The organism is Angustibacter luteus, assembly GCF_039541115.1.
GTDB classification, from domain to species: domain Bacteria; phylum Actinomycetota; class Actinomycetes; order Actinomycetales; family Angustibacteraceae; genus Angustibacter; species Angustibacter luteus.
The window spans coordinates 962,170-1,018,453 of sequence record NZ_BAABFP010000005.1; the positions used below are offsets into that span (position 1 = coordinate 962,170).

The 56,284-nt window shown below is 73.1% G+C and carries 52 protein-coding genes and 1 riboswitch (2 of these 53 running past the window's edge); of the genes, 28 read left to right on the forward strand and 24 right to left on the reverse strand.

Going from position 1 to position 56,284, the window contains the following annotated elements; translation table 11 throughout:
• The 6 genes from cobN to ABEB17_RS13800 form a co-directional block, all read right to left on the reverse strand.
• Nucleotides 1-1,385: the beginning of a cobaltochelatase subunit CobN gene (gene cobN, locus ABEB17_RS13775; RefSeq protein ID WP_345717251.1), read on the reverse strand. The gene continues 2,347 nt to the left of window position 1, outside the view; 1,385 of the gene's 3,732 nt are visible here — the first part of the coding sequence; its start codon is at nucleotides 1,383-1,385; its stop codon lies beyond the left edge, outside the window.
• A gap of 56 nt (nucleotides 1,386-1,441) precedes the next feature.
• A riboswitch (cobalamin riboswitch) is annotated at nucleotides 1,442-1,592 on the reverse strand.
• A gap of 66 nt (nucleotides 1,593-1,658) precedes the next feature.
• A complete protein-coding gene (locus ABEB17_RS13780) occupies nucleotides 1,659-2,042 on the reverse strand; it encodes a hypothetical protein (protein ID WP_345717252.1) in 384 nt (127 codons plus the stop codon).
• Between the two features lie 259 nt (nucleotides 2,043-2,301).
• Nucleotides 2,302-2,847 (reverse strand): hypothetical protein, encoded by a 546-nt coding sequence (locus tag ABEB17_RS13785; RefSeq protein ID WP_345717253.1) that lies wholly within the window; start codon nucleotides 2,845-2,847, stop codon nucleotides 2,302-2,304.
• A gap of 59 nt (nucleotides 2,848-2,906) precedes the next feature.
• Nucleotides 2,907-3,380, reverse strand: a complete 474-nt coding sequence (locus ABEB17_RS13790) for a DUF4265 domain-containing protein (protein WP_345717254.1) — start codon at nucleotides 3,378-3,380, stop codon at nucleotides 2,907-2,909.
• A complete protein-coding gene (locus ABEB17_RS13795) occupies nucleotides 3,377-4,879 on the reverse strand; it encodes a cobyric acid synthase (protein ID WP_345717255.1) in 1,503 nt (500 codons plus the stop codon). The genes ABEB17_RS13790 and ABEB17_RS13795 overlap by 4 nt, the downstream gene beginning before the upstream one ends.
• Nucleotides 4,855-5,799, reverse strand: coding sequence for a cobalamin biosynthesis protein (locus ABEB17_RS13800; protein ID WP_345717368.1), 945 nt, complete (start codon nucleotides 5,797-5,799; stop codon nucleotides 4,855-4,857). Before ABEB17_RS13800 ends, ABEB17_RS13795 begins: the two co-directional genes overlap by 25 nt.
• A 304-nt stretch (nucleotides 5,800-6,103) precedes the next feature.
• Here ABEB17_RS13800 and ABEB17_RS13805 point away from each other — a divergent pair, with 304 nt between their 5' ends.
• The 7 genes from ABEB17_RS13805 to ABEB17_RS13835 are packed head-to-tail and all read left to right on the forward strand — an operon-like array spanning nucleotide 6,104 to nucleotide 13,994.
• Nucleotides 6,104-6,829 carry an SCO2322 family protein gene (locus ABEB17_RS13805; protein ID WP_345717256.1) on the forward strand — a complete coding sequence of 242 codons (726 nt, stop codon included), beginning with the start codon at nucleotides 6,104-6,106 and terminating at the stop codon, nucleotides 6,827-6,829.
• Nucleotides 6,830-6,886: 57 nt separating this feature from the next.
• Entirely contained in the window at nucleotides 6,887-8,023 is a 1,137-nt protein-coding gene (locus ABEB17_RS13810; RefSeq protein ID WP_345717257.1) for an energy-coupling factor transporter transmembrane component T family protein, read from the forward strand.
• Entirely contained in the window at nucleotides 8,020-9,657 is a 1,638-nt protein-coding gene (locus ABEB17_RS13815; protein WP_345717258.1) for an ABC transporter ATP-binding protein, read from the forward strand. Before ABEB17_RS13810 ends, ABEB17_RS13815 begins: the two co-directional genes overlap by 4 nt.
• Nucleotides 9,654-10,505, forward strand: a complete 852-nt coding sequence (locus tag ABEB17_RS13820) for an ECF transporter S component (RefSeq protein WP_345717259.1) — start codon at nucleotides 9,654-9,656, stop codon at nucleotides 10,503-10,505. The genes ABEB17_RS13815 and ABEB17_RS13820 overlap by 4 nt, the downstream gene beginning before the upstream one ends.
• Nucleotides 10,505-12,136 (forward strand): bifunctional adenosylcobinamide kinase/adenosylcobinamide-phosphate guanylyltransferase, encoded by a 1,632-nt coding sequence (locus ABEB17_RS13825; RefSeq protein WP_345717260.1) that lies wholly within the window; start codon nucleotides 10,505-10,507, stop codon nucleotides 12,134-12,136. The genes ABEB17_RS13820 and ABEB17_RS13825 overlap by 1 nt, the downstream gene beginning before the upstream one ends.
• Nucleotides 12,133-13,224 carry a nicotinate-nucleotide--dimethylbenzimidazole phosphoribosyltransferase gene (cobT, locus tag ABEB17_RS13830; RefSeq protein ID WP_345717261.1) on the forward strand — a complete coding sequence of 364 codons (1,092 nt, stop codon included), beginning with the start codon at nucleotides 12,133-12,135 and terminating at the stop codon, nucleotides 13,222-13,224. Before ABEB17_RS13825 ends, cobT begins: the two co-directional genes overlap by 4 nt.
• A complete protein-coding gene (locus ABEB17_RS13835; protein WP_345717262.1) occupies nucleotides 13,221-13,994 on the forward strand; it encodes an adenosylcobinamide-GDP ribazoletransferase in 774 nt (257 codons plus the stop codon). The genes cobT and ABEB17_RS13835 overlap by 4 nt, the downstream gene beginning before the upstream one ends.
• Nucleotides 13,995-13,997: 3 nt before the next feature.
• Here the strand turns inward: ABEB17_RS13835 and gcvT are convergent, their stop codons facing one another.
• Nucleotides 13,998-15,143, reverse strand: coding sequence for a glycine cleavage system aminomethyltransferase GcvT (gcvT, locus tag ABEB17_RS13840; protein WP_345717263.1), 1,146 nt, complete (start codon nucleotides 15,141-15,143; stop codon nucleotides 13,998-14,000).
• Nucleotides 15,144-15,235: 92 nt separating this feature from the next.
• Between gcvT and ABEB17_RS13845 the strand changes: the two genes are divergently transcribed.
• Entirely contained in the window at nucleotides 15,236-16,759 is a 1,524-nt protein-coding gene (locus tag ABEB17_RS13845) for a leucyl aminopeptidase (RefSeq protein WP_345717264.1), read from the forward strand.
• Here the strand turns inward: ABEB17_RS13845 and ABEB17_RS13850 are convergent.
• A complete protein-coding gene (locus ABEB17_RS13850; RefSeq protein WP_345717265.1) occupies nucleotides 16,756-17,091 on the reverse strand; it encodes an oxidoreductase in 336 nt (111 codons plus the stop codon). The genes ABEB17_RS13845 and ABEB17_RS13850 overlap by 4 nt on opposite strands.
• A gap of 197 nt (nucleotides 17,092-17,288) precedes the next feature.
• On the opposite strand from ABEB17_RS13850, the gene lpdA reads away from it, so the two are divergent.
• The 3 genes from lpdA to ABEB17_RS13865 are packed head-to-tail and all read left to right on the forward strand — an operon-like array spanning nucleotide 17,289 to nucleotide 21,552.
• Complete coding sequence (gene lpdA, locus ABEB17_RS13855; protein WP_345717266.1) at nucleotides 17,289-18,674, forward strand: dihydrolipoyl dehydrogenase; 1,386 nt, start codon at nucleotides 17,289-17,291, stop codon at nucleotides 18,672-18,674.
• 54 nt (nucleotides 18,675-18,728) lie between these two features.
• Nucleotides 18,729-20,615: a 2-oxoglutarate dehydrogenase, E2 component, dihydrolipoamide succinyltransferase gene (sucB, locus tag ABEB17_RS13860; protein ID WP_345717267.1), complete on the forward strand. Its 1,887-nt coding sequence runs from the start codon at nucleotides 18,729-18,731 to the stop codon at nucleotides 20,613-20,615.
• A 52-nt stretch (nucleotides 20,616-20,667) separates the two neighbouring features.
• Nucleotides 20,668-21,552 (forward strand): TIGR01777 family oxidoreductase, encoded by an 885-nt coding sequence (locus tag ABEB17_RS13865; protein ID WP_345717268.1) that lies wholly within the window; start codon nucleotides 20,668-20,670, stop codon nucleotides 21,550-21,552.
• Here ABEB17_RS13865 and ABEB17_RS13870 read toward each other — a convergent pair.
• On the reverse strand, nucleotides 21,500-22,999 hold the full coding sequence (locus tag ABEB17_RS13870) for a protein kinase domain-containing protein (protein WP_345717269.1): 1,500 nt from the start codon (nucleotides 22,997-22,999) through the stop codon (nucleotides 21,500-21,502). The two genes, ABEB17_RS13865 and ABEB17_RS13870, sit on opposite strands and share 53 nt — an antisense overlap.
• A 99-nt stretch (nucleotides 23,000-23,098) precedes the next feature.
• On the opposite strand from ABEB17_RS13870, the gene ABEB17_RS13875 reads away from it, so the two are divergent.
• Genes ABEB17_RS13875 through ABEB17_RS13890 form a run of 4 tightly spaced genes read left to right on the forward strand, consistent with a single transcriptional unit; the run spans nucleotide 23,099 to nucleotide 26,201 of the window.
• The gene (locus ABEB17_RS13875) at nucleotides 23,099-24,376 is read left to right on the forward strand and encodes an NAD(P)/FAD-dependent oxidoreductase (protein WP_345717270.1); all 1,278 of its coding nucleotides are present in this window, start codon (nucleotides 23,099-23,101) and stop codon (nucleotides 24,374-24,376) included.
• Nucleotides 24,366-25,097 carry a Type 1 glutamine amidotransferase-like domain-containing protein gene (locus ABEB17_RS13880; protein ID WP_345717271.1) on the forward strand — a complete coding sequence of 244 codons (732 nt, stop codon included), beginning with the start codon at nucleotides 24,366-24,368 and terminating at the stop codon, nucleotides 25,095-25,097. The genes ABEB17_RS13875 and ABEB17_RS13880 overlap by 11 nt, the downstream gene beginning before the upstream one ends.
• A 43-nt stretch (nucleotides 25,098-25,140) precedes the next feature.
• Entirely contained in the window at nucleotides 25,141-25,458 is a 318-nt protein-coding gene (locus ABEB17_RS13885) for an ArsR/SmtB family transcription factor (protein WP_345717272.1), read from the forward strand.
• The gene (locus tag ABEB17_RS13890; protein ID WP_345717273.1) at nucleotides 25,455-26,201 is read left to right on the forward strand and encodes an SRPBCC domain-containing protein; all 747 of its coding nucleotides are present in this window, start codon (nucleotides 25,455-25,457) and stop codon (nucleotides 26,199-26,201) included. The genes ABEB17_RS13885 and ABEB17_RS13890 overlap by 4 nt, the downstream gene beginning before the upstream one ends.
• Before the next feature lie 37 nt (nucleotides 26,202-26,238).
• On the opposite strand, the gene ABEB17_RS13895 is transcribed toward ABEB17_RS13890, so the two are convergent.
• Complete coding sequence (locus ABEB17_RS13895) at nucleotides 26,239-27,258, reverse strand: Gfo/Idh/MocA family protein (protein ID WP_345717274.1); 1,020 nt, start codon at nucleotides 27,256-27,258, stop codon at nucleotides 26,239-26,241.
• Nucleotides 27,255-29,765 carry an MMPL family transporter gene (locus ABEB17_RS13900; protein ID WP_345717275.1) on the reverse strand — a complete coding sequence of 837 codons (2,511 nt, stop codon included), beginning with the start codon at nucleotides 29,763-29,765 and terminating at the stop codon, nucleotides 27,255-27,257. The genes ABEB17_RS13895 and ABEB17_RS13900 overlap by 4 nt, the downstream gene beginning before the upstream one ends.
• Before the next feature lie 98 nt (nucleotides 29,766-29,863).
• On the opposite strand from ABEB17_RS13900, the gene lipB reads away from it, so the two are divergent.
• Nucleotides 29,864-30,532, forward strand: coding sequence for a lipoyl(octanoyl) transferase LipB (gene lipB, locus ABEB17_RS13905; protein WP_345717276.1), 669 nt, complete (start codon nucleotides 29,864-29,866; stop codon nucleotides 30,530-30,532).
• On the opposite strand, the gene ABEB17_RS13910 is transcribed toward lipB, so the two are convergent.
• On the reverse strand, nucleotides 30,501-30,659 hold the full coding sequence (locus ABEB17_RS13910) for a hypothetical protein (RefSeq protein ID WP_345717277.1): 159 nt from the start codon (nucleotides 30,657-30,659) through the stop codon (nucleotides 30,501-30,503). The two genes, lipB and ABEB17_RS13910, sit on opposite strands and share 32 nt — an antisense overlap.
• Before the next feature lie 159 nt (nucleotides 30,660-30,818).
• Between ABEB17_RS13910 and lipA the strand changes: the two genes are divergently transcribed.
• The 3 genes from lipA (at nucleotide 30,819) to ABEB17_RS13925 (ending at nucleotide 32,941) form a co-directional block, all read left to right on the forward strand.
• A complete protein-coding gene (gene lipA / locus ABEB17_RS13915) occupies nucleotides 30,819-31,820 on the forward strand; it encodes a lipoyl synthase (RefSeq protein WP_345717278.1) in 1,002 nt (333 codons plus the stop codon).
• A gap of 55 nt (nucleotides 31,821-31,875) precedes the next feature.
• Nucleotides 31,876-32,607 (forward strand): DUF4191 domain-containing protein, encoded by a 732-nt coding sequence (locus ABEB17_RS13920; protein ID WP_345717279.1) that lies wholly within the window; start codon nucleotides 31,876-31,878, stop codon nucleotides 32,605-32,607.
• Nucleotides 32,608-32,740: 133 nt separating this feature from the next.
• Entirely contained in the window at nucleotides 32,741-32,941 is a 201-nt protein-coding gene (locus ABEB17_RS13925; RefSeq protein WP_345717280.1) for a hypothetical protein, read from the forward strand.
• Between the two features lie 48 nt (nucleotides 32,942-32,989).
• Here ABEB17_RS13925 and ABEB17_RS13930 read toward each other — a convergent pair whose 3' ends face one another.
• A complete protein-coding gene (locus ABEB17_RS13930) occupies nucleotides 32,990-33,409 on the reverse strand; it encodes an RDD family protein (RefSeq protein WP_345717281.1) in 420 nt (139 codons plus the stop codon).
• A 155-nt stretch (nucleotides 33,410-33,564) separates the two neighbouring features.
• On the opposite strand from ABEB17_RS13930, the gene glnA (ABEB17_RS13935) reads away from it, so the two are divergent.
• Both glnA (ABEB17_RS13935) and ABEB17_RS13940 read left to right on the forward strand, forming a co-directional pair.
• The gene (gene glnA, locus ABEB17_RS13935) at nucleotides 33,565-34,989 is read left to right on the forward strand and encodes a type I glutamate--ammonia ligase (protein WP_345717282.1); all 1,425 of its coding nucleotides are present in this window, start codon (nucleotides 33,565-33,567) and stop codon (nucleotides 34,987-34,989) included.
• Between the two features lie 106 nt (nucleotides 34,990-35,095).
• Complete coding sequence (locus ABEB17_RS13940) at nucleotides 35,096-35,416, forward strand: putative quinol monooxygenase (RefSeq protein ID WP_345717283.1); 321 nt, start codon at nucleotides 35,096-35,098, stop codon at nucleotides 35,414-35,416.
• Here ABEB17_RS13940 and ABEB17_RS13945 read toward each other — a convergent pair.
• The gene (locus ABEB17_RS13945) at nucleotides 35,413-36,216 is read right to left on the reverse strand and encodes a methyltransferase domain-containing protein (protein WP_345717284.1); all 804 of its coding nucleotides are present in this window, start codon (nucleotides 36,214-36,216) and stop codon (nucleotides 35,413-35,415) included. The genes ABEB17_RS13940 and ABEB17_RS13945 overlap by 4 nt on opposite strands.
• Before the next feature lie 85 nt (nucleotides 36,217-36,301).
• Between ABEB17_RS13945 and ABEB17_RS13950 the strand changes: the two genes are divergently transcribed.
• Nucleotides 36,302-37,198 carry an intradiol ring-cleavage dioxygenase gene (locus ABEB17_RS13950; RefSeq protein WP_345717285.1) on the forward strand — a complete coding sequence of 299 codons (897 nt, stop codon included), beginning with the start codon at nucleotides 36,302-36,304 and terminating at the stop codon, nucleotides 37,196-37,198.
• A 73-nt stretch (nucleotides 37,199-37,271) separates the two neighbouring features.
• Here the strand turns inward: ABEB17_RS13950 and ABEB17_RS13955 are convergent, their stop codons facing one another.
• From ABEB17_RS13955 to ABEB17_RS13990, 8 genes are all read right to left on the reverse strand, one after another.
• Complete coding sequence (locus tag ABEB17_RS13955; RefSeq protein ID WP_345717286.1) at nucleotides 37,272-37,622, reverse strand: hypothetical protein; 351 nt, start codon at nucleotides 37,620-37,622, stop codon at nucleotides 37,272-37,274.
• A gap of 17 nt (nucleotides 37,623-37,639) precedes the next feature.
• The gene (locus ABEB17_RS13960; protein ID WP_345717287.1) at nucleotides 37,640-39,712 is read right to left on the reverse strand and encodes a P-loop NTPase fold protein; all 2,073 of its coding nucleotides are present in this window, start codon (nucleotides 39,710-39,712) and stop codon (nucleotides 37,640-37,642) included.
• Nucleotides 39,713-39,831: 119 nt separating this feature from the next.
• Nucleotides 39,832-40,704, reverse strand: coding sequence for an LLM class flavin-dependent oxidoreductase (locus ABEB17_RS13965; RefSeq protein WP_345717288.1), 873 nt, complete (start codon nucleotides 40,702-40,704; stop codon nucleotides 39,832-39,834).
• A gap of 46 nt (nucleotides 40,705-40,750) precedes the next feature.
• Complete coding sequence (locus tag ABEB17_RS13970; RefSeq protein WP_345717289.1) at nucleotides 40,751-41,806, reverse strand: GNAT family N-acetyltransferase; 1,056 nt, start codon at nucleotides 41,804-41,806, stop codon at nucleotides 40,751-40,753.
• Nucleotides 41,803-44,109, reverse strand: a complete 2,307-nt coding sequence (locus tag ABEB17_RS13975; RefSeq protein ID WP_345717290.1) for a putative bifunctional diguanylate cyclase/phosphodiesterase — start codon at nucleotides 44,107-44,109, stop codon at nucleotides 41,803-41,805. Before ABEB17_RS13975 ends, ABEB17_RS13970 begins: the two co-directional genes overlap by 4 nt.
• A 206-nt stretch (nucleotides 44,110-44,315) precedes the next feature.
• Nucleotides 44,316-44,723, reverse strand: coding sequence for a DUF1810 domain-containing protein (locus ABEB17_RS13980; RefSeq protein ID WP_345717291.1), 408 nt, complete (start codon nucleotides 44,721-44,723; stop codon nucleotides 44,316-44,318).
• A gap of 16 nt (nucleotides 44,724-44,739) precedes the next feature.
• Nucleotides 44,740-46,002, reverse strand: coding sequence for an MFS transporter (locus tag ABEB17_RS13985; protein ID WP_345717292.1), 1,263 nt, complete (start codon nucleotides 46,000-46,002; stop codon nucleotides 44,740-44,742).
• 46 nt (nucleotides 46,003-46,048) lie between these two features.
• Nucleotides 46,049-49,141, reverse strand: coding sequence for a bifunctional [glutamine synthetase] adenylyltransferase/[glutamine synthetase]-adenylyl-L-tyrosine phosphorylase (locus ABEB17_RS13990; RefSeq protein WP_345717293.1), 3,093 nt, complete (start codon nucleotides 49,139-49,141; stop codon nucleotides 46,049-46,051).
• Between the two features lie 78 nt (nucleotides 49,142-49,219).
• Here ABEB17_RS13990 and ABEB17_RS13995 point away from each other — a divergent pair, with 78 nt between their 5' ends.
• A complete protein-coding gene (locus ABEB17_RS13995) occupies nucleotides 49,220-50,056 on the forward strand; it encodes a class I SAM-dependent methyltransferase (RefSeq protein WP_345717294.1) in 837 nt (278 codons plus the stop codon).
• A gap of 30 nt (nucleotides 50,057-50,086) precedes the next feature.
• On the opposite strand, the gene glnA (ABEB17_RS14000) is transcribed toward ABEB17_RS13995, so the two are convergent.
• A complete protein-coding gene (gene glnA, locus ABEB17_RS14000; RefSeq protein WP_345717295.1) occupies nucleotides 50,087-51,424 on the reverse strand; it encodes a type I glutamate--ammonia ligase in 1,338 nt (445 codons plus the stop codon).
• Nucleotides 51,425-51,599: 175 nt separating this feature from the next.
• Between glnA (ABEB17_RS14000) and ABEB17_RS14005 the strand changes: the two genes are divergently transcribed.
• Genes ABEB17_RS14005 through ABEB17_RS14020 form a run of 4 tightly spaced genes read left to right on the forward strand, consistent with a single transcriptional unit; the run spans nucleotide 51,600 to nucleotide 55,372 of the window.
• A complete protein-coding gene (locus tag ABEB17_RS14005; RefSeq protein ID WP_345717296.1) occupies nucleotides 51,600-52,382 on the forward strand; it encodes a thioesterase family protein in 783 nt (260 codons plus the stop codon).
• Between the two features lie 19 nt (nucleotides 52,383-52,401).
• Entirely contained in the window at nucleotides 52,402-54,264 is a 1,863-nt protein-coding gene (locus ABEB17_RS14010) for an NAD+ synthase (RefSeq protein ID WP_345717297.1), read from the forward strand.
• Nucleotides 54,261-55,130, forward strand: coding sequence for a 3-methyl-2-oxobutanoate hydroxymethyltransferase (gene panB / locus ABEB17_RS14015; RefSeq protein WP_345717298.1), 870 nt, complete (start codon nucleotides 54,261-54,263; stop codon nucleotides 55,128-55,130). Before ABEB17_RS14010 ends, panB begins: the two co-directional genes overlap by 4 nt.
• 53 nt (nucleotides 55,131-55,183) lie before the next feature.
• The gene (locus tag ABEB17_RS14020) at nucleotides 55,184-55,372 is read left to right on the forward strand and encodes a DUF5302 domain-containing protein (protein WP_345717299.1); all 189 of its coding nucleotides are present in this window, start codon (nucleotides 55,184-55,186) and stop codon (nucleotides 55,370-55,372) included.
• Between the two features lie 58 nt (nucleotides 55,373-55,430).
• Here the strand turns inward: ABEB17_RS14020 and ABEB17_RS14025 are convergent, their stop codons facing one another.
• The gene (locus tag ABEB17_RS14025; RefSeq protein ID WP_345717300.1) at nucleotides 55,431-56,207 is read right to left on the reverse strand and encodes a helical backbone metal receptor; all 777 of its coding nucleotides are present in this window, start codon (nucleotides 56,205-56,207) and stop codon (nucleotides 55,431-55,433) included.
• Between the two features lie 42 nt (nucleotides 56,208-56,249).
• On the opposite strand from ABEB17_RS14025, the gene ABEB17_RS14030 reads away from it, so the two are divergent.
• A protein-coding gene (locus tag ABEB17_RS14030) for a TIGR03557 family F420-dependent LLM class oxidoreductase (RefSeq protein WP_345717301.1) crosses the window boundary here: on the forward strand, nucleotides 56,250-56,284 show its 5' portion. 967 nt of this gene lie beyond the right edge of the window; 35 of the gene's 1,002 nt are visible here — the first part of the coding sequence; its start codon is at nucleotides 56,250-56,252; the stop codon falls past the right edge of the window.

Genomic DNA, 56,284 nt, shown 5'->3' on the forward strand with positions numbered 1-56,284 from the left:
GCCGGCTCGTCGCCGGACTCGTCCACGTAGAGCCGGCCGGGCGCCTCGCCCCAGGCCTGCTCCATCGCTGCCCGCAGCTCGGGGGTGAGCCGACCGAACCACCGCCGGTACGTCGCGCCCGGCACCTTGGCGACGGCGGAGGCGAGCTGCTCGTCCGTGAGCCACTCGACGTCGTGGCCTCCGGCAGCGATCAGCGCATGGATCAACGCGTCGCCGTCCCCGTCGAAGCCACCGCCGACGTCGTACCCGCTGCGCCGCAGCGCATCCAGCAGGACGACGGCACTGGCCGGGGTGTCCAGGCCCACCGCGTTGCCGATCCGCGCGTGCTTGGTCGGGTAGGACGAGAGCACCAGGGCGATGCGGCGCTCGGCCGCCGGGACGTGCCGCAGGCGACCCATCGCGACGGCGAGGCCGGCCAGGCGCAGGCAGCGCTCGACGTCCGGCACGTACAGCGGCACCGGCCCCCGGTCGAGCTCCTTGAACGAGAACGGGACGCCGATCAGCCGGCCGTCGAACTCCGGGATCGCCACCTGGGTCGCGGCGTCGAGCGGGCTCACGGCAGCGTCGGAGGCGAGCCACGCCGCCCGCGAGCTGGTCAGGGCCAGACCCTGCAGGACCGGCACGTCCAGCGAGGCCAGCGCCCCGGCGTCCCAGGTCTCGTCCTCGCCGCCGGCGCCGGCGGCCGCCGCGACCGTGCCGCCGGACGCCAGCACGGTCGTCACCAGGACGTCGCACCGCCGCAGGTGCTCGAGCAGCTCGGCGCCGTCCGGGTCGTCGAGCGAGAGCCCGCGCAGGGACCCGCAGAAGATCGGCAGTGGCTGGCCACCGCGGGCCACGACGGCCTCGCAGAGTCCGTCCACGAACGCGGTGTTCCCGCTGAGCTCGTGCGCGCGGTAGAAGACGATGCCCACCACCGGGCGGACGCCGGCCACGTCGAGGACCGGCGCGACCGGCGTCCACTCGTGCACGCCGTGCTGCGGCATCGCCTGCGGCGGCTCGAAGCAGGCACCGTCCAGCAGCACCGTGTCGCCCAGGAACGCGGCGAGCTCGCGCAGGTTGTCGACGCCACCCTCGACGAGGTAGCTCAGGGCCTCGGTGACCAGCCCGGACGGCATCGTGCTCAGGGCCTGCAGGGGCGCATCGGGGCCGCCCTCCCCGCTCATCACGGCCACCGGGAGACGCGTGGCGAGCAGCGCGTCCAGGCCCTCCGGCCAGGCCTGACGACCACCGAGCAGCCGGACGACGACGAGGTCGACACCGTGCAGCAGGTCGGGGACGTCGTCCACCGTCAGCCGGGCGGGGTTGGCCACCTGCCACGCACCGCTGCGATGGGCAGCCAGCAGGTCCGTGTCGGAGGTGGAGAGCAAAAGCAGTCGCGAGGCCACGTAGGGCCGTCCCTCCTCGGGGTACCGCGCCCCGAAGCCGAAGGTCGCGACGGCTGCAGTCTCCTGACTCCCGGATCGACGCGGTCGCTCCGCCTTCCCGGGGGCAAGCCCCCAGTGGCTGCTCCGCCGGTCATACCCGGCGGTGCGTGGTGCGACCACTCCCCGGTCACAGTGGCGGGACCGTCCCGGATTCTCACCGGGTTCCTGCCGTGCCGTCGTTGGTCAGGGCCGACCCTATCGGCCCGGCCCCCTGCCCAGCCACCCACCCAGCGGTCACGCGCTGGTCAGGTCAGAGCCTTCCCTTCGGGGCGGCCGACGCAGGTCGATGGGCCGGCCGAGCACCGCCTCGAACTCACGCGCGCGCCTCGTCGCCGTCACGAGGACGTCCTCCGACTCCCTGGGTGAGATGGGCAGGACACGGCCGCCGTGCAGGGCGTCCAGCGCCTGCTCGACGTCGTCCTGCGCGCCGATGTCGCGCGCGAGCAGCAGCGCCTTCACCAGCCGGGCGGGGTAGGCCTGGTAGTGCCAGAGGTACACGTCACCGGAGCCCACATCACCCTCTGCGAGCAGCAGTCGGCAGAGCTCTCGCCTGCTCGTCACGAGCGCGACGGCCCGACCCAGGCCCGCCGCGAGGCCCTCCACCAGGCCGGTCGCCACGCGGCTGGCCGTCGGCCAGGCGGCTACGGTCCCGTCCGGGTTCCCGGTCCGCGGACGAAACGCCAGCGAGACCCCGAGGCGAGGTAGACCACGTACCTGAGGCCGTGCTCGTCCCAGGTGGCGGTCCGCTTGCGCGCGTCGACTGCGGCGTCCTGAGGGATCACTCCCGCAGGGACCAGGGCGCTCAGGATCTTCGACGTGGGCGTACGGCGCGCGACCGCATGCCTCCTGCCGGATATCTGCGTCCCGCTCGACACGACTATCGCGGGTCGTTCTGCAGCTGGAACTGGCCGTTCCCCGCGATCGCCAGCAGCCGTAGCCCGCCGGCTGCCGACTCCCGGACCCCCCGCGAGTGGTAGCGCAGCACCGAGTCGGTCGCTCCGGTGAACGGAAGGGTCAGCGTCACGGGTGCCCGCGTGAGAGAGCGCTTGGCTCGGGTGAGCGCCGTCCGCCACATCTGCGCGACCTCCGGGGACGTCGAGCAACCGTCGAGCGAGGCTTCGCGCAGTCCCTCCTCGTTCGAGATCGGAAGCGTCAGCCGCAGTGCATCCGGGTGACGACGGAGGAAGTCGGTTGAGCGGTCGACCGGCTGCCGAATGCCACCGACGACCAGGTTCAAGCGGTCGACCGAGAGGCCACCGGTAACCGCTTGCGCCCACCCGTCGTCACGCCTCAGCTCGTGAACGGCGTACTCCGGGAAGAAGGTCTCCGCGGCCAGCGTGCCGCTGAGCCCTTCGGTCCACGCCGCGAAGAGGCCCGCTGCCTCGTCGGGCAGGCAGTGGAACTGCAGATGGGTCGTCGCCACCGGTCTGTTGTACCGCATCGACAGCGTCGGTCGGGGGGCCGGAGCTTGCCTGTCCCGCTCTACTCCTGCTCGGGAACCCACCAGTTGAGGGGCGTCTCGCCGTCCTCGTCGTAGACGTTGCCGTAGAACCACTCGACCTCCGGATGCCGCTGCGTGAGGCCGTTGGCCAGCCCCTCGATGGCGGCGAAACCCGCGGTCACGGGGATCGAGAAGATGGTCAGCTGCGGAGCCCGACCATCCAGGGCGCCGCCGAGCTGGGCGACCTGGTCAACGAGCGTGTCCGCCACCGCGTGCGGCCCGTGCACCTGAAACGCGACGACGCCCCCACGCCGGACGACCTCGACGCGTTCTCGCGAGCGATCGAAGCGCACGACGTCGTCGCGGGCGACGCCCAGGACCAACCCCGGCGAACGCAGGAGTCGGTACGTGCCTTCGGGAGTCCGTTCCACCAACAGGCTCTCGTAGACCGGCGTCCCGTCCTGCTTGTGGCCACTGATCACCCGGATGGTCGTCGAGCCCATCCCCTCGCTCATCTGGACCGCCCGCCCTCGATCAGCCGCCAGATCGCGTCAGTGTCGAGATTCTCCTCGACCGCGTCGGCGAGCCGGTCGATCATCTGCTCGCGGACCTCGACGAAACCCGGTGCACCAGAAGGCGTCCAGCGCAGCCCGGCCTGAAGCGCCGCCTGCTCCAGCCAGGCCCGCCGGAACGCGTCGTTCTCGAAGGCACCGTGCCAGGTGGTCCCCCAGACCGGTCCGCGCCGCCACCCGTCGAGAAACGGTTCGACGTCGTCCGCCGACGCGAGCTTGTGCGCGACGCCGTGGTGGATCTCGTACGCGGTCACGGGGGTACCCTGCCAGCTGCCGGTCGGCCGGCCCAGCACCTTGGCCCGCTCGAAGGTCACTGCGGTCGGCAGCAGGTCCAAGCCAGGCACCAGCCCGACCCCGGACTCCACGTCGTCCTCGATGGTGCGCGCCAGCATCTGGTAGCCGCCACAGATCCCCAGCACCGGTCGCCCGGCCCGCGCCCGCGCCACGACCGCGTCGGCCAGCCCCCGCTCTCGCAGCCACGCCAGGTCCGTTGCGGTGGAGCGGCTTCCGGGCAGGATGGCGATGTCCGCCGCCGCGACCACGTCGGGGTCCGCGGTGACCTCGACGGCGACACCGGGCTCGAGCGCGAGCGCGTCGACGTCCGTGGCGTTCGACACCCGGGGGAAGCGGACGACGGCGACGCGCAGCGTGCGCCCGACGGGTCGGCCATCCGGTCTACCCCGCCAACCGGCGACGGCGAGCGCGTCCTCGGAGTCGATCCACACGTCGTCCAGCCAGGGCAGCACGCCCAGCACGGGGCGTCCGGTGCGTTCGGTCAGCGTGTCCAGTCCCGGCAGCAGCAGCCCGACGTCCCCGCGGAACTTGTTGACGACCCAGCCGGCGATCAGGGCCTGGTCGGCGAGGTCGAGCAGGGCGAGCGTCCCGTACATCGCGGCCAGGACGCCCCCGCGGTCGATGTCGCCGACCACCACGACCGGTAGCCGGCCGTGCTGGGCCAGCCCCATGTTCACGTAGTCCCCGTCGCGCAGGTTGACCTCCGCCGGACTCCCAGCCCCCTCAGCCACGACGACGTCCACCCGCGAGCGCAGGTCGTCGAAGGCGGCGTAGGCGGCCTCGGCCAGGACCCGTCGTCCGGTGGCGAACTCGCCCGCCTCCAGCTCGCCGTACGGCTGACCCATCAGGACCACGTGGCTGCGCCGATCACTGCCGGGCTTGAGCAGCACCGGGTTCATCGCCACCTCGGGCTCCCGCCGCGCCGCGATCGCCTGCAGCCACTGCGCGCGGCCGATCTCGCCGCCGTCCGCGCAGACCATCGAGTTGTTCGACATGTTCTGCGACTTGAACGGGGCGACGGCCACCCCCTGCCGGGCCAGCCAGCGGCACAACGCCGTGGTGACCAGGGACTTCCCGGCGTCCGACGTCGTCCCGGCCACGAGCAGCGCGCCGCGTCGCCGGTTCACCGACGCCGTCCCAGCACCCACGCGACACCCCCTGCGAGCAGCACCGCCAGCGCGTCGACGGCGACGGACAGCCGCACCGCGCGCTCCAGGTCCGGCCGCGCGGGGGGTCGTCCGTCCCCAAGGTAGCCCCGGTCCTCGACCCGCCCCGCGTAGACGTTGGCGCCGCCGAGCCGTAGGCCCAGGGCCCCGGCGAAGGCGGCCTCGACCGGACCGGCGTTCGGGCTGGGGTGCTGGCCGGCGTCTCGGCGCCAGGCCACCAGGGACGCGGAGGGACGTCGGCCGGCCAGGGCAGCGAGCGCGGCGCTGACCCGGGCGGGCAGGAAGTTGGCGACGTCGTCCAGCCGCGCCGACGCCCAGCCGAACCGTTCGTACCGGAGCGAGCGGTGACCGACCATGGCGTCCAGCGTGTTCACCGCGCGGTAGCCGACGAGGCCGGGGACGCCGGCCACCGCGCCCCAGAGCAGCGGGGCGACGACGGCGTCGGAGGTGTTCTCGGCGAGCGACTCGACGCTGGCGCGACTGAGCCCGGCAGCATCCAGCCCCGCCGGGTCGCGCCCGGCCAGGTGGGACAGGCGCTCGCGGGCCGGGCCGAGGTCGCCGTCCCCCTCCGCGTCCGCGAGCAGCGCGGCCATCACCCGTCCCTCCACGGCGAGGCTGCGGGCGCCGAGCACGGCCCAGGTCGCCGCAGCGGTGAGCACGGTGCGCACCACCGGGTTCGTCGCCCGGCGCTCCAGCGCGGCCGCGAGGACGACGGGGACGCCGACCGCGATCCCGGTGAAGACGGCGCCGCGACGCCGTGAGTCGGCCCAGAGCCGCCCTTCCAGGGATCGGGCGGCCCGCCCGAAGCCGGCGACGGGGTGGCCGCGCCGGGGGTCGCCGAACGCCGCGTCCAGTGCGGCGCCGAGCACGAGCCCGAGCGCTCGCGAGGTCCTGAGGGGCAACAGCACCCGGACAGTCTGCCCGGCGCTTTGACAGTGCTCATGCCCCGGTGGCACGGTTGCGGCACCTGACACCCTTGGCGCGGGGAAGCCGGTCCGAGTCCGGCGCTGACCCGCAACCGTAGGCCGGACCCCGCACACGGGCACGGCAAGCCGGAGCACCGCACCTGGGACCAGGCTCCGACACATCCGCCGAGGTCTGCGGCACGGAGCCGGACGTTGGTGCGCTCGCCGGAGGAACTGGTCCCCACGGACCCGTGACTCGAGCGCACCGACCTCCCGCGCCCACCGCGAGGAGGTACCGAACGTGAACGCCCATCCCCGCACCACCCTGCTGCGCGCGCTCCGGCTCATGGCAGTGCTCGTCGTCGCTGCCGTCGCCGGACTCGTGGTGGCGAGCCCTGCCCACGCCGACGCGTACCGCTACTGGGGCTACTACCAGCTCAAGGACGGCGCCTGGACCTTCGCCCAGAAGGGCCCGGCCGAGACCACACCGGCCGACGGTGCCGTCGAGGGGTGGCGGTTCGCGGTCGCCGACGAGTCCTCCACCCGCACCCCGCGCCTCGTGCCCACCTTCGACAGCCTGTGCGGCACGACGGACAAGACGGCCGGCAACAAGCTGGTCGCGCTCGTGGTGGACTTCGGCCGTCCGGCCGACGGACCGGACGGGACGTCGGCCCCGCCGGCTCCCATCGCCCAGTGCGTCAGCGTGCCGACCGCAGCGACCGGATCGGACGTGATGGCCGCTGCCGGGCTCACGCTGCGGTTGGACAAGAGCCTGACCTGCGCGATCAACGGCTGGCCGGCCACCGGCTGCGGCGACCCGGTCGACCCGGTCCCGGCCGCCGCGGCCAGCCCGGACACCTCGATCACGCTGCCCGCCGCCGAGCCGACCAGCGCCTCGAGCAGCACGGCGTCGGACGACGACGGGGGCATCCCCACGGCCGCCTGGGTCGGCATCGGTGTGGCGGTCGTCGGCGGCGCGGTGCTGGCGCTGCTGGCGATGCGCCGCGGCAGCGAGCTCAAGGACTGACGACTCCCCGGTGACCCGCGCATGAACCCCCTGCTCCGCAGCCTCACACTGCCCCGGATGCTGCATCCGGCGGCGTGGTGGCTGTGGGCGATCGGGCTCGCCACAGCGGCCAGCCGCACCACGAACCCGTTGCTGCTGCTGCTGGTGGTGGCGGTCGCCGGCTACGTGGTGTCCGCCCGGCGCGAGGCGGGGACGTCGTCCCCGTTCGGCGCGTTCCTGCGGCTCGGGCTGTTCGTGATCGCGATGCGGGTGGTGCTCCAGGCGCTGCTCGGTGGCGGGGTGCCGGGGACCACCATCCTGCTGCGGCTGCCCGAGGTGCCGCTGCCCGCGGCGGCCGGCGGCGTGCGGCTCGGCGGACCGGTCTCGCTGGAGGAGGTGCTGGCCGCGGCCTACGACGGCGCGCGGCTGGCGGCGGTCCTGGCGTGCATCGGGGCGGCGAACGCGCTGGCCAGCCCGCGGCGGCTGCTGCGGTACGTGCCGGCCACGTTGTACGACGTCGGCACCGCGCTCGTCGTGGCCCTGACCTACGCTCCGCAGATGGTCGACGACGCGCGCCGGGTCCGGGCCGCGCGCCGGTTGCGCGGCCACGCCGGGCGGGGGCCTCGCGAGCTGGCCCGGTTGGCCGTGCCCGTGCTCGACGGCGCGCTGGAGCGCTCGCTCGAGCTCGCCGCCTCGATGGAGTCCCGCGGCTACGGACGCACCGTGTTCCGGGACGACCGCTCGCGCCGGTGGGCGACGTCCCTGACCATGCTGGGCCTCGGCGGGGTGGTCGCCGGCACGTACGGGGTGCTGGACGGTGGGTCGAGTCCGCTGCTCGGGCTGCCCCTGCTCGCGGTGGGCGCGGTCGCGGTCCTGGCGGCGCTGCTCGTGGGGGCGCGTCGCGACCCGCGCTCGCGGTACCGGCCGGATCCGTGGGCCGTGCCCGAGTGGCTGACCGTGCTGTGCGGCGTCACCGCGGCGGGGCTGGTGATCGCGGCGGCGCAGCGCGGCACCCCGGGCCTGGTGCCGATCACGGTTCCGGCGCAGTGGCCCACGCTGCCCTGGCTCCCGGCGGCCGGCGTCCTCTTCGCCCTGCTGCCCGCGTGGTTCACCCCGATGCCCCCAGCCCGGGCGGCGTTGCGCGCCGGGCTGCGCGCGGACGCCACCGCGGCCGGGACCGACCGCAGCGGCAGCACGCTCGGGACCGCGGCATGATCCGGTTCGAGCAGGTGGGCGTGCGCTACGACGGCGCCGATGGTCCGGTGCTGCGGGACGTCGACCTCACCATCGACGAGGGCGAGCTGGCCCTCGTGGTCGGGGCGACCGGAAGCGGCAAGACGACCCTGCTGCGGTGCGTCAACGGGCTGGTGCCGCACTTCAGCGGCGGCACGCTGTCCGGGCGCGTGCTCGTGGACGGTCGCGACACCCGCACCCACCGACCACGCGACCTCGCGGACGTCGTCGGCATCGTGGGCCAGAACCCGACCGCGGCCTTCGTGACGGACACCGTCGAGGAGGAGCTCGCGTACGGCCTCGAGACGTTGGGGCTGCCGGGCGACGTGATGCGCAAGCGGGTCGAGGAGACGCTCGACCTGATGGGCCTGGCCGACCTGCGGGGCCGGGCGCTGCGCACCCTGTCCGGCGGGCAGGCGCAGCGCGTCGCCATCGGCGGCGTCCTCGCGGCGCACCCGCGCATCCTGGTGCTCGACGAGCCGACGTCCGCCCTGGATCCCGTTGCGGCAGAGGAGGTCCTGGCCGCGCTGACCCGACTGGTGCACGACCTGGGACTGACCGTGCTGCTGGCCGAGCACCGGCTCGAGCGCGTGGTCCAGTACGCCGACCGCGTGGTGATCGTGGCCGACGGGCTCGTGTGCCACGACGACCCGCGACGCGCGATGGCGACCTCGCCGGTCGCCCCGCCCGTGGTGACCCTGGGGCGGATGGCCGGCTGGGAGCCGCTGCCGCTCTCGGTGCGCGAGGCCCGACGTCATGCCGAGCCGTTGCGCCGCCGGCTGGCGGACCGCCCCGGTGCCACCGCCGCGTCGCCGACCGCTTCGTCCATCACGCCGCTGCCGGTGGCCGCGGCGAGCCCGCCGGCGCTGCTGGCCGAGCGGCTCGTCGTCGAGCGCGGGCGGACCCCCGTGCTGCGCGGCGTCGACCTTGCCGTGCACGCCGGTGAGGTGGTGGCCCTGATGGGCCGCAACGGCGCCGGCAAGTCGACCCTGCTGGCGGCGGCCGCCGGTCAGCTCGCGGTCGTCAAGGGACGGCTGCGCAGCGACGGCCAGGACCCGGCCACCCTGCGGCCGGCCGAGCTCGTCCGGCACGTCGGCCTGGTGCCGCAGGACCCCGGACTGCTGCTGTACGCGGACAGCGTCGGCGCGGAGTGCCGCTCCGGGGACGCCGACATGTCCGTGCCGGCCGGGACGGTGCGCGCACTGCTGGCCGACCTCGCACCGGACGTCGCCGACGACACCCACCCGCGGGACCTGTCGGAGGGTCAACGCCTCGCCCTCGCCCTGTCGATCGTGCTGGCCGGCCGGCCGCCGCTGCTGCTGCTGGACGAACCGACCCGCGGGCTGGACTACGGAGCGAAGGCGCGGCTCGTGCTGAGCCTGCGCGCGATGGCCGACGCCGGACGTGCCGTGCTGCTCGCCACCCACGACGTCGAGCTCGTGGCGGACGTCGCGGACCGCGTCGCACTGCTCGCCGAGGGCGAGATCGTCGCGGACGGCGCGACCGTCGACGTGCTGGGCGGCTCCCCTGCGTTCGCCCCTCAGGTGGCCAAGGTCATGCACCCGCAGCCGTGGCTCACGGTCGCCGACCTGACGGCCGCACTGGAGGCGTCGTGAGCGTCGCACCGGCCCGGTCGGCCGCGCTGATCGCCGTCCGCTGGCGGTCCTCCGTCGTCCTGGTCGCCACGATGCTGGTGGGCTTCGCGGCCTTCGCCTGGCCGTTCGTCGTCCGGCCCGGCACGGGCCTCGCCCACGGCGGCGACGCGCCCTGGCTGTTCGTCGTGCTGCTCGCGCTGATGGCGGCGCTCGTGGTCTCGGAGCTGGCCAGCGGCGGGCTGGACGCCAAGACCGTGTCGGTCCTGGGCGTCCTCGCGGCGCTCGGCGGTGCGTTGCGGGTGCTCGGCGCCGGCACCGCCGGGTTGGAACCGATGTTCTTCCTGCTGGTCGTCTCCGGTCGGGTGCTCGGCCGCGGCGCCGGCTTCGTCCTCGGGGCGCTGTCCGTGCTGGTCGGGGCGTTCCTCACCGGCGGCGTGGGACCGTGGGCGCCGTTCCAGATGGTCGCCGCCGGCATGGTGGGCTTCTTCGCCGGCTCGCTGCCCCGGGCCACCGGACGGCACGAGCGCTGGCTCCTGGCGGCCTACGGCTTCGTCGCCGGTCTGGCCTACGGCGTGGTGATGAACCTGTGGTTCTGGCCCTTCCTGGCCAGCGCGGTCGGCGACGCGACGACTTTTGTCCCAGGAGATCCCGTAGGTGCCAACCTCGGCCGCTACGCTGCGTTTTACCTCGCCACCAGCTTGGGGTGGGATCTGCCGCGAGGGCTGCTCACTGCTGCGCTCGTGCTCGGAGCCGGCCGGCCCGTGCTGGCTTCCCTGCGACGCGGCGCACGGCGGGCGGCCTTCGCGACAGCGGGAACGTTCGAGCCGCCGTCGTCCCTGTCGTCGGCTCAGGCACGGATGGACGAATGATGCGCGTACGGCTTCTCGGCACCGGCTCCGCCGACGGCTGGCCCAATGCCTTCTGCGAGTGCGCCTCCTGCCTGGCCGCCCAGCACGCCCAGCAGTGGCGCGGCCCGACGTCCGCGCTGGTCGACGGCCGGATCCTGCTCGACTGCGGCCCCGAGACACCGCGCGCGGCCCTGCGGTTCGAGGGCGGCCTGCAGCAGGTCACGCACATCCTGGTCACCCACGACCACCCCGACCACAGCGCGCCCATGGCCCTGCTGTCTCGGGCCTGGGCCGGGCGCACCGAACCCCTCACGGTCGTCGGTCCGGCGCCGGTCATCGCGTCGTGGTGCCTGTGGGCCGCACCGGATGCGCCGGTGCGCTGGCAGGCGGTGCTGCCGGGCGACGTCCTGCAGGCGGACGGCTACACCGTCCGCGTGCTGGCCGGCGCCCACGGCGAGGAGGAGGCCGTCGTCTACGACCTGACCGGCCCGGGCGGCGAGCGGATGCTCTACGCGACGGACACCGGCCCCCTGCCCGAGGCCACCATCACCGCCACGACTGACGCCGAGTTCGACCTCGTGCTGCTCGAGGCGACCTTCGGTGACCGTCGCGGTCCCGGTGCGCCGAGCGGCACCGACCACCTCGACCTGTCCACCTTCGCGGACCAGATGGTGCGGTTGCGCGGCGCTCGGGCACTGACCCGAGGCAGCCGCATCGCCGCCGTCCACCTGTCCCACCACAGCCCGGTCGACCTGCGCCCGCGCCTGGGTGCCTGGGGCGTGCAGGTGGTCGACGACGGGCACGCCTTCCAGCTCGACCGGGCGGCCAGCCGCGCCCGGGCCCGCGCCGCGCAGCCGGCCGAAGCCATGACCGGGCTCGTGGGGGGCGACGACGAACCGCGCCGCACGTTGTTGCTCGGTGGGGTGCGGTCCGGCAAGTCCAGCGTGGCCGAGGCCCTGTTCGCGGCGGACGCACCGGTCACCTACGTGGCCACCGGGTACGTCCCGGACGGCGACGACCACGAGTGGCTGGAACGCGTGGCGGCGCACCAGCTGCGTCGTCCGGCGCACTGGACCACGCTGGAGACCACCGACCTCGGAGCGGCCCTGCGCGGCGCGCAGGGGCCGGTGATCATCGACTGCCTCGGGATGTGGATGACCAGCGTGCTGTCCCGCTGCGGCGCCTGGGAGCAGGCCCCGGGGTGGCAGCACGCCGTCGACCAGCACGTCGACGCGCTCGTCGAGGCCTGGCACGCGGTGCGCGTACCGGTGGTGGCGGTCAGCAACGAGGTCGGCTCGGGGGTCGTGCCGGGCTCGTGGTCGGGCCGGGTGTTCCGGGACCAGCTGGGCCGGCTGAACACCCGCATCTCCGCGGCCAGCGAGCGGGTGCTGCTGGTGGTGGCCGGGCGGGTGCTCGACCTCGCCGCGCTCGGCTCCCCCGCCGCGGCAACCGGGTCCGCGGATGAGACCGGGCAGCCGGCCGAGGTCTCCCGCCCCCACCGCGCGCTCGACGTCCCGGCACCCTCCACCGACCCGGCCGACATCTCGTCGACCCCTGGACGGCACGCCGCGGTCCGCACCGCACTGCACCCCGTGCTCGACCTGACCCGCCACGCCAGCACCGCCGACTCCCTCGAACAGGACACTGCATGACCTCGATCGACCTGACCGCACTGCGCGAGGCCGTCAGCCTTCGCGACTGGGACGCGGCCAGCGACACCCGCCTGCGCCTGGACGGCCTGGTGAAGCCGCTCGGCTCCCTCGGCCGCCTCGAGCAGCTGGCCGCCTGGCTGTCCGGGGTCCAGGGCGCCTCACCGCCCCGGCCGCTGGACGACGTCCGCGTCGTGGTGTTCGCCGGCGACCACGGCATCGCGAGGTCGGGGGTCTCGGCGTACCCGCCCGAGGTGACCGCCGCGATGGTGCGCACGTTCCTCGCCGGTGCGGCCGGGGTGAACGCCCTGGCCACGTTGCACGGTGCGAAGGTGCGGGTGCTGGACCTCGGCGTCGACGCCGACACCGACGACCTGCCGGCCGCCGTGACCGAGCACAAGGTGCGCCGCGGGTCCGGCTCGATCGACGTCGAGGACGCCCTGACCGACGACGAGGTCGAGCGCGCCTTCGTCAGCGGCCAGCGGATCGCGGACGAGGAGGTCGACAGCGGCGCCGACCTGCTGATCGCCGGCGACATGGGCATCGGGAACACGACGGTCGCCGCCGCGCTCGTCGCGGTGCTGCTCGACCTGCAGCCACTGGACGTCGTCGGCACCGGGACGGGTATCGACGACGACGCCTGGGCCCGCAAGGTCGGCGCTCTGCGTGATGCCGCCTACCGCGGGCGCGCCGTCCGCGAGGACCCGTTGGCGGTGCTGCGCACCGTCGGCAGCGCCGACACCGCCGCGATGACCGGCTTCCTCGTGCAGGCCGCCGTCCGGCGCACCCCCGTGCTCCTGGACGGCGTGGTCTCGTGCGCGTGCGCACTCGTCGGCCGCCGGCTGGTCGACAGCGCCAGCCACTGGTGGCTGGCTGGGCACCGTTCCACCGAGCCGGCCCAGCACCGGGTGCTCGACGTGCTCGGCCTGGAACCCTTGGTAGACCTAGGAATGCGGCTCGGCGAGGGCACCGGCGCACTCACCGCGCTGCCGATCCTGCGGGCCGCGCAGGCGATGTGCGCGGACATGGGACTGCTGGCCGACCTGCTGCCGCCGGACCCGATGGCCGGGCTGCCCGCCGACGCGACGTGAGCCGCCCCGGCGCCCTACGCGACGGCGTCCGGCTGGCGACGGGCACCCTCACCGTGCTGCCCGTCCCCGCGCCGGTCACCGTCGACCGGGAGGCGGCCGGCCGGGCCATGGCGCTGGCCGGGCTGGTGGCCCTGCTGCCCGGCTCACTCGTGGCACTGGTGGGCTGGGCCGGGTCGGCCCTGGGCGCCCCGCCGTTGCTGGTCGGCGCCGTCGCCGTCGGCGCCCTCGCGTGGTCGAGCCGGGGCCTGCACCTGGACGGCCTGGCCGACACCGCCGACGGGCTGGCCGCCAGCTACGACCGCGAACGGGCGCTGGCAGTGATGCGTACCGGGGACGTCGGCCCGATCGGCGCCGCCACGCTGGTGCTCGTGCTCCTCGCGCAGGTGGCGTGCGTGGCCGCGCTGGTCGAGCAGCCGCTGCTCTCGGGCGCCGCGGTGGTCGTCTCACGCGCCGTGCTCGCGCTGGCCTGCGCCTCGGGGGTTCCCGCCGCGCGCAGTGACGGGTTGGGAGCCATGGTCGCCGGGTCCGTGCCCCGCTGGGCCGCCGGTTCCGCCGTCCTGCTGGCTGGGGTCGTGGTGACCCTCGCCGCGCTCGCCTCCGGCACGCCGTGGTGGTCCGGCCCGCTCGCCGCGGCGCTCGCCGTGCTGGCCGCCGGCGCCGTCCTGGTCCGCTGCACCCGCCGGCTGGGTGGCATCACCGGTGACGTCCTCGGCGCCCTGGTCGAGGTGTCCCTGGCAGCGACGCTCGCCGTCCTCGCGACCGCCGCCTGAGTCTCAGCGGGTCTGCACGTCCACGAACGGCGGCTTCACCACCCGGCAGCGCAGCGCCCGACCACGGACGTCGACGACGACGTCGTCGCCCTCGGCCACCGACCGCTCCAGCAGCGCCAGGGCGATGCCCTGCTTCAGCGTGGGCGAGAAGGTACCGGACGTCGTCACGCCGACCTCGTCTCCGTCCAGACCGTCGCGCTTGACGACGAAGCCGTCGCGCGGGATGCCGCGGTCCAGCGCGAGCAGCCCCCACAGCAAGCGCGACGCGCCCGCCTGCTTCTCGGCCACCAGTGCGTCCCGCCCCCAGAAGTCCGGCTTCCTCCAGCCGACCGCCCACCCGGCCCGGGCCTGGACCGGCGAGATGTCCAGGCTCAGCTCGTGACCGTGCAGCGGGTAGCCCATCTCGGTGCGCAGCGTGTCGCGGGCCCCCAGCCCGGCCACCCGGCCCCCCGCGACGGTCACCGCCTCGACCAGGGCGTCCCACAGCTGGGCCGTCGCGTCCCACGGCGGCAGCAGCTCGTAGCCCCGCTCCCCCGTGTATCCGGTGCGGCACACCACGACCGGCACGCCCTGCCAGTCGGCGTCCACGAAGCTCATGTAGTCGTGACCGGTGGGCAGTCCGAGCGCCTCGAGCACCTGGTCGGACAGCGGCCCCTGCACCGCGAGCACGCCGTACGCCTCGTGCTGGCCCTCGACCTCGACCCCGTCCGGCGCGGCGCCCTGCATCCGGCGGACCACCTCGGCGGTGTTGGCCGCGTTCGGCACCAGCAGCACGTCGTCGTCAGCGCGCAGGTAGGCGATCAGGTCGTCGACCACACCGCCGGAGCGGTCGCAGCACATCGTGTACTGCGCCTTGCCGGGCCCGATCCGAGCGAGGTCGTTGGTCAGCACCGCGTTCACGAAGTCGGCCGCCCCCGGCCCGGCGACCCGCGCCTTGCCGAGGTGGCTGACGTCGAACAGGCCGACCCGCTCGCGCACGGCCGCGTGCTCGGCGACGACGCCGCCACCGGCGTACTCGATCGGCATCGACCAGCCACCGAAGTCCGCCATCTTCGCGCCGGCTGCCTCGTGGCGCTCGTGCAGCGGCGAGCGGCGAAGGGGCGAGCCGGAGGACGTGCTGGACTCGGGCGAATGGGTGGTGTCGGCCATGCGGGGAAACCTACCGTTCGCGGCGCACCGCCCGGCGTCTAGCATCAGGGGCGGATCGTGACCCGGTCCTCAACCCTGCGGAAGGACCCTCGGTGACCTCGCTCAGCCTGTCCGACAAGGACGTCAAGTCCATCAAGACCGACACTCTGGTGGTCGGTGTGGCGAGCTCGGCCGATGGGCCGGTCCTGGTCGACGGCGGGGTGCTGCCGCGCGCCCTGCGCACCAGCCTGTCCGGTGCGCTCGCGGGCATCGGGGTCACCGGTGCGACCGACCAGGTGGTGCGGATCCCGGCCGGCAAGGACGTCGCCGCCATCGCGATCGCGTTCACCGGGCTGGGCAAGGCCGTGACCGGACGCACCTCGACGTACGACCTCGAGACGCTGCGCCGTGCCGCCGGCGCCGCCACCCGCGCCCTGCCCGGGACGACGTCCGTCGCCTTCGCCCTGCCCGCCAAGACGGCGGACGCCGTGGCCGCGGTGAGCGAGGGCGCCCTGCTCGGCGCCTACTCGTTCACCCGCCACCGCGCGCGCACCGCGGACGACGTCAAGGCGCCGGTCTCCGACGTCACCGTCCTCACCCCGCTGGCCGCCGACAAGGCGGCCAACGCCGCCGCCAGCCGCGCCCAGGAGATCGCCAAGGCCGTGCACCTGGTCCGCGACCTGGTCAACACCGCCCCCGGCGACCTGCCCCCCGCCGCCTTCGCCGACGAGGTCGTCGCGGCCGCGAAGGCCCACCCGGTCAAGGTGGAGGTGCTGGACGAGAAGGCGCTCGCCAAGGGTGGCTACGGCGGCATCCTCGGCGTCGGCCTGGGCTCGAGCCGCCCGCCTCGCCTGGTCAAGATCACCTACGCACCGCGCGGGGCGAAGAAGCACCTGGCCCTGATCGGCAAGGGCATCACGTTCGACACGGGCGGTATCTCGCTCAAGCCGCCGGCGGGCATGGAGACCATGAAGTCCGACATGGCCGGCGGTGCCACCGTGGCCGCGGCCGTGCTCGCGCTGGCCCGGCTGCGCACCAAGGTCAAGGTGACCGCGTGGGTGCCGCTGGCCGAGAACATGCCGTCCGGCACGGCCCAGCGCCCGTCCGACGTGCTGACCACCTACGGCGGACGCACCGTCGAGGTCCTGAACACGGACGCCGAGGGCCGGCTCGTGCTGGCCGACGCGATCGTGGCGGCCGGTGAGGAGTACCCGGACGCGATCATCGACGTCGCGACGCTGACCGGCCACCAGGTGGTCGCGCTCGGCCACCGCTACGCCGCGATCATGGCCAACGACGACGACCTGCGCGGGCGCATCCACGCCGCGGCGGAGCGCTCCGGCGAGACGATGTGGCCGATGCCGCTGCCGGCCGAGCTGCGCTCGAGCATGGACTCGCAGGTCGCCGACATCGCGAACATGGGCGAGCGGATGGGCGGCATGCTCGTGGCCGGCATCTTCCTCAAGGAGTTCGTCGGCGACCGCGCGGACGGCGAGGGCAAGATCGCGTGGGCGCACGTGGACATCGCCGGGCCGTCCTACTGCGAGACCAAGCCGTGGGGCTACACACCCAAGGGAGGCACCGGGCACTCGCTGCGCACCCTGGTCGAGTTCACCGAGGAGTTCGCCAGCAGCTAGCCCTGCTGCTGCTTGCGCTGGTGAGACGTCCACTCACGCATCCGGCCGGGGTAGCCGGTCTGCTGGACGTCGTACACGGGGATGCCGAGCTCACGGGCCAGGTCGCCGGCGGCCTGCGGGCCGCTGACCCGGCGCCGCGTCCACTCGCCCGTGGCCGCGATCAGCACCGCGGTGGTCGGCGTCACCGAGGTCTGCGGCTCGACGTACATCTCGACGCCCACCCGGGTGGTCACGAAGTTTCGCAGGTGCGCGGTCGCGACCTCGACGTCCTTCTTGGTCGGACGGTTGGACGGAGTCGGTGCCGTCTTGGGACGACGTCGGAACCACGCCACGCCTCGTACCTCCGGATCAGCGGTGCAGGGGCCACCAGTGTGCCTCGGGAAGCCCCGGACCGTGCGCAGCGTTCCACCCCGGGGTCCAGATCGACCACGTTGCGTGCCCGCTGCGGGTTGGTGACAGGATGGGCTCCGCCAACCACCAGCGCAGCCCACCACAAGTGCGGCGCGCGAGACGTAAGGGAGCAGGCGACGTGGCTGACAGCACCGGCGAGGTCTTCGACATCGTGATCCTCGGGGGTGGCAGCGGCGGTTACGCCTGCGCCTTCCGGGCGGCCGAGCTGGGTCTGTCCGTGGCCCTCGTCGAGCGGGACAAGCTGGGCGGCACGTGCCTGCACCGCGGCTGCATCCCGACCAAGGCGCTGCTGCACGCGGCCGAGGTGGCGGACGTCGCGCGCGAGGGTTCGAGCTTCGGTGTGAAGACCGCCCTGGACGGCATCGACATGAGCGGGGTCAACTCGTACAAGGACGGCGTGGTCAGCCGCCTGTACAAGGGCCTGCAGGGCCTGGCGAAGGCCCACAAGGTCGAGCTCGTCGAGGGCGAGGGCCGGCTGGTCGCCAAGGACACCGTGCAGGTCGGCGACCGCCAGGTGAAGGGCCGCCACGTGGTCCTGGCCACCGGCTCGTACGCCCGCTCGCTGCCCGGTCTGGAGATCGGCGGCCGGGTCATCACCAGCGACCAGGCGCTCACCCTGGACTGGGTGCCGAACAGCGTGGTCGTCCTCGGTGGCGGCGTGATCGGCGTCGAGTTCGCGAGCGTCTGGAAGTCCTTCGGGGCCGAGGTGACGATCGTCGAGGCGCTGCCGCACCTGGTGCCGGTCGAGGACGAGGCCGCCTCCAAGGCGCTCGAGCGTGCCTTCCGCAAGCGCAAGATCAACTTCAAGCTGAACGCCCGGTTCGAGAGCGTGAGCCAGGACGACAGCGGCGTCACCGTGTCCCTCGAGGGTGGCGAGACGCTGCAGGCCGACCTGCTCCTCGTCGCCGTCGGCCGCGGCCCGACGTCCGCCGGTCTCGGGTACGAGGAGGTCGGCGTCACCGTCGACCGCGGCTTCATCCCCACCGACGAGCGACTGCACACGAACGTGGACGGCGTGTTCGCCGTCGGCGACCTGGTCCCGGGCCTGCAGCTGGCCCACCGCGGCTTCGCGCACGGCATCTTCGTCGCGGAGGAGATCGCCGGTCTCGCGCCCGTGCCGGTCGTCGACTCCGGCATCCCGCGGATCACGTACTGCGACCCCGAGGTCGCCTCGGTCGGCCTCTCCGAGGTGCAGGCCAAGGAGAAGTACGGCGACGACCAGGTGGAGACCCTCGAGTACAACCTGGGCGGCAACGGCAAGAGCCAGATCCTGGGCACCACCGGCTTCGTGAAGCTCATCCGCGAGAAGAACGGCCCCGTGGTCGGCTTCGTCGCGGTCGGCGCGCGGATGGGTGAGCAGGTCGGCGAGGCCTCGCTCATCGTGAACTGGGAGGCCTACCCCGAGGAGGTCGCCCAGCTGATCCACGCGCACCCGACGCAGAACGAGTCGCTGGGTGAGGCGCACCTCGCCCTGGCCGGCAAGCCGCTGCACGTGCACGCCTGAGATCCGACCGCGACACTGAACCACCTGTACCAGCGACGAAGGAGAGCGCAGCCCATGTCAGAGCGGGTGAAGATGCCGGCCCTCGGCGAGTCCGTCACCGAGGGCACCGTGACGCGTTGGCTGAAGCAGGTGGGCGACCAGGTCGAGGTCGACGAGCCGCTGCTCGAGGTCTCGACCGACAAGGTCGACACCGAGATCCCCAGCCCCATCGCGGGCACCCTGCAGGAGGTGCTGGTCGGTGAGGACGAGACCGTTCCCGTCGGCGCCGACCTCGCCGTGATCGGGGACGGCGACGCCGGCTCTTCCGACGGGGGCGCCGACGAGGGTGCCGATGCTTCGGACGACGCTGCGGAGGGTGGCGACGAGCAGGCGACGGAGCAGGCGACGGAGCAGCCCACCGAGGAGCAGGCCGAGCCCTCCACCGAGCAGGAGCCGAGCGCGGAGACCTCCGAGCCTGAGCAGTCCTCGACCTCCGACGACACCTCCGACGACACCTCCGACGACGACGCGGCCCAGCCGCAGCAGTCTGGCGGCTCGGACGAGTCCGGATCCGGCACCACGGTGACCATGCCCGCGCTGGGCGAGTCCGTCACCGAGGGCACCGTCACGCGTTGGCTCAAGGCCGAGGGTGACTCGGTCGAGGTCGACGAGCCGCTGCTCGAGGTGTCCACCGACAAGGTCGACACCGAGATCCCCAGCCCCGTCGCCGGCACGGTGAGCAAGCTGCTCGTGGGCGAGGACGAGACCGTACCGGTCGGCGCCGAGCTCGCGATCATCGGCGGCGGGGCCAGCGAGCCCCAGCAGCAGGCCGAGCCGGAGCCGGAGCCCGAGCGGACCCCCGACCCCGAGCCCGAGCCCGAGCCGGAAGCGGAGCCCGAGCCGGCGCCGACCCCGGAGCCGCAGCAGCCGGAGTCCCAGGCCCAGCCCGAGCCGGCAGCCACCCCCGCGCCGTCCGCGCCGTCCGCGGCCGCACCTGCACCCGCACCCGCGGGTGACGCGTCAAGCTACGTGACCCCCCTGGTGCGCAAGCTGGCCGCTGAGCACGGCGTGGACCTGGCAGGCGTCGAGGGCACCGGCGTCGGCGGGCGCGTCCGCAAGCAGGACGTGCTGGATGCCGCCGCCGCGGCGAAGAAGGCAGCGGAGCCCGAGCCGGCCGCCGCCAAGCCCGCCGCAGCCGCGCCCGCCCCGGCGGCTGCCTCCGGGGTGCCGGCCGGCGTGTCGGCCAAGCGCGGCACGACGGAGAAGATGACCCGGCTGCGCCGACTGATCGCCCAGCGGATGGTCGAGTCGCTGCAGACCTCGGCCCAGCTGACCACGGTCATCGAGGTCGACGTCACGAAGATCGCCCGGCTGCGCGGGCGGGCCAAGAACGACTTCGCCGCCCGCGAGGGCGTCAAGCTCTCGTTCCTGCCGTTCTTCGCGCAGGCTGCGGTGGAGGCGCTCAAGACGCACCCGACCGTGAACGCGAGCATCGAGGGCGACGAGATCGTCTACCACTCCCAGGAGAACCTCGGCATCGCCGTCGACACCGACAAGGGCCTCATCGTTCCGGTGATCCGGGACGCGGGCGATCTCAACATCGCGGGCATCGCCCGGAAGGTGTCCGACCTCGCCGAGCGCACCCGGGCCAACAAGATCGCCCCGGACGAGCTCGGCGGTGGCACGTTCACCTTGACCAACACCGGCAGCCGCGGCGCCTTGTTCGACACGCCGATCATCAACATGCCGCAGGTCGCGATCCTCGGCACGGGGGCGGTCGTCAAACGACCGGTCGTCGTGCAGGACTCCGACGGCGGTGAGACGATCGCGATCCGCTCGATGGTCTACCTGGCCCTCAGCTACGACCACCGGATCGTGGACGGCGCCGATGCCGCACGCTTCCTGGTGGCCATGAAGGACCGCCTGGAGGAAGGCGCCTTCGAGGCCGACCTCGGGCTCTGACGCTCCGCGCCCTCCCGGGCCGGGGCAACCCGGCCCGGGAGGTCCGCAGCACATGAAGGTCGTCGTCACAGGTGCCTCCGGGCTGATCGGTTCGGCCCTCGTGCCCCACCTGCGCGAGCAGGGCCACGAGGTGCTGTCCCTGGTCCGCCGCACCCCCGCGTCCCGGCACCAGGCCCGGTGGGACCCCGACGAGGGACGCATCGACGTGGCGGCCCTACAGGGCACCGATGCGGTCGTCCACCTGGCCGGCGCCGGAGTCGGCGACCACCGCTGGACGGCGTCGTACAAGCGCACCATCCTTCAGTCCCGGGTGGACGGCACCACGCTGATCAGCCGCACCATCGCCGAGCTCGACCCGGCCCCGCGGGTCCTGGTGAGCGCGTCCGGCATCGACTACTACCCGGACACCGACACCGAGGTGACCGAGCGGTCGGGACGTGGGACGGCGTTCCTGAGCGACGTCGTCGAGGCGTGGGAGGGGGCGACAGCATCGGCCCGCGAGGCCGGCATCGCCGTCTCGTACGCCCGGTCGGCCCTCGTGCTGGCCCGAAAGGGCGGCGTCCTGGAACGGCTGCGGCCGTTGGTCAACCTCGGTCTGGCCGGTCCGATCGGCCCCGGTGACCAGTGGTGGAGCTGGATCACCCTGGACGACCAGGTGCGTGCGCTGACCAGGCTGCTGGACGGCGACCTTCCCGGTCCGGTGAACCTGAGCTCGCCGGACCCCGTCCCACAGCGCGAGCTGGTTCGCGCGCTCGCTCGGCAGGCGCACCGGCCGGCGATCCTGCCCGCGCCGACGTTCGCGCTGCGCGCAGCCGTGGGCCAGTTCAGCGAGACGATCGTGGCCAGCCACCGGGTGGTCCCGCGGCGCCTGCTGGACGCCGGGTTCACCTTCGAGCACCCGACGCTGGCGGACGCCGTGCGCTGGGTGTCGAGCTGACCCGCTCCACCCGCCAGCCACCCGACGTCCGGACCAGCGTGAGCCGCGAACGCCGGCCGGCGACGGCGGCCACGTGCTGCACCACCGCGCCGGAGGCCTCGACCACGTCGTAGGCGGACTCCTGGACGACCACGTCCACGACGACCCGGTCGCGGCCGGGCGAGACGACCCTCGCCTGCCGCGGCAGCAGCGTCAGGCCCCGCAGGTGCAGGCAGCGCGACGCCAGCCCGGCGAGCACCTGCTGGTCGGCCCGGTCGGCTGTCGACCCGGGCACGGACCCGGCCGCCCCGGGCTGCGGTGCGGCGCGGCCACAGGCGGGTGGAACGCGACTCAGGGCGGCGGTCCGGGTCACCGCGAGCCGGCCGATCACCGGCAGCGCCTCGGCCGCCGAGCTGATGGCCGGTGCCCTGCTGGTGGAGTGCGCCGTGGGCCGGGTCGCGGCGGCGAGCCGCGGCTGCTGGGCGACCGCCTCCGGGCGCGACCCGACGACGGCGCCGCCCCCGACCGCCAGCACCAGAGCGACCGCGCCGGCCATGACCGCCCACCGAGCGCGCCGCGGATCCTTGCGATGCCTCGGCCCGATCGCGTGGGGCTGCTCGGGTGGCCCCGTCCCGACCCGGCGGGTCAGGCCGCCGTCCGACGGCGCCAACCCCGGTCGCCAGACCGGTTCCGCCGCGGCGGCCGCGTGCAGGGCTGCCGCCAGCTCGGCGGGAGCCGGTCGGCTCGCCGGGTCGGGCGCCAGCGCTGACTCCACCACGGCCACCAGCGCCCCCGGCGCGGTGGGTGCCTCGTCGACGAGCGCCGGACGGCACATGGGGGTCGGCACCGGCGACCCGACGAGGGCGAACCAGCACAGCGCTCCCAGTCCGTAGACGTCGCTCGCCGGCCCACCCGGCCGCCCCGCCAGCACGGCGGGGTCGACGAACCCAGGGGTGCCGAACACCTCGGCGCGCGGTGCCCCGGTGACGCGCACGGTGCCGAGGTCGGTCAGGAAGGGTCGTCCGTCGCCGTCGAAGACCACGTTGCCCGGGGCCAGGTCACCGTGCTCGACCCCAGCCGCGTGCAGGTCCGCGAGCGCCTGGGCCAGCGGGGCGATGGTCGTGACCACCTCGCCGGGGCGCAACCGGCCGCGGGCCGCGACGACGCCGGCCAGCGTCCCGCCGTCCAGCAGGGTGGTGACGAGCGCCAGTTCATCGTGCCCGGTGACCACGTCGTGCCGGGTGACCACGTCGATCAGTCGGACGACGTGCGGGTGCCGAACGGCGCGCAGCACGGCGAGCTCGCGCTCCGCATCCGGGCCGGCGGGGACCAGCTTGACGGCGACCGGCCGGCCGGTCTGGCCCTGCTCGCCGGCCCACACCTGCGCGCTGGCGCCTCGGCCGAGCAGGCGCCGGAGCCGGTAGCCGGGCAGGACGGGCGCAGGCGGGTCGATCGGCAGACTGGGCATGCCCCAAGCCTGGCGGAACCGGACGATTCACCGCGGGCGCTGTCCACAGGCTCGGCGGTAGCCTCGGGCTGCCACCCGACCGGACGAACGGAGACCGACGTGACGGGACTGCCGGCCCGCGTCGACGTGGTCGTGATCGGTGCCGGACTGGCCGGGCTGGCCGCCGCCGTCGCGCTGCACCGGGCCAGGCTGAACGTGCTGGTGGTCGAGGCCTCGGACGACGTCGGCGGACGCGTGCGCACGGACAGCGTCGACGGACTGCAGCTGGATCGCGGCTTCCAGCTGCTGAACCCGTCCTACCCCGAGCTGCACCGGCTGGCCCGGCTGGGCGTGCTCGACCTGGGGGCGCTCGACCTGCGCCCCTTCGAGCCGGGGGTGGTCGTGGCCCAGGGCGGGCGCCGAACGGTGCTCGCCGACCCGCGTCGCCTGCCGCAGCACCTGCGCTCGACCCTGACCGGGCCGGGTTCGGTGCGCGAGAAGCTGGCGCTGGCGCGATGGGCCGTGGACGTCGTCCGGGCTGATCCGGCCGAGCTGCTGGCCGCCGACGACGAGCCGTTGTCCGCCGCCCTCGCGCAGCGCTCGATCACCGGTCGGCTGCGCACCAGCGTGGTCGACCCCTTCCTGGCGGGCGTGCTCGCCGACGACAGCGGGCAGACCTCGCGACGCTTCGTGGAGCTGCTGGTCCGCGCGTTCGTGCGCGGCACCCCGGCCCTGCCCGCCGCGGGGATGGCGGCGCTCCCCCGCCAGCTCGCCGCCGGGCTGGCGCCCGACGCGCTGGCACTGGGCGTCCGGGCCGTCTCGGTGACCGGCACCTCCGTGGCGACCGACGCGGGGATCGTGACGACGTCCGCGACCGTGGTGGCTACCGATCCGCGGACGGCGACCCGGCTGGCCCACCTGCCCACGGTGGCGATGCGGGGCTTGACGACGTACTACCACCTGGCCGAGACGGCGCCGAGCAGCGCGGCGATGCTGCACCTGGACGGCGGTCGGCGCGGGCCGCTGGTGAACTCGGCGGTGGTGTCCAACGTCGCGCCGGCGTACGCGGGGGGCCGGGGAGCGCTGGTGGCCACGACGGTCCTCGGGGCGCGCGAGGACCCGGCCGTCGAGCGCGCGGTGCGGGCCCAGCTGCGGCTGGTGTACGGCGCGGACCCACGCCCCTGGGAGCTGGTCGCGACGTACGCGATCCCGGACGCCCTTCCCGCGATGCTGCCGCCGCTGGACGTGCGCCAGCCGGTGGACCTGCGCGACGGGCTGTTCGTGGCCGGCGACCACCGCGACACGGCGTCGATCCAGGGCGCGTTAGTCTCCGGACGCCGCGCGGCGACCGCCGTGCTGGCCCATCTCGGAGTCCCGGAGGACGTGCATGCCCGCTGACCAGCCGACGATCCTGGCGACCTCGGGCGGGTACGTCCCGGCCCATCGGCACCGGCTGGACTTCGCGCCGCTCGTGCAGCACGCGGTGGAGCTCTCCGGCACGACGGGCCGGCCGCGGGTCTGCCACATCGGCACGGCCATCGGCGACCAGCGTTCGTTCAATGCCGAGCTGGACGAGGCCGCGCGCACGGCGGGCTACGACTTCTCGCACCTCTCGCTGTTCCCCATGCCGAGCGTCGAGGACGTCGAGGGGCACCTGCTGGCGCAGGACGTGGTGTGGGTGAACGGCGGGTCGGTGGCGAACCTGCTCGCGGTCTGGCGGGTGCACGAGCTCGACGAGGTGCTGCGCCGGGTCTGGGCGGCCCGCGTGGTGCTGGCCGGGGTCTCTGCGGGCTCGATCTGCTGGTACGTCGGCGGGACGACGGACTCGTTCGGGCCGGAGCTGCGCGCGGTCACGAACGGGCTGGGTCTGCTGCCCTACGGCAACGGCGTGCACTACGACAGCGAGGCGCGCCGGCGTCCGCTGGTGCACCGGTTGGTGGCCGACGGCACGCTGCCGGTCACCCACTGCACGGACGACGGGGTCGGCCTGGTCTACCGGGGCACCGAGCTGGTCGAGGCCGTGACGGAGCAGCGTGGCAAGGGGGCCTACGTCGTGCGCCGCGAGGCCGGTGCAGCCGTGGAGGAGCGGATCGAGCCCCGGGTGCTGCCCGGCGTCTGACCCTTGCGCGACGCCATTGGTCACCCTAGAGTAACGGTTACTCATGAGCGACCAAACGGCTGCCCTCGCCCTCGACGCCCTCGGTGACCCGATGCGTCGACAGGTGCTCGTCGTCCTGCGCGAGGGGGCGCTGCCGGTGGGCGAGCTCGCCGACCGGCTGCCCATCGGGCGGCCGGCCGTCAGCAAGCACCTGAAGGTGCTGGAGGGCGCCGGCCTGGTGGAGCACCGCTCCGCCGGCACCCGCAACCTCTACGCCCTCGCCCCCGACGGGCTGGCGCCCGTCCAGCAGTGGCTGGTCGGGTTGTGGGACAACGCCTTGGCCGCCTTCGCCGCCCACCTCGAGCAAGGAGACCGCCCATGACCCTGGCCCCCGTGGTCCGCGAGCTGCGGGTCGCCGTCGACCCCGCTACCGCCTACGCCGTGTTCACCGCACACCTGGGCGGGTGGTGGCCGCTCGGCGGGTTCAGCGTGCACGGCGCGACGTCGTCCGTGGCGTTCGAGGGCGACGCCGTCGTCGAGCGGGCCGCCGACGGCCAGGTGAGTGTCTGGGCGGAGGTCCTCGAGCGGCGCGAGCCCGAGCTGCTGCGGCTGGCCTGGCACCCGGGCGCCGGGCCCGACCGGGCCACCGAGGTCGAGGTAACGTTCAGCCCGGACGACGAGGGGACGCTGGTCCGGCTGGTGCACTCGGGGTGGGAGCGGTTGGCCGATCCGCAGTCCGGCCGGGACAGCTACGCGGGCGGTTGGGTCGCCGTCCTGCTCCCGTTCGGTCGCCACCTGGGGATCCCGCCGGACCACGAGGACACCCGCTGGTTCGCGCTGCAGCACCTGCCGGGTCGGCTCGCTCCTAGCGACGGGCCGTTGATGCAGCACCCGCTCTTCGCCGAGCACGTGGCGTTCCTCGGCCGGCTGGCCGCCGACGGGCTGCTCGTGGCGGCCGGCCCCCTGACCGATGAGGCGGGCGCCGGCATGACCGTCATCCGGGTCCGGCCCGAGGACGGTGACGTGGACGTCGAGCGGCTGGCGACGCAGGACGACCGGTCCGTCGCGGGCGGTCTGCTCACCGTGCGGGTGCGCCCCTGGCGGGTCCAGCTCTCCGCCCTCTGACGCTCCCACCCTCCCTGACGTGGGACGCGCAGCCCCTTCAGAGGGGGACGACACGGTGCTGGGCAGCGCTGACCCGCGCGGCATCCAGCACATCGAGCACGTGGACGGCGTCGTGCGGGTCGACCGGCATCGGGCTGCCCGTGGTCACTGCCTCGGCGACGGCCCGGTAGAAGTCCACGGCACTGCCCGGTGCCCGCGGCACGGCACGGCGCTCGTCGCCGGCGACCACCCACCCGCAGTGCTCGTCATCCGGGTCCGCGAAGTCGGCGAACGCGGTGGCCTCGGCCTCGAAGTCGGTCACCACGTAGCTACCCGCCCGGCCCAGCACCCGGGTGCGCGGCCCGGGCGCACCGGCCACGGAGAGCGCGCCCAGGTGGCTGCGCACCCCGCTCTCGTGCTCCAGCGCCAGGAACGCGTCGTCCTCGCTGGGGGTGGTGTGCGCCGCCAGCTCGGCGTAGACCCGGCGTACGCGCCCGAACAGCTGGACGGCCGAGTCCACGAGGTGGCTGTGCAGGTCGAGCAGCAGCCCTCCCCCGTCGGCTGCCGTGGCGTTCTCCCGCCAGCGGTCCTTCGGCTCGGGCCGCCAGCGCTCCCACCGGCGCTCGAACCGGAACACCTCGCCCAGCTCACCGTCCGCGAGCAGCCGTCGCAGGGTGAGCTGCTCCGCGTCCCAGCGCCGGTTCTGGAACACGGTCAGCGGGACGCCGAGGTCGTCCGCGCACTGGGTCACGCGGGCGGCCTGGTCGCCGTCCACGCCCAGCGGCTTGTCCACCACGACCGGCACCCCGGCCTGCAGCCCGGCGATGGCCTGCTCGGCGTGCACACCGCTGGGACTGGCCAGCACCAGCACGTCCAGCCGGCCCGGCTCGGCCAGCAACGCCGCGATCGACGACAGGCAGACCGCGTCGGGCCACTCCCGCTCCACGTCGGCCCGTCGGCCGGCGTCCGACGTGACCACCCGGACGACGTCCAGGCCGGCCGCTCGCAGCAGTGGGGTGTGGATCCCGGCCCCGGCTGAGCCGAACCCGACGAGCCCGACGCGCGCGCGCCCGCTCACGGGAGGGCCGCCGTCGCCGGTTCGGGCCCGGGGTTGTGGGGCTCAGGCGCACCGGGCTCAGAGCCGTCCTGGTCGTCGACCTCGGCGCCGTACCTCGTCGGCCACCAGATGCGCGCGCCGACGTCGTAGCTGAGCGCGGGCACGAGCAGCGATCGCACGACGAGCGTGTCGAGCAGGACGCCGAACGCCACGATGAACGCGATCTGCTGCAGGAACAGGATCGGGATGGTCGCCAGTGCACCGAAGGTCGCCGCCAGCACGACGCCGGCACTGGTGATCACCCCGCCGGTCACCGCGAGCCCGACGAGCACGCCCGGTCGGGTGCCCCGGTGCCCGGCCTCCTCGCGCACTCGGGTCATCAGGAAGATCGAGTAGTCGATGCCGAGCGCGACCAGGAAGACGAACGCGTACAACGGGATCGACGGATCGCCGCCGGGGAAGTCGAACACGTGGTTGAACATCAGCGCGCTGATCCCGATGGTCGCGCCGAACGACACCACGTTCGCGGCGATCAGCAGCAGCGGGGCCACCACCGCCCGCAGCAGGAGCATCAGCACGAGCAGGATCACGATGAGGATCGCCGGGATGATCACCGTCAGGTCCCGCCGGCTCGCCTCGCGCACGTCGAGGTTCACGGCGGTGTTGCCGCCCACCAGCACGTCCTGGCCGACCGCGTCGACCGCGGTGCGGAGCCGGCGGACGACGTCCTCGGCCTCGGGGCTGTCCGCCGACGGCGTCAGGGTGGCCTGCACCTCCACCTGGCCATCCACCACCTTGGGCGGGCCGGGTGACGTCGCGGTCGCCATCGAGGTGTCGGTGAGCACCTGCGCCGACGCGACCCCCTCCACCCCGCGCACGACGTCCAGGGCCTGCTCGGTGTCGGTCTCGGCCAGGACCATGATCGCGGGACTACCCGCGCCGCCCGGGAAGTGCGCGGCCAGGACCTCCTGCCCCGCGACCGACTCCACCGGGTCGCGGAACAGGTCGGAGGTGCTGATCCCGCTCGCCTTGAGGGTGGGCGCGAAGAGGCCGGCGCAGAGCAGGACCAGCAACGTGCCGGACCAGACCGTGCGCGGGTGGCGACCGACCAGCCGGGCCACCCGACCCCAGATCCCGTTGCCCCGCATCACGTCCTCGCGGTGCACGTGGTCGACGTGCGGGGTGCGCGGCCAGAACAGCCAGCGCCCGGACGGGGCCTTGGCGTACCAGGGCAGCGGTCCGTCGTCCTCCTGCGACCGCAGGAACCGCCAGCGCTGCACGGCGAACCAGCCACCGCCGGCCAGGACCAGCAGGACCAGCACCAGGCCGAGCCACGGCGCCACCAGGACCGCGCCGATCGCGAAGGCCGCCCCGCAGACCACGATGCCCAGGATGATCAGCGGGACCAGCAGCAGCACTGGCAGCAGGGTCAGCGCGGCCAGCAGCGCGCCCGCGATGCCGAGGGCGCCCACGGGGCCGAGGCCACGGGTCGAGCCGAGCTCGCTGAGCAGCAGGCAGAGCAGGCCGAGGATGACGGTCGCGGCACTGGCCGCGATCGGCTCGACCGAGCCCCGCCAGGCGCGGCGCATCGCCACGTACTTGTTCTCGTGGTCGTGCAGCTCCTCGCGGTAGCGCGAGACCAGGAGCAGCGAGTAGTCCGTCGCGGCGCCGATCACCAGGATCGACAGGATCCCCTGGCTCTGGCCGTCGAGCGTGATGGTGCCGTGCTTGGCGAGCGGGAAGATCACCAGGGCGGCGGCGGACAGGCCGAACGCCGACGTCATCAGGGCGGCCAGCGGGAGCAGCGGGCTGCGGTAGACCAGCAGCAGGATGATGAAGACGGCCGTCAGGCTGACCCCGAGCAGCTTGCCGTCGATCCCACCGAACGCCGTCACCAGGTCGGCGGTGAACCCGGCCGGCCCCGTGACGTAGGCCTTCAGGCCCGTCGACTCCAGGTCGCTGGCGGCGGCCCCGCGGATCGCCTCGACCGACTGGCCGACCACGCTCTCGCCGTCCGGCAGCGAGTCGCCCGCCTTGTCGCCGTCCAGGGCGATCGGGACCAGGAGCGCCTTCCCGTCCTCGCTGGGCACGACCGGCACCGGCCCCGGGGCCAGGAAGTCCTCGAGCGTGTAGGTGCGGCCGGCAGCGGACGCCGGGTCGACCGGGATCGCGACGGACGGCAGGTCCTCGGTGAACGCGGTGACCTGCGTCTTGTCCTCGGCGGTGATCCCGCTGGCCCGCTCGAGCACCAGGAAGGCCGGGAAGGTCGAGCTGTCGGAGAACTTCTCCGCCTGCGCGGCCAGCTTGGTGGACTCGGCGGACTTGGGCAGGAAGTTGGCGTTGTCGTTCTCCTGCACCTCCGACAGCCGCCCGACCAGCGGACCACCCACGCTGGCCACGCCGAGCCAAGCGGCTGCGATGAGCGCCAGGCCGACGGCGCGCAGCACGGCCCGGCGCCGCGTGGCACGACGGCGCGCGGCGCGACCACGGGCTGCCCGGCCACCCGTGTCCGGTCCCCCAGTACTCACGGTCCCTCCCAGATCGACGCACGACGCCCCAGGACGACGACTCTAGAGTCCCCGGTGCCGGACGTCCGCCAGCTGCCCCGCTCGCGTAACCTGGGGGCATGTCGTTGACCGTGGTCCACGAGGGATTCGTCCCGGACGCCGTGCCCTATCTCGACGGGTGGCAGCGCCAGCGCGAGGTGCACGCCAGCGTCGTCGCAGGCGAGTCGCCGGACACGTTGCTGCTGCTCGAGCACGAGGCGGTGTACACCGCCGGGAAGCGCACCGAGCCGCACGAGCGGCCGTTCGACAACACCCCGGTGGTGGACGTCGACCGCGGCGGCAAGATCACCTGGCACGGCCCCGGGCAGCTGGTCGGCTACCCGATCGTCCGGCTGCCCGACCCGGTGGACGTCGTCGCCCACGTACGCCGGCTGGAGGGCGCGCTGATCGCCGTGTGCGCCGACCTCGGCCTGGAGACGACCCGGATCGACGGGCGCAGCGGCGTGTGGGTCCAGGCGGACCAGCGCGGGCCCGACCGCAAGCTCGGTGCGATCGGCATCCGGGTCTCGCAGGGCGTGACCATGCACGGTTTCGCACTGAACTGCGACTGCGACCTGTCGTGGGCCCGGATCATCGTGCCCTGCGGCATCTCGGACGCGGCCGTCACCTCGCTCAGCATCGAGCTGGGGCGGGACGTGAGCGTCGCCGAGGTGCTACCGCTGGTCGAGCGCCGGGTCGTCGAGACGCTCGAGCAGGTCAGCCCCGGTCGTGCTCCTGCGCCTGCGTGATCATCCCGAGCACCAGGCCGGCCACCAGCCCGATGGCGGAGGACACGGCCGTGGCGCGCACCAGCGGGTGCGGCTGTCGGACCTGACCGGTCGACGGGACCTGCGACGTGACGGTGATGACAGCCATGGGGGCCTCCTCGGGACACTGACAGCCGTGATATCGGCTCACCGGGGGCTCGACCTGAGCGCTGGCGGTAGCACGTTCCGGGAATGCCACGCGCCCGGCGTAGGCTGAGGGGGTTGGTCCCGTCAGGCGGCGGGACCGTCCTGCGAGGAGGAGTGGCACGTGACGATCGCGCCTGAGGGACGCAAGATGCTGCGTCTGGAGGCCCGGAACGCGCAGACCCCGATCGAGAAGAAGCCGTCCTGGATCAAGACCAAGGCGAGCATGGGTCCGCAGTACACCGAGCTGAAGTCCCTGGTGAAGGGCGAGGGTCTGCACACCGTCTGCCAGGAGGCCGGCTGCCCCAACATCTTCGAGTGCTGGGAGGACCGCGAGGCCACCTTCCTGATCGGCGGCGAGCAGTGCACCCGTCGCTGCGACTTCTGCCAGATCGACACCGGCAAGCCCAGCGACCTGGACCGTGACGAGCCCCGCCGCGTCGCCGAGTCCGTCGCAACCATGGGCCTGCGCTACGCCACCATCACCGGTGTCGCCCGCGACGACCTGCCGGACGGCGGAGCCTGGCTGTACGCCGAGACCATCCGCCAGGTGCACGCGCTCAACCCCGGTACCGGTGTGGAGATCCTGATCCCGGACTTCAACGGCATCCCGGCGCAGGTCAACCAGGTCATCGACGCCGCCCCGCAGGTCTTCGCGCACAACGTCGAGACCGTGCCGCGCATCTTCAAGCGGATCCGCCCGGCCTTCCGGTACCAGCGCTCGCTCGACGTGATCACGATGGGCCGGGACGCCGGGCTGGTCACCAAGTCGAACCTCATCCTCGGCATGGGTGAGACCCGCGAGGAGATCAGCGAGGCGCTGCGCGACCTGCACGAGGCCGGCTGCGACCTGATCACCATCACCCAGTACCTGCGCCCGAGCCCGCGGCACCACCCGGTCGAGCGCTGGGTGAAGCCCGAGGAGTTCGTCGAGCTGTCCGACGAGGCGACCGAGCTCGGCTTCGCCGGCGTGATGGCCGGGCCGCTGGTCCGCTCGTCGTACCGGGCCGGCCGGCTCTGGGCCCAGGCCATGCAGCGCCGCGGCGACGAGCTGCCCGAGGAGCTGGCCCACCTCGCCCAGGCGGGCACCGCCTCGCAGGAGGCCGCTAGCCTGCTGGCTCGCTGAGCAAGACCCCCCACCGCCCTACCGCACCCGCCGCACGAACTCGAGGAACTCCACGATGGCCCGCACTACCGACTCCGCCGCCGAGCCCGCCAAGAAGCAGCGCTTCAAGCGGCTCCGGACGATCGGCGCCGCCTTCAGCCAGGCCCGCACGCTCGACCCTGCCGTGGTCTGGTGGATGCTCGGCGCCTTCGTGCTCGTCGAGGCCGTGTTCGTCGTGCTCGGCATCGTGATCGGGCACACGATCTACCTGTCCGTGCTCGGCGTGCCGATGGCCGTGCTCGCAGCCGGCGTCATCATGGTCCGCCGCACCGAGCGGGCCGCCTACGGGCGGCTCGAGGGCCAGGTCGGTGGCGGCGGCGCCGCCCTCGGCGCCCTGCGGAAGGGATGGTTCCGGGACGAGCAGCCGGTGGCCATCGAGGCCACCAAGCCGGGCGACATGGCCAGCGCGGCGATGGTCTTCCGGGCGATCGGGCGGCCGGGCGTGGTCCTGGTCCTCGAAGGGCCGGCCGGGCGAGCCCAGCGGCTCGGCGACAAGGAGCGCAAGCGGGTCAGTCGCGTCGTCCCGAACGTGCCGGTCACGCTGATCCGGATCGGCACCGGCGACGACGAGGTGCCGGTGCGCAAGCTCGTCGGCAAGCTCAACCGGATGCGTCCGGCACTGTCCAAGGACGAGGTCATCGCGGTGAACAAGCGGCTGCGGGCGCTCGGCTCGACGCCGCTGCCGGTGCCCAAGGGCATCGACCCGACCCGCGCGCGCCCCGACCGCAAGGGCATGCGCGGCCGCTGACCCCTGCGGCAGCCTGGTCACCGCAGTCACGTTTCTCCACTTCTTCACCTGAGGACACACGGCCGTAACCTGCGACCGGTCTACTGGGACTCGTCGAGAAGCCAGCACGACGACGACGCCAGGGGAGGCACTCATGGTCCAGAACGTGACGACGACCAACCAGGCCCTACGGATCATGGGCGTGTGGGTCCGCCGAGCGGACGCCGTGCTGTCCGAGGGCGCCATCGCCAACGCGGCCCGCGCCGTCGAGGCCGAGCGTGGCCGGCTGGCCCGTCAGGCCAGCGAGCTGGACGCGCTCGACCTGGCCTCGCGGCCCGTCCGGCTCGCCAGCTGAACGCCTGCTGACCCCAGACCGCAGGTCGATCCGGTGCTGTGCAGGGCCTCAGGCCCTGCGCAGCACCGTGCCCATGAACTGGTCGTGCAGGCCGCGCTGGTCGCGGTCCCAGATCAGCGCCGGTACCGCGAGCGACAGCAGCACGGCGCGTCCGAGCGCCCGCAGCGGGTCGACGGCGGCGCCGTCCACCCGGGTGACCCGCAGCCCCAGCGCCAGGTGGCCCGGTCCCGCGTTGAACGCGCTGACGAAGACGGCCTGGAAGGCCGCGAAGACGCCGAGGGTCACCCACTCGTTGCCATGCAGCAGCACCCGCGAGATCAGCAGCGCCAAGCCCCAGTCCAGGGCGAGCGCCGCCAGCCGTCGTCCGATCCGGGCGACCGAACCCCGGCCCTCCTCGGGCAGGCCCAGCCGCTCCCCCGGGTAGTCGGCAGCCGCCGCTGCAACCGGCTCGGCGTTGTCGTCGTCCACCCGCGCAGCCTACGGGCCGCCGCGACGGCAGATTTCACCTCCCCGATACCGGGCGCCCGCCTCGTAACCTCAGGGAAACATTCGAGACACTGACGGGAAACCGCCGCTGCCTAGCGTTCGGATCGGTAGTGGATCCCGCCCCACAAGGAGGATGGATGTTCAGCAACGCCGACGAGGTCATGAAGTACATCAAGGACGAGGACGTGAAGTTCGTCGACGTCCGCTTCTGCGACCTGCCGGGCGTGATGCAGCACTTCAACGTGCCCGCAGTCTCCTGTGACGCGGAGTTCTTCACCAACGGCCAGATGTTCGACGGCTCGTCGATCCGCGGTTTCCAGGCGATCCACGAGTCCGACATGAAGCTCATCCCCGACGTCGAGACGTCGTTCATCGACCCCTTCCGGGTCGAGAAGACGCTGGTCGTCAACTTCTCCATCGTGGACCCGTACACCGACGAGCCGTACAGCCGCGACCCCCGCCAGGTGGCCGCCAAGGCCGAGGCGTACCTGAAGTCGACCGGCATCGCGGACACGGCGTTCTTCGCCCCCGAGGCCGAGTTCTACATCTTCGACGACGTCCGCTTCGAGACGAAGCAGAACGCCAGCTACTACTACATCGACTCCATCGAGGGCGCCTGGAACACCGGTCGCGTCGAGGAGGGTGGCAACCTCGGCCACAAGACGCCGTACAAGGGCGGGTACTTCCCGGTCCCGCCGGTCGACCACTTCGCCGACCTGCGCGACCAGATCGTGCTCGAGCTCGACGCCCTGGGCCTGCAGGTGGAGCGTTCGCACCACGAGGTCGGCACCGCGGGGCAGGCGGAGATCAACTACCGCTTCGACTCGCTCGCCAAGTCCGCCGACAAGGTGATGCTCTTCAAGTACGTCGTGAAGAACGTCGCGCACCAGCACGGCAAGACCGCCACCTTCATGCCGAAGCCGCTCTTCGGTGACAACGGCTCGGGCATGCACTGCCACCAGTCGCTGTGGAAGGACGGCGAGCCGCTGTTCTACGACGAGCGCGGCTACGGCGGCCTGTCCGACACGGCCCGCTGGTACATCGGCGGTCTGCTCAAGCACGCGCCGTCCCTGCTGGCGTTCACCAACCCGACGGTGAACTCCTACCACCGGCTGGTGCCCGGCTACGAGGCGCCGGTCAACCTGGTGTACTCGGCCCGCAACCGCTCGGCCTGCGTGCGCATCCCGGTCACCGGGTCGAACCCGAAGGCCAAGCGCATCGAGTTCCGCGTGCCGGACCCGTCGAGCAACCCGTACCTGGCGTTCTCGGCGATGCTGATGGCCGGCATCGACGGCATCCGCAACCGGATCGAGCCGCCGGACCCGATCGACAAGGACCTCTACGAGCTGCCGCCGGAGGAGCACGCCTCCATCCAGCAGGTGCCCGGCACGCTCTCCGAGGTGCTGGACTCGCTCGAGGCCGACCACGACTTCCTCACCGAGGGTGACGTGTTCACGCCGGACCTGATCGCCACCTGGATCGACTTCAAGCGGACCAACGAGGTGGACCCCATCCGCCTGCGGCCGCACCCGCACGAGTTCGAGCTCTACTTCGACCTCTGACGGTCCGGCGCGCTCCCTGACGCGCCGGACAGATCGTGGCAACGGCGTTCGCCCTGGCGGACGCCGTTGCCACGTTGTCGGGCCAGGTGGGTCGTAGGCTCGACGGATGTACTTCATCGTGGTCAAGTTCCAGACCAAGCCGGAGTGGACCGATCGCTGGCTCGACCTGGTGGCCGACTTCACCTCGGCGACCCGCCAGGAGCCCGGCAACCTGTGGTTCGAGTGGTCGCGCAGCGTGGACGACCCGGCCGAGTTCGTCCTCGTCGAGGCGTTCACGGACGACGGCGCCGGGCCGCACGTGAACAGCGCGCACTTCAAGAAGGCGACCGCCGAGCTCGGTCAGGCGCTGACCGCCACACCGCGGATCGTGAGCCGCCAGGTCGAGGGGTCCGGCTGGGACGAGATGGGCGAGATCACGGTCGCCTAGGTGGCCGGGCGCCGGGCCCAGGCCTGCACGATCCGCGGAGACCCCACGAGCGTGCTGTCGTCGTCCGCGAGCGCGGCCAGCGCCTCGCAGGCCCAGGCGATCTCCGCCTCGGTCGCGATCCCGGCGTCCAGCATCGCGTCGGCGGTGGCCTGGACGGTCAGCAGTGGCATCGACTTCGGCTCCCCCACCAGGTCCGCCCGCTGCACCACCCGGGTCTGCGGCGACGGTGCACCGACGGCCAGGAGGTGGGCAGCCACCTTGCGGCCACTCTGCGGGTCGCCCCCGTAGCTGCGCAGCACCCGCTGGTACCGGTCCACCCAGAAGTCGAACCCGGCGTGCGGCGGGTAGCAGAACGAGCCCTCGAAGTCCGCGTCCTCCAGCACGAGCACGCCGCCGGGGCGGACCGCCTCCCACATGCTCCGGACGACGCTGACGGGGCGAGTCAGGTGCTGCAACAGGTTGCGGCAGTAGGCGAGGTCGTACGTGCTGGGCTCCGCGAGGTCGTGCACGTCCAGCTCGACGAGGTCCACCCAGGTGAGTCCCTCGTCGGCGGCGCGCTCGCGGACGACGTCCAGCGTGACCGCGTCCATGTCCACGCCGGTCACCCGACCCGTGGGCCCCACCCGCCGGGCCAGCTCGAGTGTCACGTCGCCGGCGCCGCAGCCGACGTCCAGGCACGTCTGCCCCGACGCCACGCCCGCCAGATCGAGCAGGTCGCCCGTCGTCGCCGCCCAGCTGCGGGCCAGCACCTGCAGCCGGTCGGCCCCGGCCGCGCCACCACGGATCACGTACCGATCCATGCCTGGAGGCTAGTCCTCCCGACGCCCAGCGGACTCCCAGGCACAGCGCCGTACTCGTCCAGACAGCGCCCCTAGCGTGGACGGCATGAGCCACCAGGACGCGCACCACGACGCGCATGACGACGAGCACGACGACGAGCACGACCGCGGCCTGTCGCACGACCTGCCGACCCTGCTGAGCCGGCGTCGGGCCCTCACCCTCGTAGGCGGAGCCGGGCTGGTGGCCGCGCTGGCGGCGTGTGGCGCCGGAGGGGATGACGCCTCCGGCTCGACGAGCCAGACCCAGCAGGGTCCGCCGGACGGCGGTGGCCCCGGCGGAGGTGCGCCGCAGTCCAACGTCTCGGTCGGCGACGGCGAGATCCCGGAGGAGACCGGCGGCCCGTACCCGGCGGACGGCACCAACGGCACCAACGTGCTGACGGAGTCCGGCATCGTGCGCAGCGACCTGCGATCGAGCTTCGGCGACGCCAGCGCGGTGGCCGAGGGCGTCCCCCTGACCTTCACGCTCACGGTCGTGGACGTCAGCGGCAGCGACGACGCGGGCAAGCCGGCCGCGGGCGCCGCCGTGTACGCGTGGCACTGCGACCGCGAGGGCCGCTACTCGATGTACGACGACGCCATCAAGGGCGAGAACTACCTGCGCGGTGTGCAGGAGGCCGACGCCGACGGCAAGGTCACCTTCACCTCGATCTTCCCGGCCTGCTACTCCGGTCGTTGGCCGCACATCCACTTCGAGGTCTACCCCAGCACGGACGACGCGACGTCGGCCTCGAACCGGATGCGGACGTCGCAGCTGGCCCTGCCCGAGGACGTCTGCCGCGAGGTCTACGCCACCTCCGGCTACGAGGCCAGCGTGGCGAACCTCGGCCAGGTCAGCCTGGACTCCGACAACGTCTTCTCCGACGGGTACTCGCTGCAGCTGGCCAAGGTCACCGGCTCGACCAACGCCGGCTACCAGGCCAACCTGCGCGTCCCGATCTAGCCCGTTGAGATGTCCAGCGTGGCAACGGCGTTCGCTCTGACGCACGCCGTTGCCACGGTGTCACTCGGCGAGGTTAGGAGCTGACCTGGTCGAGGTGCTGCAGCAGGTCGTGCGCCGCGAGCTCGACGTCCTTGTGCCGCCACTCGGAGGCGCGGTAGACGCAGGCGATCAGCGCGGTCCGGTGCACCCGGCGGAAGTCCCCCGCGACGAACGCGAAGCGGGCCTTGGTCTCCTCGCTCGCGCCCGCGGTGAGCCCGAGGTGCCACGCGCCGTACTCGGCCCACGAGTGACGTTCGAGGTAGTCGTTCTGCGCGGCCGCGCCAGGCTGGACGTCGCCCCAGTCGCTGTCCAGCACGTACTGCCGCTTGTCGATCAGCGCCCTGACGTGCGCCACGGCGTCGGGGTTGACCTCGTACGTCGCCATGGCGACATGGTGGCACGTCAGAGCGTGGCGCCGACGGCGACCGCCGCCCGGCCAGCCGCGGCGGGTCCACCGGCGAGATCAGCGACCGCGGAGGTCAGCAAACCCAGCTGCACGCGATCGACCGCGTCGCTGTCGCCCCCTGCCACCAGCTCCAGTGCTCGGACGGCGCACGCCGCGAAAGCCATGACCGAGGCCAGCTGCGGCTCCGAGCTGAAGGGAAGCGCCAGGTCCGCCTCCTTCAACCCGGACGCGAGCCAGACCTCGACGACCTGCCGCCACCCCGTCAGGTCGTTGCCCGGGGTGCGCTCGACCGTGCGCTCGACCGTGCGCTCGACCGCACCCAGGCGCCGGTCGACGTCCTGCCGGATGAACTCCTCTGCCGTGTGCCGCCAGGTCTGGGCATCCTCGAAGCGCCAGTAGATCTCGATGCACCCGCGAGCGGCGCGGATCACGTCCCGCGGTAGGCCGCCCGACCAGACGGCGCAGAACAGGGCCAGCGAGGACGGAAACCCGGCGACGCGTGACTCGAGAACCGCAAGGGCCTCGTCCGGCGCCAGTCGGGCGATGTCCACGATCGCGTCGAATGACGAGTCGAACGCGTCCCGAGGTTGCAGGCCCCGCAGCGAGAACGACGCCATGGCCTCGTCCGAGACGCTCACCAGGAAGTGCACCCGAGGGATGTGGAACAAGTCCTTCATGGAGTTGATGACGTTCGTGAGCGACTCGACGTCCGGCAGCTTGTCGAGCTCGTCGACGATCACGACGACCCGTCCGTTGGCTCCGCGTTCGACACCCATCTGGTGCAGCACTGCCGTGAGCCGATCGATCAGGTCCCCGTAGGTCAGCCCGCGATGAGTGGAGCTGCGGCTCGTGGTCCGCTCCAGCCCGAGAACGGATGTGAGCTGGAGCGAGGCCTTGCCCTCCTCACCTTCCGTCTGCTCCATCCGCAGGTCTGCCGCGAGGGCGGCGGCCAGATCAGCGGCAGACGTACCCTCCCGGCGGACTCGGGTGACACCGAGGACCGTTCCGATGAACGCACTGAGGCCGACCGCGGCGAGCAGAGCGCCGAACACGCCGACGGGACCGAGACGCCTGATCACCGGCCAGTCGTTCCAGTCCGCCAGCAGCAGCCAGATGCCAACGACGACCGCCAGCTCCAGCACGAACGTCCGGCGCATCTGCCGCCGCCGCGCGACCTGCACGTCTGCCATGACGGCGGACCGGTCCCCGACTGCTCGGGCCGCAGCGAAGGCGAGCCGACGCAGCAGGTCTGTGGTCTCGTACTTGCTCGCCGCCAGGATCGGCAACGCCAGCGTGCCCGACTCTGCCGCCACGGAGAGCATGAGCGTGCTCTTGCCACTGCCGCGGGGCCCGGCGATCCCGATCGCCGACGTCCGGTGCCCGGCAACGAACTGGGTCACGTAGGCGATCGTCGACGAGGGAACGATCCGGTCCGCCGCCAGCTCGACCAGGTCAGGGGCCGTCTCCGGGAACGACAGCAGGCCCTGGGGGCCGAGGACCCGATTGATGGCGCGCCGGTAGGACTCAGCCAGGAAGACGTCGGACTCGTCCTTCCACTGCCTGTCCAACCGCGGCACCTCGGTATCGTTCTCCGCTTCTCGCACGTGCTCCGCGAGGGTCTCGAAGATCACCACGATGATGGAAGCCGCAACCAGGAGGAGAACCACGACGAAGGCACGCTGCCACCAGGACCTCATCCACGTGATGTCTCCGAGGCTGCCCCAGCCGAACAACCAGCCCGCGACGACGGCCACGGCGACCGCGGCGATCATCACAGCGACCAGACCAGTGGCGACGCCGAACAGGATGCGTCGTCGCCGGGCCGACGTGACCCGCTGCGCGCGACGCGTCAACGCCTCGACGCGAAGGTGCGTCCACGACGAACGACGCGCGAGGAACTCCGCCTCGTCGACGCGTCGAGCGTGCGCCGACAACTCGGGCCAGTGCTTCGCGAAGACCTTGAGCTCGTCCCGCGCGACGATCGGCTCGAGCGACTCGACGAAGCTGGGCGGCGGTGGCTCTGCGGCCTTGCGCCGCTTGGACTCGGCCCGGTCCGCTGTCAGCCCCATCCGCGACACTGTGGTCCCCTCCTCGCTGAGGGTGAGTCCTGCCTCGCAGCCTAGCGACGTCGGGTTGGCGCTACGTCGAACTCTGGATATCCGTGGATCTTCCCTCCAGCCTCGGGAGTTCAGGCAGTCACGACGCGGCCGACCTCCGCGGCGAACGCGACGAAGCCCTCGGCGTCCGGCTCGTCCTGGGTCGGTTGCAGCACCACGACGTCCACGCCGGCCTCGATCCATGGCGACAGCCCCTCGGCCACCGCGGCGACGTCGCCGGCCACCCCGTGCCCGTCGCTGCTCGACCAACCCCAGAGCTCGCACTCGTGGTCCAGTCGCTGCTGCGCATCGGCACCCGTCGCGACCGGCAGGAAGGCGGTGATCGGGTTCCGGCCGTCGCGCCCGGACTCGGCGCGCGCGGCGTCGACCAGCTCGCGGGCCCGGCGCACCTCGTCGGGCGTCGTCCCGCCGGTGAGGATCGTCCCGTCGGCCAGCGCCCCGGACAGCCGCAGCGTCTTCGGCCCCTCCCCCGCGGCCAGCAGGTCAGGCGGCGACGGCGGCGGCCAGTCCAGGGCCACCTCGTCCAGCGTCACGTACCGGCCGTCGGCGCTGACCCGCTCGCCCGCCAGCAGTCCCTGCAACGCCACGAGGTACTCGCTGAGCAACGTCATCGGCGACTCGGCCCGGGCGCCGACCTGCTCCATCCAGCTCTGCACTCCGTGACCCACGCCCAGCAGCGCCCTCCCGGGGAACAACCGGTGCAGGGTGCTGAGCTCCATCGCGGTGAGCGCGACGTTGCGCAACGGCACGGGGAAGATGCCGACCCCGACCTTCAGCCGCGTCGTCCACGCGAGCGCCGCCGTGGCCGCGGCGACTCCCCCCAGCTTGAAGCAGTCCTCCCACAGCCACAGCTGCGGCAGTCCTGCGTCGTCCGCGGCGACCGCCACGGAGCGCAGGCGCTCGGGAACGAGCTGCGGGATGAAGACGGCACCGACCTCGACCATGCACGGACGCTAACGCCTGCGCGGCGTCGGCGGCCAGTGTCTGGGGCTAGGAGGCGCCGACGCTCACCACGCACAGGCACACCGGCGTCGCGTCGTTGTAGGTCAGCAGAGCCTCCGACGCCACGGAGGTCACCCAGTCCAGGGTGTCCAACGTCGGGTCGTCCAGAACTCGTTGCAGCACAGCGGTCTCGAGCACCCGGCCAGGTGAGTAGCGGCTGAGCTTGGTGGCCAGCACACCCTCGAGCACCCGGTAGGTGGCGGAGTCGACGAGGCCGACGACCTGCGCCGCGAGGACCGAGTCGATGTGCGACGTCGCGACCTCGAGCCGACCCTGCGCAGCCAGCGCGGTCAGCCGGGCCCGCCAGACCCGCAGGTCGACGTCGTCGTCCAGCTCGCTGCGTCGTCCGTGCTCGTGGTCGCGCTCGCGGTGCAGCCGCTCCAGGTCCGGCAGCAGGGCGGCGATCTCGTGCGGATCCCGGGTGAACCGGATGTCGACGGCGCAGCCGTCGGTCCGGGCCCGGTTGGCGGCCTTGCGCAGGGTGCGCTGCATCGACGGCGTCAGGTACTCGGCGGCGGATGCGGCGGCGCCGCGACGGACGACGGGCACCGGGCTGGCGCTCACCAGATCGGCTCCGGGCACGGCGGCCGTGAACGCCGCCAGGACCGGGTCGGCGACCCGGACCGGACCGAGGATCGCCCAGGTCGGACGACCCCGCTCGCGCAGGGCGTCCCAGAAGGCGTGGCCCAGCAACGACGCCGCGGCGGCGTCGTCCGCCAGGAGAGCGCTGGTGTGGCCGGTGGAGCTGCCGGCCAGCCGGACGACGTCCCGGTCGGCCTGCTGCTCGTCCACGAGCACGGCGGCGGCGCGCAGCGCGCCGCGGTCGTCGCGGACCTCGACGGACCAGGCGCGGGTCGGCACCGGCCCGACCGTGGCGTGCAGCCACCCGGCCCGGGCCATGCTCGGTGCGCCGCAGGCGTCCGCGAGGGCGTCGAGCTCGGGGCCGGCGGCGTCGAGCAGCTCCGTGCCCAGCCGCACCGTCGCGGTCAGTGAGGGCAGCCGCGTCGCGGTCGCGCCCGCGGTGACGTTCGACAGCCGCTTCATCGGGCGGGTTCCACGGTGACGTCCGCACCCTCGGGTGCGGTCGCGGGTGCGGTCTGGTTCGGGATCGCGGGGATCGAACGGGCGTCCAGCCACTGCTCCAGCTCGGCGGGCGGCAGGGCCCGCGAGAAGTAGAAGCCCTGCGACTCGTCACAGCCCGAGGTGGCCAGCTGCCCCGCGGTGTCGGCGTCCTCGACACCCTCGGCGACCATCGTCATGCCGAGCGAGTGCGCGAGCTCGATGGTGGAGCGCACGATCGCGGCCGCGCGGGCGTCCTGGGCCATCGGCAGGACGAACGACCGGTCGAGCTTGAGCTGGTCGATGGGCAGCTCCCGCAGGTACGTCAGCGAGGAGTAGCCGGTGCCGAAGTCGTCGACCGACACCCGGATGCCGAGCTGGCGCAGCTCGGTGAGGATGGACCGGGCGCGCTCGCGGTCCCCCATCAGGAAGTCCTCGGTGATCTCCAGCTCGAGCCGGTCCGGGGACAGCCCACGCTGCAGCAGGATGGCGGCCACCCGCCGCGGCAGGTCCATGTCGACGAGCGAGGACGCCGACAGGTTCACGGCGACCGCGAGCCGGCGTCCCTGGTCCTGCCAGACCCGCACCTGGTCCAGGGACTGCTCGAGGACGGCGGTGGTCAGCTCCCGCATCAGGCCCGCCTGCTCGGCCAGCGGCAGGAACGAGTCCGGCAGCAGCAGCCCCCGGGTCGGGTGCGGCCAGCGGACCAGTGCCTCGACGCCGTCCACCTTGAGCGACCGGGAGTCGACCTTCGGCTGGTAGAACACGGCGAGCCCACCGGTCAGCACGGCGTCCCGCAGCTCCTCGAGCATGCGCAGCCGGTCCTGGCCGCCCGTGTCGTCGCCCTCGGCCGAGTAGGACGAGTGCCCCAGTCGCGAGCCCTTCGCCTGGTACATGGCGATGTCGGCCGCCCGCAGCAGCTCGGAGACCTGGCCACCGTGCGTGGGGAAGAACGAGATGCCGATGCTGGCGTCCACCCGGACGGTCACGCCGTCGACGGTGAACGGCGGGTTCAGCACTGCGTGCACCCGCTCAGCCATCGTCTCGGCCTGGGCGCTGTCGGCGCCGGAGAGGTAGATCGCGAACTCGTCACCACCCAACCGGGCCAGCAGGTGGTTGGCGCCGTCCAGGCTGCTCGTCAGCCGGGACGCGACGTGCCGCAGCAGGTCGTCGCCGGCGTGGTGGCCGAGGCTGTCGTTGACCTCCTTGAACCGGTCGAGGTCCAGCAGCAGCAGCGCGCCGATGCCCGGCCCCTCGCCGCTGGTGCGGGTGTTGACCTGCTCGTAGAAGGCCCTCCGGTTGCTCAGTCCGGTGAGCTCGTCGGTGAGGGCGAGCTGCCTGCTGTGCGCGAGCGTGCGGACCTCGCCGAACGTGACGATCATCCGCCCGAGGGCCGCGACGACGGTGCCGGCGGCCAGGCCGATGGCGACCGGGTGCAGCTCGTGCGAGTTGGCGAACACGAGCAGGCAGACCGCGACCCCGCTGGCGCCGATCGGGATGCCCAGGAGCACCCAGGAAGGCAGCGGCACACCGGCCGGACGGCTCGGCCAACCCGGCGCGAACGCCATCAGCAGGGTCGCGAGCACCCAGACGACGTCGTTGGCGCCACCGGGCTGGTACGTGCCGTTGGCGGCGTGGAACAGGTACACCAGGTCGGCGACCACGAACGCGGTCAGACCCGCCACGAAGAACCACAGACCGGCCGGCGGCCGCCAGTGGAAGAGGGCCAGGACGGCGGTGACGATCAGCAGCAGCATCACGTCCAGCAGGGGGTAGGCCAGGGTCGTCACCACGGCCGACCAGCTGCCGCCGGTCACCGCCAGCACCGGACCGGCGATGGCCGCCATGACCGCGGCGACCGCGAGGCCACCGACGATCCCGTCGAGCCACAGGCTGATCGGCAGCTGGTTCGCCATCTCCCGCACGACGAGCAGCAGGGCGACGAACGCGAACCCGTAGAAGGACAGCCAGAGACCGTCCGCCATGGACGGGAAGGGCTCGGGGCTCAGCGGCCGGACGAAGGCGGTCCAGAAGACGTTGCCCAGGCCGTACAACGCCAGGCCGAGCGCGAGGATCCGCCAGCTGCGGGTGAACGAGGTGTCGCGGCGCGACCGGAGCAGGCACACGACGGGGCTGAGCATGTAGGCGATGTTGTTCAACCAGCCGTCGAGCAGCAGGTCGTAGCCGGGCGCCGTCCGCACGCCGGGGATGGTGGAGATCCCGAAGGCCAGGTACACAGCGAGGACGACGGCGTAGACGCCGGCCTCGAGGGCTCGTCCGGGCGGCACGAATCGCCCTCGGAGCCTCGACGCGACGAGATCCATGCCGACCGCCTTCTTGCGTAGTCCATCCCCTCGCGGCCTGATCGGGCGGCCAGGGCGGCGGCTTGAGGCCGAGAGCGACTACTGCGGCCAGACGTGGTACGGGCGTGTCGCAAGAAGGACGGTTTCGCCCGATCTGTGTTCTCGGACGATCGCCTCGGGTCCCGCCGCGCTCAGGCGCCGGCCGGACCCCCGAAGTACTGGTCGAGCACGGTCGCGAAGATCGGATCTGCGCCCGGGACCGCGGCGAACAGCGACATCGACGACTCCAGCTTCAGCGCGTCGACCGGGCCGAGGACCGCCACGGCGTCACTCGCACCCAGGTCGACGAGCGCGCCCGCGCACTCGGCGAGGCGTGGCCCGAGAACGGGGTGCTCGAGGTAAGCGACCGCCTCGGCCGGACCGCTGATCGCGTAAAAGCGGGCGAGGTCGCTGCGTCCGAGGCCGGCGAGCTGCGGGAAGACGAACCACATCCAGTGGCTGTGCTTGCGTCCGCCCCGCAGCTCGGCCAGCGCCTGGTCGTAGGTGCCGCCGTCATCCTGGGCCCGGACGAACCGCTGCAGGTCGAAGGAGTCGTCCACCACCCCACCCTAGGCGTCAGGAGTACGCGCGCTCCGCCGCCTCGGCGAGCTCGCGCCGGGGCCAGCTGCGCCACACCGGCACGAGCAGCAGGAGCGTCAGCACCGCCGACACGACGACGGCCAGCGCCGGGTTGGTGGCATCGGCCAGCGCCCCGACCGCCAGGAACGACGTCGCGGTGACCAGCGCGAACCCGGACCCGGCGACCGCACTGAGCCGGCCGCGCAGCTCGTCGGGACTGAGCAGCGTGAAGGTCGCCATGAGCGGGACCATGAATCCCTGGCACACCCCCGCCAGCACGAAGAGCACGCCGGCCACCGCCCAGGGCGGGTCCAGCACCACGCCGAGCAGTGGGAGCGGCAGCAGCAGCGCCATGGGCAGGATGCGGCTCACCTGCACCACCGGCGTCCAGCGGCTGACCAGCAGGACGCCGGCCACGGCGCCGAGCGGGCCGGCGGCCAGCAGGATGCCGCCGGCGGCGGTCGAGCCCCCGTGCTCACGCGCGTACGGCAGCGACACCGCCTCAGGGGCGGTGAACGCCAGCAGCGTCACGATGGCCACCAGGAACAACGAGCGGGTGGGCACGTCGCGGTACAGGTAGCGCACGCCCTCCCGGACGTCGGCCACCCAGCCGCCCAAGCCGTGCACGGTGGCCGGCCGGGCCGCGGCGTTCGCCGTGACGAACGCGAAGATCAGCAGGCCCGAGGCGACGAAGGTCGCGGCGTCCAGCCACAGCGCCTGCTGGGTGCCCAGCGTCGCCACCACGATGCCGCCGATCGCCACGCCCGCGACCTGGTTGAACTGGAAGGTCATCTGCATCAGCGAGTTGGCGCGCAGGAAGAGCGGACGTTCCTCGAACATCTCGGCGAGCAGGGCCCGGCTGGCGGCGAAGAACGGCGCCCCGGACAGCTCGACGAGGAACAGCATCACCAGCAACAGCCAGATCGGCGCGCCCTGCGTGACGGCCAGCACGAGCAGCACCAGACCCAGGGAACGCAGGACGTCGCAGGCCACCATCACGGTGCGCCGCGGGATCCGGTCGGACAGCGGCCCGAGCAGGGCCTGGCCGAAGACGGCGGGCAGGTAGCTGACCGCGAACGCCGCGGCCGCGAACAACGCCGAGTTGGACTGGTGCAGGACCAGGGCGGCGAGCGCCACCCGGGCGAGCTGGTCGCCCCAGTCCGAGAGCACCCGGGCGAGGTACAGCGCGACGAAGTCAGGACGGCGCAGTGCGCGTCGGTACGTCGCGCCGACGCGCCGTTCGCTCCCCCGCCCGGTCACGGCAGGGACGTTACTCGATCCCGACGTCCGATTCGCCCCTTGCGTATCAGTCATAGAAAACCCGCTCGACCACTGAGCGGGCTCGGCGGGCCGACCGCCGGTAGTCGTCGACCAGAGCGGCGCCGGAGCCGGCCGGGTAGCCCACGATCCGCGCCACGCCCTCCAGGTCGCGCAGGTCGCTGGGCAGGGCGTCCACCGGTCGACCTCGCCACAGCACGGCGGCGTTGCGGAGCCGGGAGGCCAGGGTCCAGGACTGGGCGAGCACCTCGGCGTCGTCGACCGCGACCAGCCCGTGCTCGTGAGCCACCCGCAGGGCCGTCATGGTGCCGGTGTGCCGCAAGCCGGTCACCTCGTGCGCGTGCTGCAGCTGCAGCAGCTGGACGGTCCACTCCACGTCGGCCATGCCGCCTCGGCCGAGCTTGAGGTGGGTGCCCGGGTCGCCGCCACGGGGCAGCCGCTCGGCCTCCACCCGGGCCTTGACCCGCCGGACCTCCCGGACGTCCGTGTCCTTGATGCCCTGCGCCGGCCAGCGCACGGGGTCGATGAGCGCTCGGAAGCGGTCGGCCAGCTCGGGGTCACCTGCCAGCGGGGTCGCCCGGAGCAGGGCCTGTGCCTCCCAGACCAGCGACCACCGCTCGTAGTAGGCGGCGTAGGAGGCCAGGGACCGCACCAGGGGGCCCTGCTTGCCCTCGGGGCGCAGGTCGGCGTCCAGCTCGAGCGCGGGATCAGGTCCGGGGCCGCCGATCAGCCGGCGCAGCTCGTTGACGACGGCCAGCGCGGCCTCCTGCGCCGCAGCGTCGTCGGCGCCCTCCACCGGGTCGTGCACGTAGAGGACGTCGGCGTCGCTGCCGTAGCCGAGCTCGCGGCCGCCGAAGCGGCCCATGCCGACCACCAGGACGCGGGTGGGCAGCGGACCGCCTCGCTGCTCCTCCACGACGCGGACGGCGACGGTGAGCGCGCCCTCCAACAGGGCCGAGGCCACGCTGGTGAGCGAGCGCTCGACGTCGTCCAGGTCGAGCCGGCCCAGCAGGTCGGCCGTCGCGATCCGGATGAGCTCGCGGCGGCGCACCGCCCGGGCGCCCGCGACGGCCCGCACCGGGTCGTCGTGCCGCGCCACGACGCTGACCATCTCGGTGCGCAGCGCCTGGGCGGTGCGCGGGTCCAGGCCGGTGTCGTGGCCGAGCACCTGCACGGTGTCCGGTGCGCGCTCCAGCAGCTCGGCGACGAACCGGCCGCGGGCCAGGACGTGGGCGAGGCGCTCGGCGGCGGATCCCTCGTCGCGCAGCATCTTGAGGTACCAGTGCGTCGTGCCCAGCTCGTCGCTGACCCGGCGAAAGGCGAGCAGTCCGGCGTCCGGGTCCGCCTCGTCCGCGAACCAGCCCAGCATGACGGGCAGCAGCTGACGTTGGATCGCCGAGCGGCGGCTGACGCCGTCGGTGAGCGCGGCCAGGTTGCGCATCGCGCTGGAGGGGTCTCGGTAGCCGAGCGCCTGCAGGCGGGACTGCGCCGCGTCCGGGGTCATCCGCACCTCGTCCGGGGACAGCCGGGAGGCAGCGACCAGCAGCGGACGGTAGAACAGCCGCTCGTGCAGCCGGCGCACCTCGCGGGCCTGCAGCTGCCACTGGGCCACCACGGACCGCGCGGGGTCGGCGCGGTGACCCAGCTCGCGGCCGAGCCGGCGCAGGTCGACGTCCGACGTCGGCATGAGGTGGGTGCGGCGCAGCCGGAAGAGCTGGACTCGGTGCTCGAGGGTGCGCAGCAGGCGGTATGCCGCAGCCAGCGCCTGCGCGTCGTCGCGCCCGACGTAGCCGCCGTCCGCCAGCGCCTGCAGGGCGGCCAGCGTGCTGGGGCTTCGGACGGTGTCGTCCACCCGGCCGTGCACGAGCTGCAGCAGTTGGACGCTGAACTCCACGTCGCGCAGGCCACCGCGGCCGAGCTTGAGCTGGCGGGAGGCCTCGTCGGCGGGTACGTGCTCCTCGACCCGCCGGCGCATCGCCTGGACCTCCTCGACGAAGTTCGCCCGGGCCGCGGCGGTCCACACCAGGGGTCCGATGGCCGCCGCGTACGCGTCGCCGAGGGCACGGTCCCCGGCGACGGGACGGGCCTTCAGCAGGGCCTGGAACTCCCACGTCTTGGCCCAGCGCTCGTAGTAGGCGAGGTGGCTGGCCAGCGTCCTGACGAGCGGGCCGTCCCGACCTTCGGGGCGCAGGTTGGCGTCGACCGGCCACAGGGTCCCCTCGGCGGTCGAGGCCGAGCAGGCGCGCATCACCCCGGCGGCGAGCTGGTGCGCCGTCACCAGGGCGGCCCGTTCCGCCTGGGCCCGGCTGGCGTCGTCCCCGGGGGTGTCGTCCCGGGCGGGCTCGAGCGGCTCGGCCACGAAGATCACGTCGACGTCGCTGACGTAGTTCAGCTCGCGACCCCCGCACTTGCCCATACCGATGATCGTGAGCCGGCAGGGCACGGCGTCCGGGTCGAGCTCGGCCCGGGCGATGGCCAGGGCCGCCTCGAGGGCGGCCGAGGCCAGGTCCGCGAGCTCGCGGGCCACGTCGGCGAGCTCGTGCATGGGGTTGCGGGCGGCCAGGTCCCGGCCGGCCACGGCCAGCAGCCGGCGCCGGTAGGCGATCCGCAGGCGGTCGTAGGCAGGTCGGCCGCCCTCCGCCGCTACCGGTTCGGGCGAGGTCGGGTCGGCGCCGACGGCCAGCAGCAGGGCCGACCGCAGTTCCTCCTCGGCCGCCGGCTGGTCGGCGGTCAGGGCCGGCCAGTGCGAGGGGTGCCGGGCCAGGTGGTCACCGAGGGCGGCCGACGAGCCGAGGACGGCGATGAGGCGGTCGCGCACCGGGCCGCCGACCCGAACGGCCTGCAGGAGGTGCCCGACGTCGGCCGCGAAGACGTCCGGGTCGTCCGGGTCCCGGGCGCCGAGCGCGCGCATCGACTCCATGAGGCGCAGCAGCCCCAGCAGGGCGAGGTCGGGGTCTGCGGCGCCGGCCAGGTCAACGAGCAGCCCGTCCTCGAAGAGGTCGTCCAACGGGTCGAACAACCCGGCCAGGGCCGGATCGGCCATCAACCGCTCGGCCCGCGCCGGATCGGCGAAGCCGAGCCGGGCGAGCTGGCCGGCCAAGCTCGTCGATCGGGTGTTCACGGCGTCACGCTAACCGAGTCCGACGTCGCGTGGTCGGCGGTCTTGTTGCCGCCAGGAGCGCATGCCACACTGCAGCGCGTGGCAGCCCCGCGCGACCCTCGCAGCGCCCCGCGGAACGCGCTGCGCACGCTGGCCCGAAAAGTCTCTCCCCGAGTGGCGGGAGTCTGGGCCTCGTACGAACGTGACCTCGCGCGGGCCCGCACCACGCTGGCCCGGACGGCTCCGCAGCCCGACGTCGACCTCTGCGAGCTGGCCACCAAGTACGGCACGGACAAGTGGGGCATCCACCGCTACGCGCAGCACTACCAGCGGCACCTCGAGCACCTGCGTGACCGGCCGATCCGACTCCTGGAGATCGGCGTCGGCGGGTACTCGAACGCCCGGCGGGGCGGGGCATCCCTGAGGATGTGGCGCGACTTCTTCCCGCAGGGGCAGGTCGTCGGCATGGACATCCACGACAAGTCCGGGCTGTCGGCGCCCCGGATCGCGGTCGTGCAGGCTGACCAGTCCGACCCGACGTCACTGCGCCGGGTGCACGAGGACTTCGGTCCGTTCGACGTCATCATCGACGACGGCAGCCACGTCCCCGCGCACGTGCGCACCACCTTCGAGACGCTCTACCCGCTGCTGGCGGAGAACGGCGTCTACGCCATCGAGGACCTGCAGACGTCCTACTGGGAGTCCTGGGGAGGCGCCACCGACCCGGCCGATCCGACCACGTCGATGGCCCTGGTCAAGGCACTGCTGGACGGCCTGAACTACGAGGAGCAGGTGGACGCCGGGGAACCCACGTACAGCGACGTCCACGTGGTTGCGGTGCACGGCTACCACAACCTCGTGGTCATCGAGAAGGGCATCAACCGCGAGGGCACCCACAAGGAGAGCCTGCTCGCGAACCACAAGCCCACGAGCTGACGAGCGCGCTCCCGGACCCGGGCGGCCCCGTCACAGCATCGGCAGGTAGCGGGCCAGCTCGAACTGCGAGATCTGGGAGCGGTAGTCCTGCCACTCCGCACGCTTGTTGCGCAGGAAGAAGTCGAAGACGTGCTCGCCGAGGGTCTCGGCCACGAGCTCGCTCTCCTCCATCGCGTGGATCGCCTCGGACAGGCTGGTCGGCAGCTGCCGGATGCCCAGGGCCTTGCGCTCAGACTCGGACAACGACCAGACGTCGTCCTCCGCCTCGTCCGGCAGCTCGTAGCCCTCCTCGATCCCCTTGAGGCCGGCGGTCAGCAAGACGGCGAAGGCGAGGTACGGGTTGCACGCCGAGTCGACCGACCGCATCTCGACCCGCGTCGACTGGCCCTTGGCCGGCTTGTACATCGGCACCCGCACCAGCGCGGAGCGGTTGTTGTGGCCCCAGCAGACGTAGCTCGGCGCCTCGCCACCACCCATCAGCCGCTTGTACGAGTTCACCCACTGGTTGGTGACCGCCGTGATCTCGGCCGCGTGCCGCAGCAGCCCGGCGATGAACTGCCGCCCCACCTTGCTGAGCTGGTACGGCGCGCCCGCCTCGTGGAACGCGTTGCCGTCGCCCGCGAACAGCGAGAGGTGGGTGTGCATGCCCGAGCCAGGGTGCTCGGCGAACGGCTTGGGCATGAAGCTGGCGAAGATGCCCTGCTCGAGCGCGACCTCCTTGATCACCGCGCGGAACGTCATGATGTTGTCCGCCGTGGTGAGCGCGTCGGCGTACCGCAGGTCGATCTCGTTCTGCCCGGGCGCGCCCTCGTGGTGGCTGAACTCGACCGAGATGCCCATCGACTCCAGCAGGCCGATCGCCTGCCGGCGGAAGTCGTGCGCGGTGCCGTGCGGCACGTGGTCGAAGTAGCCCGCCTGGTCGACCGGGACCGGCGGCTGGCCCGGCGCGCTGCCCCGCTCGAACAGGAAGAACTCGATCTCGGGGTGGGTGTAGAACGTGTAGCCGAGGTCGGACGCCTTGGCCAGGGCGCGCTTGAGGACGTTGCGCGGATCGGCGAACGACGGCGTCTGGTCGGGCAGCTGGATGTCGCAGAACATCCTGGCGGTGCCGGGGTTCTCGCCGCGCCAGGGCAGCACCTGGAACGTGCTGGGGTCCGGCTTGACGAGCATGTCCGCCTCGTAGACCCGGGCGAACCCTTCGATGGCACTGCCGTCGAAGCCGATGCCCTCGGCGAAAGCGCCCTCGAGCTCGGCGGGGGCGACCGCCACCGACTTGAGCGTGCCGAGCACGTCGGTGAACCAGAGCCGCACGAAGCGGATGTCTCGTTCCTCGATGGTGCGGAGCACGAACTCCTGCTGCCTGTCCATGCGCGTCATCCTAGGTGCGCGACGTTTCGCTGGCGTGTGCACCGGGCGGTGCGTCGCGACTCCCTGCTCGGCCTCGTGCGCCGGTGGGTGCGGCGACGTGGTGGTGGTCGCGGCCTCCTGGCCGCACCCCACTCCTGCACCCACCCGCAGGAACGCAGCGGCTACGGTCGCGGGCATGGCGGAGTCCTTCTTCACACGCACCGGCGGCGACCGGTACGCCGCGACGCCGGCCACGGTCGGGCCGTGGTCCGCGCAGCACATGCACGGCGGGCCACCCTCGGCGCTGCTGGTCCACCGCAGCGAGCAGGCCGCCCGCGACGCGCAGGCGACCGGTTCGTGGCGCGCCGCTCGCACGGTCGTGGACTTCCTCGGGCCGGTGCCGGTCGGGGACGTCGAGGTGCGGGCAGCGGTCGTCCGCGGCGGTCGCACGGCCGTGCTGGTCGACGCCGAGCTCAGCGCCGGCGGCCGCCCGACCCTGCGCTCGCGCACCTGGCTCGTCCGGTTGCCCGACGGCGCACCGACCCCGACGACGGTGAGCACGCCCCCGACCACCTCCCCCGAGTCCGCTCCCCCGTTCACCCAGTGGGGCTTCCCGTACGCCGAGCACCTGGACTGGCACCTCGCGTCGGGAGAGCTGGCCGGTCCGGGCGCCGCGGCCACCTGGGCCCGACCGCGCGTCCCGCTGGTGGACGACGAGCCGCTGACCGGCCTGCAGCGGGCGTGCCTGGTCGCGGACTCGGGCAACGGGATCAGCGCCGAGCTGTCCTGGGACGACTGGGCCTTCGTCAACATCGACCTCACCGTGCACCTGCTCCGCGAGCCCGTCGACGACTGGCTGCTGCTCTCCGCCCGCTCCCAGCTCGACCCCGCCGGAGCCGGGCTGGCGACGTCCACCCTGCACGACCGGGCCGGGCTGGTCGGCAACGGAGCCCAGACCCTCGTCGTCCAACCGCGCTGAGCCCGCATAGGCTCGGGTCATGCCGCAGCTGCGACTCGCTCTGGCCCAGGTCGACGCTGTCCTCGGCGACCTCGCCGGCAACGCCCAGATGGTGCGCGAGTGGACGGCCCGCGCCGCCGCCGACGGGGCCCAGCTGGTGGCGTTCCCCGAGATGGTGCTCACCGGGTACCCGGTGGAGGACCTGGCGCTGCGCCGCTCGTTCGTCGACGCGTCCCGCGACACCGTGCACCGGCTCGCCGCCGAGCTCGCCGAGGACGGCTTCGGCGACCTGCCGGTCGTCGTCGGCTACCTCGATCGTGCCCAGGGCCGGGACGCCGACACCGACGGGGACGGCGTCTCCGAGGACGGTCGGACCGGCGTCCCCAAGGGCATGCCGCAGAACTGCGTCGCCGTCCTGCACGGTGGCCGGGTGGTCGCCCGCTACGCCAAGCACCACCTACCCAACTACGGGGTGTTCGACGAGTTCCGCATCTTCGTGCCCGGGCACGACCTGACGGTCGTCCGGGTGGACGGGGTGGACGTCGCCCTCGCCATCTGCGAGGACCTGTGGCAGGACGGCGGTCCGGTGGCCAAGGCCCGTGAGGCGGGTGCCGAGCTGCTGCTGGTGCTCAACGGCTCGCCGTACGAGCGGGACAAGGACGACACGCGCCTCGCCCTCGCCTCGCGGCGGGCCTCCGAAGCGGGCTGCACGCTGGCGTACCTGAACCTGGTGGGCGGGCAGGACGAGCTGGTGTTCGACGGCGACTCGGTCGTCGTGACCGCGGACGGCGAGGTGCTCGCCCGGGCCCCGCAGTTCACCGAGGACCTGCTGGTCGTGGACCTCGAGCTGGACTCCCGCGAGGCGGAGCAGGACCCGGTCGCGGACGTCGTCCACGTCGTCCTGAGCGAGGCCGTGCCCGCGGAGGGGCTCGCCGACCCCCGGCCCGCGCCGTGCGCGCCCCGGCTGGACCCGGTCGGCGAGGTCTGGTGCGCCCTGGTCACCGGGTTGTCGGGCTACGTCCGCAAGAACGGCTTCGCCTCGGTCGTCGTCGCCGTGTCCGGCGGCATCGACTCCGCCGTGGTGGCGGCGCTGGCCGCGGACGCGCTCGGCGGGCGCCAGGTCGTCGGGGTCTCGATGCCCAGCGTCTACTCGAGCGACCACAGCCGGGACGACGCCCGCGACCTGGCCGAGCGGATCGGCGCCGACTACCGCGTGCAGCCCATCGCGGGGGTCGTGGACGCCTTCCAGCACGAGCTGTCGCTGACCGGCGTCGCCGAGGAGAACCTGCAGGCCCGCGCCCGGGCCGTGATCCTGATGGCCGTCTCGAACAGCGAGGGGCACCTCGTGCTGGCCACCAGCAACAAGAGCGAGCTCTCGGTCGGCTACTCGACCCTGTACGGCGACAGCGTCGGTGGCTACGCCCCGCTGAAGGACGTCCCGAAGACATTGGTCTGGGAGCTGGCCCGGTGGCGCAACGCGGAGGCGGTCCGGCTCGGACAGGTGCCGCCGATCCCCGACTCGTCCATCACCAAACCGCCGTCGGCCGAGCTGCGCCCCGGCCAGACCGACCAGGACTCGCTGCCGCCGTACGACCTGCTGGACGACCTGCTGGAGCACTACGTGGTCGGCGCCCAAGGGCGCTCCGAGCTCCTGGATGCCGGCTTCGACGCCGAGGTCGTCGACCAGGTGGTCACGCTGGTGGACCGGGCGGAGTGGAAGCGCCGCCAGTTCGCTCCGGGGCCCAAGATCTCGGCCGTCGCCTTCGGGCGCGACCGCCGCCTGCCAGTCACCAGCCGCTGGCGCGAGAGCGCGTCACCCGCCGCGCCCACCACGGGTGCGGACCAGTCGAGCCGCCTGTCCGCCGATCCGGCGACACCGGCCACCACGAAGGAGTCCTCGTGAGCGACACCACACCGGACGAGCAGCCCGCCCCCTACGGCGCCGGCCCCGCGTCGTCCGGGCCTGCCGTCCGTCGCGTCCGGGTGCACCACCTGCAGCAGATGAAGGAGCGCGGCGAGCGCTTCACGATGCTCACCGCCTACGACCAGATGGCCGCGGAGATCTTCGACGAGGCCGGGATCGACGTCCTGCTGATCGGTGACTCCGCGGCGAACAACGTCCTCGGCTACGAGACCACCGTGCCGATCACGCTCGACGAGATGCTGCCCATGGTGCGCGCGGTGGCCCGGTCGGCCCGACGTCCGCTGGTGGTCGCCGACCTGCCGTTCGGCTCGTACCAGTCGTCGCCGCAGCAGGCGCTCGCCTCCGCCACCCGGATGATGAAGGAGGGCCTGGCGCACGCCGTGAAGTTCGAGGGCGGGCGGCCGGTGGCGGCGCACGTCGAGGCCGTGGTGAACGCCGGCATCCCCGTGATGGGCCACCTGGGTTTCACCCCGCAGAGCGAGCACGCCCTCGGGGGCTACCGCGTGCAGGGGCGCGGCGACCAGGGTGACCAGATCGTCAAGGACGCCTGCGCGCTGCAGGACGCCGGCGCCTTCTCGGTCGTGCTGGAGATGGTCCCCGCCACCGTCGCAGCGCAGATCACCGAGGTCCTGCACATCCCGACGATCGGCATCGGCGCCGGCCCGGACTGCGACGCCCAGGTGCTGGTCTGGCAGGACATGGCGGGCCTGCGCGGCGGCAAGATGGGCCGCTTCGTCAAGCAGTACGCCGACCTGCGCGGCGAGCTGCTTCGCGCGGCCCAGGACTATGCCGGCGAGGTGCGCAGCGGTGCCTTTCCCACCGCCGCGCAGTCCTTCGAGGCCTGAGCCACCACCCGGAAAGGGGTTGCGGCCGGCCGCCTCCACGGCAGGATGGGGGCATGAGCGCATCATCGAAGGACGCCGACCACAATCCCGCCCCGGACGACGTGCGCCGCAAGTTCAAGGAGGCGTTGGACAAGAAGCAGGGCAAGCACGACGAGCACCTGCTCGCCGGCCCGGACGACGGCGGTCACGCCCACACCGGCCCGGCCAAGGTTCAGCGCACCTTCCGTCGCAAGTCCGGCTGACCAGGCAGATCGTGGCAACGTCGCATCACCAGTGAGGCGACGTTGCCACGATGCGCGCTCAGGGGGCGCGGACCGGTGACTCCAGCTGACGACGCAGGACGCCGGCCGCCTCGACGAGGCTCGGCCCGTACCAGGTCAGGTGCCGCCCGCTGACCAGCACGCAGTCCTTGCCGGCGAACGCCTCCGGCCCGTCATCGACGCCGAACGCGTAGGGCTCGTCGGGCAGCACCACCAGGTCGTGCGACGTGAGCTCGCCGGGCACGAACCGCGGGTACCGTTCGGCGGAGTCCGCCAGCACGTTGTCGACGCCGAGCCGGCGCAGCACGTCCCCGGCAAAGGTGTCCGCCCCCAGCGCCATCCACGGACGGCGCCAGATCGGGACGACGGCCGCCCGCCGCGGCCGCTCCTGCCCCGTCGTCAGCACATCCACGGCGTCCCACGCCTCGCGGGCCGCCAAGAGCCAGCCCGGATCCCCCACCCCGCAGACGCGGAGCATCTGGTTCAGTGACCCGAACGCCTCGTCCAGCGTGCGCACCCGGGTGTTCCAGACCGGCACCCCCGCCGAGCGCAGCGCGTCCAGGTCGACGGCACGGTTCTCCTCCTCGTTCGCCAGCACCAGGTCGGGACCTAGCGCGACCACGGCCTCGACGTCCGGGTTCTTCGTGCCCCCGATGCGCGCGACGTCCAGACCGGTCGGGTGCGTGCACCACGCGGTGGCGCCGACCACGAGACCGGGCGCGCTCACCTCCACCGCCTCCGTCAACGACGGCACGAGCGAGACCACACGGCGGACCGTCGCCGGCAACCGGGCCGCCACCCCTGTGTCGTCCCTCACCTCGACCACCGCTCGATCCTGCCAGGCACTAGCGTCGAAGCCATGAGCGCCTTGACCGTCGGATACGCCGCGATGCT

Excerpts from the sequence above, each read along its gene's own strand:
- ABEB17_RS13790 (WP_345717254.1), bottom strand. The coding sequence starts at position 3,380 with ATGAGCGAGGGGATGGGCTCGACGACCATCCGGGTGATCAGTGGCCAC.
- ABEB17_RS13810 (WP_345717257.1), top strand. The coding sequence starts at position 6,887 with ATGCTGCATCCGGCGGCGTGGTGGCTGTGGGCGATCGGGCTCGCCACA.
- ABEB17_RS13815 (WP_345717258.1), top strand. The coding sequence starts at position 8,020 with ATGATCCGGTTCGAGCAGGTGGGCGTGCGCTACGACGGCGCCGATGGT.
- ABEB17_RS13825 (WP_345717260.1), top strand. The coding sequence starts at position 10,505 with ATGCGCGTACGGCTTCTCGGCACCGGCTCCGCCGACGGCTGGCCCAAT.
- cobT (WP_345717261.1), top strand. The coding sequence starts at position 12,133 with ATGACCTCGATCGACCTGACCGCACTGCGCGAGGCCGTCAGCCTTCGC.
- gcvT (WP_345717263.1), bottom strand. The coding sequence starts at position 15,143 with ATGGCCGACACCACCCATTCGCCCGAGTCCAGCACGTCCTCCGGCTCG.
- sucB (WP_345717267.1), top strand. The coding sequence starts at position 18,729 with ATGTCAGAGCGGGTGAAGATGCCGGCCCTCGGCGAGTCCGTCACCGAG.
- ABEB17_RS13865 (WP_345717268.1), top strand. The coding sequence starts at position 20,668 with ATGAAGGTCGTCGTCACAGGTGCCTCCGGGCTGATCGGTTCGGCCCTC.
- ABEB17_RS13870 (WP_345717269.1), bottom strand. The coding sequence starts at position 22,999 with ATGCCCAGTCTGCCGATCGACCCGCCTGCGCCCGTCCTGCCCGGCTAC.
- ABEB17_RS13880 (WP_345717271.1), top strand. The coding sequence starts at position 24,366 with ATGCCCGCTGACCAGCCGACGATCCTGGCGACCTCGGGCGGGTACGTC.
- ABEB17_RS13885 (WP_345717272.1), top strand. The coding sequence starts at position 25,141 with ATGAGCGACCAAACGGCTGCCCTCGCCCTCGACGCCCTCGGTGACCCG.
- ABEB17_RS13890 (WP_345717273.1), top strand. The coding sequence starts at position 25,455 with ATGACCCTGGCCCCCGTGGTCCGCGAGCTGCGGGTCGCCGTCGACCCC.
- lipB (WP_345717276.1), top strand. The coding sequence starts at position 29,864 with ATGTCGTTGACCGTGGTCCACGAGGGATTCGTCCCGGACGCCGTGCCC.
- ABEB17_RS13910 (WP_345717277.1), bottom strand. The coding sequence starts at position 30,659 with ATGGCTGTCATCACCGTCACGTCGCAGGTCCCGTCGACCGGTCAGGTC.
- ABEB17_RS13920 (WP_345717279.1), top strand. The coding sequence starts at position 31,876 with ATGGCCCGCACTACCGACTCCGCCGCCGAGCCCGCCAAGAAGCAGCGC.
- ABEB17_RS13925 (WP_345717280.1), top strand. The coding sequence starts at position 32,741 with ATGGTCCAGAACGTGACGACGACCAACCAGGCCCTACGGATCATGGGC.
- glnA (WP_345717282.1), top strand. The coding sequence starts at position 33,565 with ATGTTCAGCAACGCCGACGAGGTCATGAAGTACATCAAGGACGAGGAC.
- ABEB17_RS13940 (WP_345717283.1), top strand. The coding sequence starts at position 35,096 with ATGTACTTCATCGTGGTCAAGTTCCAGACCAAGCCGGAGTGGACCGAT.
- ABEB17_RS13945 (WP_345717284.1), bottom strand. The coding sequence starts at position 36,216 with ATGGATCGGTACGTGATCCGTGGTGGCGCGGCCGGGGCCGACCGGCTG.
- ABEB17_RS13950 (WP_345717285.1), top strand. The coding sequence starts at position 36,302 with ATGAGCCACCAGGACGCGCACCACGACGCGCATGACGACGAGCACGAC.
- ABEB17_RS13955 (WP_345717286.1), bottom strand. The coding sequence starts at position 37,622 with ATGGCGACGTACGAGGTCAACCCCGACGCCGTGGCGCACGTCAGGGCG.
- ABEB17_RS13960 (WP_345717287.1), bottom strand. The coding sequence starts at position 39,712 with ATGGGGCTGACAGCGGACCGGGCCGAGTCCAAGCGGCGCAAGGCCGCA.
- ABEB17_RS13965 (WP_345717288.1), bottom strand. The coding sequence starts at position 40,704 with ATGGTCGAGGTCGGTGCCGTCTTCATCCCGCAGCTCGTTCCCGAGCGC.
- ABEB17_RS13970 (WP_345717289.1), bottom strand. The coding sequence starts at position 41,806 with ATGAAGCGGCTGTCGAACGTCACCGCGGGCGCGACCGCGACGCGGCTG.
- glnA (WP_345717295.1), bottom strand. The coding sequence starts at position 51,424 with ATGGACAGGCAGCAGGAGTTCGTGCTCCGCACCATCGAGGAACGAGAC.
- ABEB17_RS14005 (WP_345717296.1), top strand. The coding sequence starts at position 51,600 with ATGGCGGAGTCCTTCTTCACACGCACCGGCGGCGACCGGTACGCCGCG.
- ABEB17_RS14010 (WP_345717297.1), top strand. The coding sequence starts at position 52,402 with ATGCCGCAGCTGCGACTCGCTCTGGCCCAGGTCGACGCTGTCCTCGGC.
- ABEB17_RS14020 (WP_345717299.1), top strand. The coding sequence starts at position 55,184 with ATGAGCGCATCATCGAAGGACGCCGACCACAATCCCGCCCCGGACGAC.